This window comes from Nonlabens dokdonensis DSW-6, from assembly GCF_000332115.1.
GTDB classification, from domain to species: Bacteria; Bacteroidota; Bacteroidia; order Flavobacteriales; family Flavobacteriaceae; genus Nonlabens; species Nonlabens dokdonensis.
Window position 1 is genome coordinate 2,739,559 of record NC_020156.1, and the last position, 57,671, is coordinate 2,797,229.

Below are 57,671 nucleotides of genomic sequence, written 5' to 3' on the forward strand. Positions count from 1 at the left end.
AACCACTACCAGCAAAAATCCACCAACTGAACTCTGTTCTTGTGGCAAAATCTTGCAACCAATTATTCAGACCCCAATAAGCAATAGGTGCAGCAATTAAAAATGCGATACCGATGAGCCAAAGAAAATCTTTACACAAAAGTGTATTAAGTTGTACAACGCTAGCACCTAAAACTTTACGGATTCCTATCTCTTTAATGCGTCTTTCTGTATTGAACATTACGAGACCTAACAGTCCTAAACAACTGATCAAGACTGATAATCCCATCGCCCAGTTCAGAAGGTTTGAAGTACTGCGTTCTTTTTTGTAAAAGTTTGCCACTGTTTCATCCATAAAGTTTATCGTGCTATTAGAATCAGGATATACTTCGTCAAATTTGGATTGAATCAGTTCCAAAGTATTAGATATCTTCTCACCAGAACCTGCTTGGATATTCATATGTAAGGTGCCAAATTGAGAAAAATACTTTCTATAAATATCTCCAGTAAACGCGACAGGTTCTATTTCATATTTGAGAGAACCGCTGTGAAAATCTTTCATCACACCAGTAATTTGCATTGGAGATTGATTTGGATTTACAATTTTGTTTAAGGCTTCTTCTGGCGTTTTAAAGCCTAGATCTCTAACCGCAGTTTCATTGATCACAACTTCCTTAATAGTATCATTTATGGGTAATCTTCCTGTTATTAAAGAAATGTCATAAAGATCAAGGTAGTTCGTATCTCCAAAAAGTACACTGATGTCCATGACTTTCTCGCCGTCTTTACCTTCATGTTTGAATACAGTTCTAAGAGTAGATGAGGTAGGTGGAGTATTTCCTATACTTACTTTAGAAAGTTGAGGAATCGTTTTTAGTTTTTCTGCGAGGAGTTCTCTACTATTAATTCCTTCTATTTGATCTGGCGTTTCAACATAAACGATAGAATCTGTCTGAAAACCGAGATCCATGTTTAATAGGTATTGAATTTGCTTACCTACGAGTAGTGTGGCGATAATGAAAATGTAAGCGATAGTAAATTGAAAAACGGTCAAGAACTTACGCAGTCCTATTTTTCCATCTTTAGATTTGTTTTCACCTTTTAAAACTTTGGCAGCTTTAAATTTTGATAATACTACACCAGGATAAAATCCAGAAAGAAGTGTAACACAAATGATCAATAAACATAAAAATCCAATTAAGTAAGGATCTAAAAGCATCTCAAAGCTGACACCATCTGCAATAAAGTCTTTAAAAATATAAATCAACCATACCGATAGACCTAAGGAAACAATTCCAGCAACTACTGTTAGCAAGAATGTTTCTCCTAGAAATTGAGTGATGAGCTGTTTTTTAGAACTTCCTAATGTTTTACGAATTCCGATTTCTTTTGCTCTTTGTGATGCTTGAGCAGTATTGAGGTTTATAAAGTTCACACAACCTAATAGAAGTAAAAACAGTGCGATACAACCCAGCATAAACATTACATCCTTATCTGCAGTAGTTGTGGTATAATCAAAATTGCCATAACGTTGATCAAAATGTAATTCTGACAGCGGTTGTGCATAAAACTCTCGACTCGCATTGTACTTTTTATCTTCAGGATCTTCATGTGCAAGTGCCGTTTGATTCAGTTGGTTTTGAAGGATTGTAGTATCTGTGCCTTCTTCTAACTTGATAAAGAGCTGCGAACTCGAATTTACGTTTTGCCAGTTGGGATTTAAGAATTGTCCATTTTGATCAGTTTGCTTGATGGTTTTTAAAGAGATGAATTCTTGAAAGACAAGGTCCGTTCGTTCTTTAAAATCTGCAACTATTCCTGTAACTGTAGCGTTTAAGGAATCGTTGTATATCAACGTTTTACCAATTAATTGAGCAGGATTTTTATTTGGGAAGTATTGTGCGGCACGAGATTGGGTAAGTACTACTTCGTTAGGGTTTAAGAGTTGGTTTTCACCAGAACCTGCGAGCCAATCGTACTTGAAAATATTAAAATAGTTCTCATCTGTATAAGTAACAAACTTGGGTTCTTTAAAAGCTGCATCTTCCTTAGAGGCCAATACACTATAAGGTCTTGTCATAAAAATATAAGCGCTTTCTTCAATTCCAGTATAATTTTTATCGACTTCTTCAATCAGTGGAATAGGAATTCCAGCAAAAAATGATGTTCCTTCTGGATCTTGATATTTACTAGCTACTCGATAAATACGATCACCATCTGGATGAAATTTATCAAAGGTAAAGTCATAATAGACTATCATTCCTATTACAATAGAAGCACTCAAGCCTATAGCGAGGCTAACGATATTTATTAAAGAGAAAATTTTATTCTTCCACAGGTTTCTCAAGGCTATTTTGATATAATTCTTAAACATGACGGTGTATTTAATTTGGTTTATTATTCCGCTTACGCGAAAGCGGATTCTCTAAAAAACTTTATCCTGTTTTTAAACTTTTCACGGGATTTACTCTCGCAGCTTTAATGGCTTGAAAACTTACGGTTACAATTGTTAAAACAATAGCACCTATACCTGCAATTATAAAAACTGATAAACCTATTTCTGTGCGATATGTAAATTTCTGAACCCAATTCCCCATAAAATAATAGGCTAGAGGCGCTGCAACTAGAATAGAAATCAGGACTAGAATCAGAAAGTCTTTAGACAGTAATAGCCATAAATTTGTTATAGAAGCACCTAATACTTTGCGCACTCCTATCTCTTTAGTACGTTGCTCTGCCACGTAGGATGCTAGACCGAAAAGGCCCAAGCAGCTTATAATAACTGCAAGTATGGTAAAAACTTTTGCAAGACTCGCAACTCGTTCTTCACTTCTAAATTTCTGAGCAAAGTTTTCGTCTATAAATTCATATTCAAAAGGCACATCTGGATAGTTGGTTTTAAAAACTTGTTCGATGGTACTTAAATTCTCGCTTATAGTGTGATCTGGATTTAGTCTTAGGTTGTAATAGCTGGAATTTTCAAAATTATCAAATGGATAAATGTGTTGCTTTACCGGTTCATAAGGCGATTGAACGATGGCATCTTTTACTACACCTATGATTTTCATAGGTGGCTCAGCCTCACGATCTGCACTATCAGTTATGTATTTTCCTATTGGATCTTTAATATTCATATACTTTACTGCTGTCTCGTTTAGAATTACCGCATTAGAATCTGTATGAAAACTTCTTGAAAAATCACGACCTGCGATAATTTCCATTTGCATGGTTTTCATATAATCGTAAGAAACAGATGTAAGTGCTAGATCTTCTTGAAAACCTTCGGGCTTACCATCCCAATCGTATCCTGCGGTATTAGACCATACCTCTGTAACAGGACTACTTGATGATGCAAAATCGATAACTGCACCACTATTTAAAAATTGCTCACGAGTGAATTCATAACGGCCTTCAAACGCATTACTGAATATGGGAATTTGTATAATGCCATTATTGTTGTAGCCTGTAGGTCTGCTTTTTGTATAGTCTATTTGATTCATCACCACTAGTGTTCCTATGATAAGTGCTATGGAAACAGTAAATTGAGTCACGACTAAAATCTTGCGTGGTAATGCTGCTAGTTTTCCGATTTTAAAGGTTCCTTTTAATACTTTAATAGGTTTAAATGAAGAAAGGTATAAAGCTGGATAGCTTCCAGAAATCAATGCCGTGATTATTATAAATACGATAGAAATGATCCAAAAGTAAAGCTGATCATAAGGAAATGAAATGTTTTTACTCGCTAGATCATTAAAATAACCTAAGGAGAAAAAGACGATAGCTATTGAGACCACATAAGAAATAATCACTACCAACAAAGACTCGCTTAAAAACTGATTGATCAACTGCCCGCGAGTTGAACCTATACTTTTACGTATCCCAACTTCAAGTGATCGTTTTTCTGATCTAGCGGTACTTAGATTCATGAAATTGATACAAGCAAGTATCAAAACAAATATCCCAATGATTCCAAATAGCCATACGTTTTCAATACGACCGCCACTTTTTATACCATTCACATAATTATCTCTCAAGTCCCAGTCTGCCATTGCATTGACATGAAGCGTAGGGTTGTGTGTGTTTTCAGGTTGTGCTTTTTTCTTTGTATCTCTTACCAGAGCATCTGCTTGATCCATGGTAACACCATCTTTCAATTGTACAAACATTTGAAAAGAATTATTATCCCAGTTATCAGCATTATCTACGATCCATTCTCTAGAAGTTTTGTAAAACTCCCATGGAATGAGATAATGCATGTCTCCAAATGATGATCGATTAGGAACGTTTTCAAAAACTCCTGTTACTTTCAAATCGGTACTATTATTAAGATTTATGATTTTACCTATAGGGTTTTCATTACCAAAAATAGCTTGGGCACTTTTTTGAGAAAGCATTATACTTTTAAGGTCATCCAGCCCATTAGGATCACCTTGTATAATGTTCAAGTCTAACATATCAAGGATGTCTTTACTGCTATGATATCCTTCTATACTTAAATTTTTATCTCCATATTTAAAAATTTGATCACTATTCCAGCTGGACATGACGATATGTTCAAAAATATCAGAATGCTTTTCCTTCATTTCAAATTCTAGAGGCAACGGTATCGCAGCACCGGTAAAAATCTCTCCGTTAAAAGTCTGACTCTGATAAATGCTTGCAATCTTAGATTTATTTGCAAAAGAATCATTTCTACTCAATTCATCTATAATCCAAAGACCTATCAATACAGTGACTGCCATTCCTAAGGCAAGTCCAAATACATTAATGAAAGAGTACACCTTGTTTTTCACAAGGTTTCTCCAGGCTATTTTGATATAATTCTTAAACATGATGGTGTATTTATTTTGGTTAGTTATTCCGCTTTCTATTTTCCAAAGAAAATAGTAGTTTATCCTGAGGTAGCTCAGGGCGAAAGCGGGCTCTTGAGCAACTTTCCTTTGAAAAGGAAAATGAAATCGGTTTTTGAAGTAGATTACAGGTAAAGTCCTCTACAGATCATAAGTGCTATAAATAGAATGAAATACAACATTATACTTGCACACCGCTTTTATAGTCTGCTAGGATGTTTTCTGTCACTTTCTGACCGTCCAGCATTCTTATGATTCTGTGACTGTATTTGGCATCGTGCTCGCTGTGCGTTACCATCACTATGGTAGTTCCAGCGGCGTTCAACTCAGTAAGTAAATCCATTACCTCATTACCATTACTGCTGTCTAGATTTCCAGTAGGTTCATCGGCGAGGATTAATTTTGGATTGTTTACAACGGCTCTTGCTACAGCTACTCTTTGCTGCTGTCCACCAGAAAGTTGTTGTGGAAAATGCTTGCGTCTGTGCATGATTTGCATTTTTTCTAGTACTTCATCCACGCGTTTTTTACGTTCTGCTGGCTTTACTCCAGTGTAGATCAGTGGTAATTCTACGTTTTCAAAAACGGTCAATTCATCGATGAGGTTAAAACTTTGAAATACAAAACCGATGTTATGTTTTCTCAAATCTGCTCTTTTACGCTCGTTAAAACCAGAAACCTCGATATCGTTAAAGACAAAGCTGCCGCCGTCAGGATCGTCCAGCAATCCTAAAATATTAAGCAAGGTAGATTTACCGCAACCAGAAGGTCCCATGATAGCGACAAATTCTCCTTCTTGTACAGAAAAGGAGAGCTTGTTTAAGGCTACCGTACGCACTTCTTCTGTAACGTAATACTTTTCTAAGTCTGTAATGGTGATCATATTATTCATGTGAAATGATTTTAAAAAGTTGGTTTTTTGAATCTTGAAGTTTTCGACTGATTTTTTACAAAAGGTCTATTGTTCCAGACTTTATTTAATCGCAAAGGTGTGTTCGTATTTTTCATGATTTTTTATTTTAATTCCGCTTTCGCGAAAGCGTGCTACTAATTATTTTATAGACAAATTCTTAATTTCTTGAATCCATTTACTCTTTCAAGACCAGCTCTTCTACATCGCCGTAGTTGTCATAGCTGCTTGTGAGGACTTTATCGCCAGGTTGCAAGCCGCTTAAGACTTCGTAGAATTCGGTGTTTTGACTTCCTAGTCGTATTTCTGCTTTATAGGCTGTTGAGCCATCGTCACTTATTTTGTAAATCCAGTTTCCACCAGTGACTTGAAAAAAGCCACCTTTAGGAATTAATAATGCTTGCTTTTCTTGACTTAGCGCCAGTCGTATTTGCAAACTCTGACCACGACGGATTTCTTCTGGAATTTCTTGATTAAAAACCATGTCTACTTGAAAGCGACCATTGGTTACCTGTGTAAAAACCTTCTTGATCTCTAGCTGATAATTCTCACCATTAAAAGGAAAGCTACCAGTCTGTCCAGTATAAATTCTTGAGATGTAGTGTTCATCAATTTCGGCTCTTACTTTAAAACCGCTCAAAACATCTATCTGACCTAGGCGTTCTCCCTTATTTTTAGATTGTCCTATTTCTGCATCAAGAGAAGTAAGTTGTCCATCTACAGGCGCTCTTACCACAAGATCGGCTACTTTACGACGCATTAATTGTAAAGCGTTTTGTGTACGAGCATAAGAACTGGTGATTTGATTGCCTTCTTGTTTCACCGCTAGAGAATCTTCCTTAAGAATCTCTCTGGAAAGATTCATGCGTTGCTTCTGGTAGTTGTAAGCGTTCTCTGATTGAATGAATTCTTGTCTAGCGATCACATCTTTTTCAAAAAGGGTTTTATTGAGGTCATAAACTCTTTTGGCTTCTATTAAACTGTTCTCAACATCAGTAAAGTTGTTTAATTTCATGATAGTATTTTGACTGGCTGCATTTTGAGAAATTTGCATTTGAGTCAATAAATTATAAACCTGTGTTTCTTGATTGACAAGGCTTAATTCTAAATCTGTATTTGATAACCTAAGAATAGGATCTCCTTTTTTCATCACTGCGCCATCTTCAACAAATTTTTCTTCTACACGTCCACCTTCAAGGGCATCGAGATAAATCGTAGTGATAGGTAACACAATTCCATTAACAGGAATATTTTCTTGAAAAACTCCTTTTTGAACTGCGTTTATAGAAATTCGTTCTTTGTTGACGTTAAGTTTTGAAGCTCCTGTCGACGATAAAAGAACAAAAACAATCAATGCGGCAAGTGCTACAATACCTGCGGCTACTAATATCTTTTTGGTAGTAAATCGTTTCTTTTCTAAAGGGATGTCCATGGTAATAATTTATTTTCTTGCTAGTTCTATTGTGATAATGATGCCATAACTTTAACATGTTGATATTCAATAAAATAATTATTTTAAAGCTTTTAAAAGTGTTCGGTTTTGATACACTATCTGTATGAAAGCGATACAGTTTTTCCAATTGAAATTTTAAAAGACCAGATTTGATAATAAAAAATCAAATAATTGTAATATTGTAGGTATGCAACTTAAAAATGCCCAAATTTTAATAATTGATGACGATGAAGATGTACTCATCGCATTAAAATTGTTACTCAAGTCCAAGGTCAAAGAGGTCGTTACCAATAAGAATCCAAATAATATTGAACGACTGATGGAGACTCAGAAGTTTGATGCCGTTATTCTAGACATGAACTTTAATGGACTTGTAAATACTGGAAACGAAGGTATCTTCTGGCTCAACAAAGTCAAATCCAAACATCCTGACGTAGACGTTATTTTAATTACTGCCTATGCAGATATTGATTTAGCTATTAGATCATTAAAAAAAGGCGCCACTGATTTCATGGTAAAACCTTGGAAGAATGATAAGATGGTGCAAACCTTAACTGAAATCCTAAAAAAAGTAAGTGCCTCAAAAACAAATCGTGTAGAACTAGCTACTAAAACGGAAATGGTAGGCGAGAGTGATGCCATTAATGATGTGCTTATTAAGATCAAAAAAGTAGCTCCTACTGAAGCTAATATTCTCATTTTAGGAGAAAATGGTACTGGTAAAGAATTGGTTGCACAGTCTATACATGAAAACTCTAATCGCAAAGACCAGCCTTTTGTAAAAGTAGATATAGGTTCATTAACGACGTCGCTTTTTGAAAGTGAGTTATTCGGTTATAAAAAAGGAGCGTTTACAGATGCCAAATCAGATCATATCGGGAGATTTGAAGCTGCGCAAGGCGGTACATTATTTCTGGATGAAATAGGAAATATTACTCTACAGCAGCAATCAAGATTATTAAGCGTTCTTCAAAACAGAAAAGTAATTCCGCTAGGTTCTAATGTTCCAGTGCCTATCGATATACGATTGATTTGTGCCACAAACTTAACTATGAGCCAGCTGGCAGATGAGAGTCGCTTTAGAAAAGATTTGGTTTATCGTATCAATACGGTTGATATTGTGGTGCCACCATTAAGAGATCGAGGTAACGATATTACGGTTCTAGCTCATCATTTTGCAGACTATTATGCTGGCAAATATGGTAAGGACCAAATGAAATTTAGTCCAGAATTTCTGCATAAAATTAAGAACCATCCTTTTCCTGGGAACATACGAGAATTACAACATGCACTTGAACGAGCGGTGATTATGGCTGACGAGTCTTACCTAAAAGCAACAGATCTCGCCTTTCCAGAAATTGAGCAATCGGAAATTACTTCCCATCAAAAACCTACTAATTTAGAAGATCTTGAAAAAAATACCATTCTTACCGTAATTGAAAATAACAATGGTAACATTTCAAAAAGCGCTAAAGAATTAGGATTGACGCGCACCGCACTTTACCGTAGATTGAATAAATATGACTTATAAAAGCTATGTTTTTTCGCTTACGTGGCGTGTGTTTTTATTGATTGCTTCGGTAACTTTTTTAGCCTTTTGGATTTCTTGGTCTGAGTTGTACTTAATTGTAGGTGCTAGTTTTGTTACTATTCTTGTCATTATCAATTTGTACAAGTTTGTTTTGAAACGCTTTATTGAAATGGATGATTTTTTTGAATCTGTTAAATACCGTGACTTCTCGAGATGGTTTGTAGAAACTAAAGGTTCGCAAGATATAAGAGAATTGCATAAAGGATTTAATCTCGTCAACAGCACTATTAAATCCATCAATAGAGAGCGCCAGGCGCAATTCGTTTACCTTCAGAAAATACTCGAGATGGTAGATGTAGGGATCATAGCTTATAACGTAGAAGATGGATCTGTGTTATGGACTAATGATTCTTTGCTTCAAACACTGGATCTACCTAGTTTTAAAAACATCAGTTTTATAGAGTCGCGCCGTCCAGAAGTCTATCAAGAACTCTTTGAAACCTATCACACTCAAGCCGATTCCATCACGTTGAAGATGCGCCAAGAGGAAACCAAAATCCTCATTTCAGATACTATTTTTGAAATCGAAGAATCTTCTTTTAAGCTCATTGTGCTACAGAATATTGAAGAAACCCTTAATAAAAATGAAAGTGAAGCGTGGAAAAAGCTTTTAAGCGTGATGACGCATGAGATCATGAATAGTATTGCGCCTATTTCTTCGTTAGCTGAAACCTTGGAAACTAATCTCAAATCTTCCATTGAGCAACCACAAGAAAACAATTTAGACTCAGAAGATATTTTGGCTGGAATAAGTAGCATTAGAAAACGTAGTGAAGGATTGATGCAATTTGCAAAAACCTACCGCAGCTTGAATAAAGTCACTCAAATCAATAGATTACCTGTGCAAATAGATGAATTGTTTGAAAGTATTGAACAGTTGCTGCAACCTACAATTTTAGAAAAGAATGTTACACTAGAATTTAAAGTTACGGAGCCAAATCTTATTATTAAAATGGATAATTATTTGATAGAGCAAGTACTTATCAATTTAATCATCAATGCGATAGAAGCTGCAGAAGAAAAAGAGAATCCTACGGTAATTGTTACTGCTGGTAAAACTTTCAAAGGTAATTTTCAAATTACGGTACAGGATAATGGTACTGGAATCACACAAGAAGTTTTAGAAAATGTATTTGTACCATTTTTCAGTACTAAAAAACGTGGTAGTGGAGTAGGACTCAGTCTTTCTAAACAAATTATGAATTTACACCAAGGGAAAATCCAACTGCGCAACATAAATGAAGGTGGCACCGAGGCAAGATTGATTTTTTAGTAATTGAGCAGCATCTTTTCAACCTTTCCGACCAAAACTCGCTACCGCTCGTTTTGCCCACCTTTCCTTTTTTAAGGAAAGGAGTTGTCTATAATTCATCAAAAAGCTCCTTGCCTTAGCAAAGGCGAGGACAGATGGACCTCGTCGCACCAGAGGCGATGCCATCAGGAGTGGTTGGAACGTTGCTGGAATTTTTCAAAAGACTTTATGCAAATCATCGCTTTCAACCTATGAGACCAAAACTCGCTACCGCTCGTTTTGCCCACCTTTCCTTTTTTAAGGAAAGGAGTTGTCTATAATTCATCAAAAAGCTCCTTGCCTTAGCAAAGGCGAGGACAGATGGACCTCGTCGCACCAGAGGCGATGCCATCAGGAGTGGTTGGAACGTTGCTGGAATTTTTCAAAAGACTTTATGCAAATCATCGCTTACAACCTTTCCAACCAAAACTCGCTACCGCTCGTTTTGCCCACTTGTCCATTCCTCTCTTTTCGCAATCTCCATTCGTCGGATGTAATATTTAAGGAAAGGAGTTTTCTATAAGGGATCAAAAAACTCCTTGCCTTGGCAAAGGCGATGCCATCAGGAGTGGTTGATACAGTTTTTGAAAATATTTAAAAGTTTTTAATCAGATCAAGAAAAAAAATTACACGTGTAGAATATTAATTTTATACTTAATACTAACCAATTTGTAGTCTGACCTAAATTTTCTAACAAAATACGATTCTAAAAATATGAACCAAATTGTCAAGTCGAGCGCAGTCGAGACTGTATAAGGATTTATCGTATTGAATCGTTTTCGACTGCGCTCAAACTGACTTCTCAATTGTTTATTATTTTATTTAAATACTATTACAGATTTTCTACCATCGAACTCATGTTAAATACTTCCCAACATCCTAACTACTACAACTCAACATACTACAACCTACTTTAGATCGAGCCCATTCTGGTCGTAAAGCATACCATTTTTCAAATTCTGGTTGCTCATCATATGGTTTTTGGAGCATGGTGTAGATTTCGTTTAATAGAGAATAGTCTCCTTTGTCAGCATCATCAATAACTAATTGTGCAATATAGTTTCGGAGCACATATTTTGGATTCGTAGCATTCATTTTCTGTATTCTCGCTTTCGCGAAAGTAATGATATCACCAGCTTCCATTTTCACATCCAGCTCTAGTCGTAAAATATAACTTTCTAACCAGTCCAGCCACTCTTTTCTGTGTGCGTCACTTAATTGGTCTAAATGATAAAAAGCTATAGAAATCACTTCAAAAGCATCGATTTTATCTGTTTTAGAGTTGATTTTACTTAATTCTCGATAAAAAATGGTCATATCGGTTTCATGAAGGTGCAGAATTTCCTCTAATTGCTGGATCAAATCACGATCGTCTTTATGCGTATGATAAATGCCTAGCTTATTCATCATGGTTTCCAAATACTGAACTTGATAATTGGTTCTATAGCTATCTAGGATTTCCTGTAACGGTGCTGCATCTTCAATTAGCGGAAAAAGTGCATTTGCCAATTGGAGTAAGTTCCACAATCCTATTTCTGGTTGAGCTCCATATCTATATCTTTTATTCTGTCTATCAGTCGTATTAGGTGTCCAGCCATGATCGTAAGGTTCTAACCAGCCGTAAGGTCCATAATCGATGGTGAGTCCTAGAATGGACATATTATCCGTATTCATCACGCCATGCACAAAACCGACGCGTTGCCAGTGCATGATCATTTCTAATGTACGATCAGTAACTTCTTGAAAGAATTGGATATAAGCTTCTTTACCGCTTGTTGTAATGTTTTTATAAAACGTAGAAATGGTATAATCGGTGAGCTTTTTAAGCAACTCTTTTTCGCCTTGAGCGGCAGCCAACTCAAAATTACCAAACCGTATAAAACTAGGTGCGACACGACAGACTATCGCGCCTTTTTCATGCGCCGCATTACCGTTGTACATCATGTCACGCAACACCTCTTCGCCACTTAGTGAAAGGGACAAAGATCGTGTGGTAGGAATGCCTAGATGATGCATCGCCTCACTACATAAGTGTTCCCTAATACTGGAACGCAGCACTGCAAGACCATCGCCACGACGTGAATAAGGTGTAGGACCAGCACCTTTTAATTGAAATGCCCAGCGGTTATTATTCTCAACAATTTCAAACAAATTGATTGCACGTCCATCACCTAATTGACCTGCCCAATTACCAAATTGGTGCCCAGCATAAGCCATCGCATAGGACTGTGTTTTGGGGTACAAAACTTGTCCAGTAAACAACTGCAAAAACTCAGCAGATGCTATTTCTTCCTGATCAAAACCGAGTTCCTTAGCAAGTTCTGAAACATGAATCAAACTGGCCTTTCTAAACGTCAAAGGAGTCGCCTGAGAATAAGCCACACCAGTTACTTGACGTGTAAAATTCTCTTTGATAGGATCTTCTGGTAGTGCGTTTGTAAAGCTGTTATTGATGTGGAGTTTGTGCATGGATGCAAAGGTAATGGATAGTCTTGAGTCTTTGAGTTCTCGACTGCGCTCGAACTGACATTTTTCTCGATTGCGCTCGAACTGACATTGTTGTGCTCGAACTGACATTTTTCTCGATTGCTCTCGAACTGACATTTTTGTACTCGAACTGACATTGTTCTCCACTGCAGCTTGTACTGAGCTTGTCGAAGTACTCGAACTTATATCCTGATACAAGGTCATGTCGAGCGCAGTCGAGACAGATTATTTATTCTCGATTTTAACTCGTTCATGACTGGAGCCTGTACTGTTCTTGAACCGTCAATGGAATTAATTTTTATTTCTCAAGTTTATATTCACACTTAGGAAGGAATATATCGAGTTATTGTAAATTTCTAGAGAACTAGTCAATATGTAGTATCTTGCAAATCAAATTATTACAATATGAAAACAACTAACCAACCTCTACAAAGATCTGATTATCGCATACGTTTACTCATCGGTACATTAGGAATTTTACTGCCAGTTGCTTTGATCATTGCCAAAGGCAGCGTTCTTGCATCCATAAGTCATTATTATTACCACAATGTGGCATCACTTATTTTTATCATTATACTTTCTGCATTTGGACTGTTTTTACTATCGTATAAAGGCTATCGCATCGATCCTAAAACTGAAATCATAAGCGATGACTTTATCACAAATATAGGTGGGCTGGCAGCATTGCTGGTTGTTATAATCCCTACTTCTTGTGATGGAAGTGGTAGTGCAGTAATAGATGGTTTATGTGGTAATGGCCTAGAACCTTTATTAGGTCACTTAAACAATACTAAAAACATAATTCATCTAGTAGCTGCTGGGGTTTTTATACTTACTATGGGATGGATGTCTAGTTTCAAATTTACACGTGGCGATGATGATGGATACCATAGCCTTTACCGTTGGAGCGGTTACCTCGTTTTTATATCTGTAGGACTCTTGCTGATATGCAAATTGCTAGTAGCGCTAGATGTAAACATTTTTATTCAGGATTATTATGTGTTTATATTTGAAACTACAGCGATTATTCCTTTTGGTATTTCTTGGCTCATCAAAGGTAAAATGGTAGAAAAAGTACAAGTCATCAGTAAAAAAATGTTTAACTAATAATCGCAAGTCTCAATTAGTACATGAATTCGCAATTAAATTTTCAGTTTAAATTGCGCCTCATTTCCTATCTTCACCATTCCCCAAATCACTATCTTTTTCCTACAAGGAAGGTGAGGTGTGTTTTGGGATGATTTTTAATTCAGAATCTTACTATTTTCATGTCCATATTCCAGCCATCGGTTCTTAAGAGCCATATTGCCTTATTAGATCATAAAGCTGTCGATAAAGCCTATAAACAGTTTGCTAACTATTTTCTGGATCTTAAGATTCAGGAAAATATTAAAGTGGCAAAAGAGGAGCAATATCAAGCGACTTTTCTTAACGAGTTGTTTGTGAAAACCTTTGGTTACACACTGTTTCCTGATAAGAATCACAATCTGGTGACTGAGCAAAAGAATGAAGGCAACTCGCGCAAGGCAGACGGCGCTATTCTTAAAGGCGATGCTGTTACTGCCGTGATAGAATTAAAAGGGACGAAGACTAAAGATCTGGAGAGTATTAGAAAACAGGCTTTTGACTATAAAAATTTCAATACAGGCTGTAATTATGTGATCACCTCAAATTTTGAAAAGCTGCGTTTTTATATAGACGATGCTAGTAATTTTGAAGAGTTTGATTTGTTCTCGCTTTCGCGAAAGCGGTTTGAACTTCTATACCTGTGCATCAATAAAGAGCAGTTATTGCAGCATACACCCAAATCTATAAAAGAGGAATCTCTGGTAGAAGAGGAGAAAATCACCAAATCATTTTATAAGGATTACTCGCTTTTTAAACGAGAGTTGTGGAAAGATCTAGCAAAGAATAATGTAAAATCACTCAAGCAACTGGCGGCACAGCATAGAAGTGTAGAAAAGGAGCTGGCCGATGGTCCTGCTACCGAAGCAGATGATGAGCTGAACAGACTAGAGAAAAATGTAAAACGCACACTTTTTAAAAAATCGCAAAAACTCATAGATCGTTTTCTATTTATTTTTTTTGCTGAAGATCGTGGTTTGCTGCAACCCAATTATACGCTTAAAAGTATAGAAGAATGGGAAACCGTGCGCAAACTAGGTGTGGAAGAATCGCTCTATGATCGTTTTAAAAAGCACTTTACTTATCTAGATCAAGGACGCAAGAAAGGCGATGGCGTTAGTGAAATATTTGCTTATAATGGTGGTCTTTTTAAACCAGATACCATTCTCGATCATATCGTGATAAGTGATGAGTTGCTCTTAAAACACACTAAGAAAATAGCCGCTTATGATTTTGAATCGCAAGTAGATGTCAATATTCTAGGACATATTTTTGAAAATTCCTTAAATGAGATCGAGAGCGTTAATGCAGAGATCGATGGTGCCGACTTTGATAAACAAACCAGCAAACGTAAAAAAGATGGTGTTTTCTACACGCCTAAATACATTACCAAATACATCGTTGACAATACGGTAGGGAAACTGTGTGAGGAAAAGAAAGCCGAGTTAGGTTTTGCCGAATCTGAATATTACCGTGGTCGTAAAAACCGTAATAAATCTACTCTAGAGAATCTAGTTAAAATTTTAGACGATTACCGCGAGTGGTTATTGCAACTCACTATTTGCGATCCAGCATGTGGTAGTGGTGCATTTCTCAACCAAGCACTGGATTTTCTGATTACTGAGCACAATTATATAGACGAGTTAAAATCAAAATTGTTGGGTGGTTCTATTGCGCTGTCAGATATTGAGAATACCATTCTAGAGAATAATATCTATGGAGTAGATCTTAATGAAGAAAGTGTCGAGATTGCAAAATTATCGCTTTGGCTACGTACCGCACAACCACGTAGGAAGTTAAACGATTTAAGCAGCAATATAAAATGTGGTAACAGCCTTATCGATGTAAAAGCCGTCGCTGGTGACAAGGCTTTTAAATGGGAAGAAGAATTCCCACAGGTTTTCGCTAAAGGTGGTTTTGATGTGGTGATTGGGAATCCGCCTTATGTACCTGCTGAATATATCGCAGTTGAAGAAAAATCATTTTTAGAAAAAAAATACCAATCAGCATATGGCAGATTAAATCTTTATCCAATTTTCTATGAAAAAGCAATTAATTTGATGCGAACGAATGGATTATTAGGTTATATAACTCCTTATACTATACTGAAAAACAGATATTACAAAGAGGCTAGAAAATTTATTTTAAACGAAACTCAAATACATACATTAATAGACTTCAAAGGAATTTTAGTTTTTAAAGATGCAGCTGTTGATTCTATAGTTTTTATTCTTGAAAAATCAAAAAATGATTATAATGCCTTTGAACAAATTAGTGATGTTGTCGATTTCGAATTAGATCTTTTTACTAAAATGACTGTTCCAATTAAGGAAATTATTAATTCACCTGACTTATCACTAATTATTTCGCCTTTTGAAAAAATAATCAAAAGGATTTCTAAGGACACGATTCCTATGAAAGACGTTATAAACTTTAATCAAGGAATTATAACTGGTGGAAATAAAAAGTATCTCACTTACGAAAAGTCAGAATTAACTATGCCAGTTATAACTGGAAGTGACTTTAATAGATATTCTTTAAATTATAATGGGTTGAAAATAATTTATGACGTTAAACTACTACATAGACCTAGAAAAAAAGAAATATTTGAAGTTCCAGAGAGAATAATTTTAAGACAAACTAGTGCATATCCGATATGTACCATAGAAACCAATAAATATTACACTTTGGATACCGTTCATAACGGTTTGTTAATTGACAAGAATTTTGATTTGAAGTATATTTTGAGTCTATTGAACAGCAGTCTTATTAGGTTTTTATATGAGAAATCAATTAATGAAGATGGTAAAGTATTTGCACAAGTAAAAATTATGTATATCGACCCTTTACCTGTTAAAAGAATAGATATTAATGATCAGTTGATGTATGTTAAACTTGTTGATTCAGTTTTAGCGACAACTCCTATACTTAATATTAAATCACAATCTTTTCTCTCATTTATCATGAATCAATTCCAACTAAAAAAACTCTCCAAAAAACTCCAAAACTGGCACGAGTTGGATTTTGGAGATTTTATCAAAGAATTAAATAAGGCGATCAAAGCAGAGAATAGAAGGCGTAAAAAAGAAGCAAGTGTCAGTTCGAGCGCAGTCGAGAACGAGTCAGCATCGAGAACTAAAAACAGTCTCGACTGCGCTCGACTTGACAAGGAGAACGATTTCCAAGAGATCCCAACACTCACTAAAAAAGATGAGTTTGAATGGATGGAGCTTTTTGAAGAAAAGAAAAAAGAAGTACAAGAACTACAATCACAAATTAATCAAACCGAGAAAGAAATAGATCAAATGGTTTATGAATTGTATGGATTAAGTGATGAGGAGATTGCTATTGTTGAAGGTTCTTAAAAATAAATGATGCTGTCAGTTCCACTCGTGATGTCAGTTCGAGCGCAGTCGAGAACGTTTTGACATCGAGATCAAATAACCTGTCTCGACTGCGCTCGACATGACATCGAGAAGCGCTCGACATGACAACGAGAGCAATGTCAGTTCGAGCGCAGTCGAGAACGAGTTAGTATCGAGAATGAGTTGATCAAGTAATCAAAAAAAGGGATGTAAAATAAAGTAGTAAAATGAAAGAAATGGATTTTAATGAAATGATCATCAAACGGTTTTTCACAAAACCAGATCTATCGCCATTGCAAGATGACGAAGGCAAGGACTTTCATTATGCCTTGGTAGGAAACATAATTGGTAAACATTTTTTAGGAGTCGAAAAAAAAATCGTTTACGGCACCAAACACTTTTCTACAAATACCAAAGTAATCTTACTACCAGAATATGGCGGTATGGGACATGAAAGTATACCTGTTTATGGTAAATTAAGAAATTCTAGTAGAAAGATAAAAATAGTACTGGATTCTAGTTATCTTAAAAACGTACGTGTAAAAGCTATTTACAACTCCAAAGTTATGAAAATGATTTCAATAAGTCATTTCTACAAACATTTTGAAAATTCTAAACCTAGATTGCAAGGATTTGCACAAAGTGGCTTTGATGGAGAACGAGAAATAGAATAAAATCAGGAATGCCAGTTCTATCGGAAAGTCAGTTCGGGCCGCGGTGTCAGTTCGAGCGCAGTCGAGAACGAGTAGGTATCGAGAACTGGTAACCTGTCTCGACTGCGCTCGACATGACATCGAGAATTGCGCTTAACATGACATCGTATCGTAAAGTCAGTTCGAGCGCAGTCGAGAACGAGAACAAAGCTATTTAGGATTTAAAAAAAACTAACAATCGTGAAATACTACCATTTATATATCTTAGAATGTGCTGATGGCAAGTTGTATACAGGTATGACCAATAATTTAAAACGACGCTTGCAGGAACACGATTCTGGTTACAATCCCAGATCATTTACTTTTAAAAGAAGACCTTTGAAATTAATTTACAGTGAAAGATTTGAGGATGTACGACAATGTATTTATTTTGAGAAAAAGATCAAAAAATGGAGTGCTGCTAAGAAAAAATCTCTGGCAAATAATGATTTTGATATGTTGCAAATTCTCTCAGAATGCAGAAATATGACCCATCATAAATTCCAACCTACAGAAGAAGAAATAAGGATTGCACTGGATAAAATGGATGCTTAATTAAAAAAAAAATATCAGTTCGAGCGCAGTCGAGAACGTTTTGACATCGAGAACTGGTAATCTGTCTCGGCTGCGCTCGACATGACAACGAGAGCAATGTCAGTTCGAGCGCAGTCGAGAGCAATGTCAGTTCGAGCGCAGTCGAGAACGAGTTAGTATCGGGAACTGCGCTCGACATGACATCGAGAAGAGCTCAACATGACAATGAGGTCGATAAGACGATTAAAATAACACCACAATGAACATAAACAAAGACCGATTACAAAAAGCCCGTGATGGCTGGAGCAATAGAGGCAATAAACGTCCACCGTTTGCTATTGAGCCGGAGGAAGGTCAGCGATCTGTTTGGGATTTTCCTCGTCCACCAGTGATTGAAAAGGTGACTCAACCTGTACTGGTGCAATATCAAGGTGATACCATTGTAGATACTCAGAATGCGTTGGCAGTTTTGGAGACAGCAAGTCCACCTACGTATTACATCCCACGTGAAGATGTGAATTTAGAAATACTGGTAGAATTACAGGGAAAAAGTTCGTTTTGCGAGTGGAAAGGAAAAGCCGATTATTTCGCAATCAAGGAAAACCAGAATCGACCTGTCGCTTGGTCCTATGCAAATCCGTTACAAGAATTTGCTGATCTTAAAGATTACTTGGCTTTCTATCCACAGCACTTGGAGTGCTTTGTAGATGGAAATCGAGTAAAACCGCAACCAGGAGAATTTTATGCTGGCTGGATCACACCTGATTTGACTGGACCTTTTAAAGGAGAAAGCGGTACAGGACACTGGTAATTAAAGTAGTTAATAGATGTCCTCGTTTTCGCAAGAAGTCATTAGGAAGTATGTTATTTTTATAAAATGAAAAACTGCCCTTGCAACCCAAAAAAAGAATACAAAGACTGTTGTGCTATTATACATAAAGATATTTCTCAAGCAACCACTGCAGAGCAAATGATGCGATCGCGTTATAGTGCTTTTGTGTTAAGTGATGTGGCCTATTTACAGCGCAGTCACCTCAGTTCTTTACGACCAAATAAGCAGCAAGCTAAAGATTTAGAGAAGTGGACAAAATCTGTGAACTGGATTAAGCTTAATGTGATAAATACTACCGACGGTTTAGAAAATGATACAACCGGCACCGTTGAGTTTAAAGCTTTTTATTTACAGAAAGGAAAAGTTCAAGTCTTGCACGAAGTATCTCGATTCTGCAAAGAAAACGATCATTGGGTTTATCAAGATCAAATAGGCTAGGAGTTGTTCTCCTTTGCGGCTTGAACGATGGCTTTTAATCGCTGGGCGCGCAGTTCTTTTTCGGCACGTTTTTTATTCTTGACACGATCCATAAGTTTGGAGTGCTTGCCTTTGTTTTTGGTGTTTTTTTCACTGCCTTTTTTTGCCATGAACTCTATATATTATGCAAAGGTAAATTTAATTTGTTGATAATTGAATCTGATCAATAATCCCAAATATTTCTTGTGGGTTTATTATTGATACAAGATTTTTTTGAATTAAAACATAACAATAGATTTGCTAGCGATCAGCGATAGAATTCTAATGATTCAATAAAATTTGGTATTATTGTTTACACATTAATTACATTAAACACATTAAACATGAAGTATTTACAACGATTAGGTTTTGTAATGGTCTCATTACTTTTATTAAGTTCTTTCACGACAGCTCAAGAGAAGTTAGTCGGTAAATGGAAAGGTCAAGACAAAGGAGACATAGGTTATTTAATATTGACTGAAGATGGCTATGCGACCTTTCAATTAGAAGATCAAGTATTTGGTGGTAAGTCATTTGAAATGAGAGGTGTGACATCTAAAATGACTTATGAAATCGATAGAAGTCAGTACCCAAACGCCATAGATTTTATTATTACAAATACTGATAACAATAAAGAATTGGGACGAATGTATGGAATTATTCAAATGCTGTCAGAAGATGAATTGCAAATGGCCATGAACTTTGAAACTAAAGAACGACCAGCAGACTTCAGTAAGGATCAGATTGTTTTTGAACGAATGAAGTAAATACAAATGAAATATTTGCTATTATTTACGACTTCAAACAGAAATTATTTTAAATGACTGTACAAGATTTAGTCGGTGAATTTGCAATTAACGGTCAAAATCAGGATGCAACGCAACAGCCTTATCAAGGCAAGCTTAAGTTGCAGCTAGATCAATATCAGCGTATCATAGCACATTGGCAAATAGGCGACGACCAAATACAACACGGTACCGGATTCTATAAGGATCAAATTTTAGTGATCAACTTCAATTATTCAAATGAACGCCATCAGGTTTTCAAAGGAGTCGTGGTTTATAAGTGTATTACTAAGGATGTGCTTGACGGTTTTTGGTCAGAAAAACATGGCGATCCTCGATTTTTAGGCACCGAGCAAGCTTTTAGAATCTCGAGTAAAGAATTATTGCATTGATGAGGTTGTAATTCCGCTTTCGCGAAAGCGAGAAAAACAACTAACTTCTTCAATGAAAAAGTAATTTTACCTGTAACTATTGTAAATTGTAGCTGTCTATTAACCGGATCACTAAAACCAACTTATGAAATTATTTTATACATGGGCGCTGCTTCTCACGGCAATAAGCCTACACGCACAACAAGACGCTGGATGGCTGCGTCACAATACCATCTCGCCAGATGGTTCACAGATTGTTTTTACTTACAAAGGAGATTTATACAAAGTAGCGGCCAGCGGCGGTAATGCGCAACAGCTCACGTTTCATGAAGCGCATGATTATCAAGCGGTATGGAGCAAAGATGGTAAACAACTGGCTTTTGCGTCTAACCGATATGGAAATTTTGATGTGTATGTGATGAATGCAAACGGAGGACCAGCAACTCGATTAACATACCATTCTGCAAATGAGCAGCCCTTTTCTTTTTCCCATGATAACGAGTCAGTATTATTTGGCGCTGCTCGTATGGATGATGTGAAGCATAGGCAATTTCCTACAGGCTCACAACCAGAAGTATATCAAGTTCCTGTTACTGGTGGACGTGTGGACCAACTATTTACTATTCCAGCAGAATATTTGAATGTAAGTAAGGATGGAAAAACAATTCTATACCACGATAAAAAAGGTGGTGAGAATATATGGCGCAAGCATCATGAGTCTAGCATCACGAGAGATATATGGAGCTATGACGTAGTAAATAACACTCATAAAATGATCACCACTTATGCAGGTGAAGATAGAATGCCAGTAATGAGCGGTGATGAGCAGTCTTTTTACTTCTTAAGCGAGCGCAGCGGAACTTTTAATATTCACAAGTCCGGCTTAAATGGTACAAACGTATCTCAGCTTACTTCTTTTGACTTACATCCAGTTCGATTCTTATCTGCTGGAAATGGTACGCTGTGTTTTAGTTATGACGGTAAATTGTACACTATGAAAGAAGGACAAGAACCGGTAAAATTGCAAGTGAATATCACGACACAACCTATAAGTAACAGCGATAAATTCATTTCTATAAATGGTGGTGTAAGTGAGATGGAAGTTTCGCCTAATGGTAAAGAAATCGCATTTATAGCTCGTGGAGAAGTGTTTGTGACTTCTATTGAAGAATCATTTACCAAAAGAATTACCAATACTCCAGAGGCAGAGCGATTTGTAACTTGGGGACCAGAAGGTAAATCTGTAGTCTATAGTAGTGAGCGCGACGGGAAATGGAGTGTATATAAAACCGAAAAAGTACGAGAAGAAGAACCTTTCTTTTTTGCGTCTACTCTTATAAAGGAAACAGCAGTTCTAGAAAACGGTAAAGATAATTACCTCGCTACATATTCTCCAGATGGTAAAAAACTGGCTTTCATAGAAGACCGTCGTACATTGAAAATTAAAGATGTAAAAAGCGGAGATGAAATTACTTTAATGACTCCTAAGGAACTTTTTCATATGAGAGATGGTGATAAAGATTTTACCTGGAGTCCAGATAGTAAATGGTTATTGATGGGTTGGGATTTATCATTGAGCAATACAGAAGTACTCCTTCTTGCAGCAGATGGCTCTAAAAAAATGAATCTAAATGAAAGCGGTTACTATGATTACAGCCCACAATGGGTAAACGGCGGGAAACAGATGATCTGGTTTTCTAATCGTGACGGTTTAAAATCTTATGCAACTAGTGGTTCTTCACAAAGTGATGTGTACTCCATGTTCTTTACGCAAGATGCTTGGGATGAATTTAATTTGAGTAAAGAAGAATTTGCACTTCAAAAAGAAATCAAAAAACTAGCTGACGAAGCAAAAAAGAAAGCCGCCGAAAAAGACGACAAGAAAAAGAAGAAAAAGAAAAAAGATGATGAGGACAAAAAGAAGGACAGTCTAGAAGTGAAATTTGACTGGGACGAGATGAAGGACCGGACTAAACGTTTTACTATTCATTCTTCTAGTTTAAGCGATGCAGTTCTTAATAAGGATGGTAGTAAGCTATATTACCTAACAAGATTTGAAGACAAATTAAATCTTTGGGAAACCGATTTGAGAACTAAAGAAACCAAAATGGCCATTAAACTCAATGCCTCTTCTGGAAGCTTGCAATGGGATAAAGAAATGAAGAATTTATTTCTTTTGAGTAATGGTAGTATTTCTAAGATTGACACCGATAAAAACAAAAAGGAAGGTATAAAAATAGCAGGAGAGATGGAATACGACGCAGTAGCAGAGCGTCAGGCTATGTTTAATCATGTATGGATACGTACTAATGCTATCTTTTATCATCCAGATTTTCATGGAATAGACTGGAATATGATGAAGAAGGAATATGAAAAACACCTTCCTTATATAGGAAACAGCAACGAGTTTACAGAGATGTTATCTGAAATGCTAGGAGAGTTAAATGTATCCCATGCCGGAGCTGGAGGCGCAAGAATGAAAATGAGCAATCCAGATGCTACTGCTTCTCTAGGAATATTCATGGACTATAACCACATAGATGACGGTATTAAAATTACCGAAGTTATAAAAGGTGGACCGCTGGATAAAGCAGATTTTGACGTGAAAGCAGGAATGACTATTCTTAAAATAGATGGAGAAACAATCAGCTCAAACAGAGATATTGCATCCTATCTCAACCGCAAGAATGATAAATTTACATTGCTAGAAATCAATGATCCAGAAACTAAAAAAAGCATGACTATTACCGTAAAGCCTATTAGTCTAGGAGAAGAACGTGGTTTGTTATACAAAAGATGGGTAAAGAAAAACGAAGAAGAAGTTACAGAGAAAAGTAACGGTCAGCTAGGTTATGTCCATATTCCAGGAATGGGCGATGGTCCTTACCGAGATATTTATGAAAAAATGATGGGTAAATTTTACGATCGTAAAGGGATGATTGTTGATACTCGTTTTAACGGTGGTGGCGATCTAGTGGCAGATCTTGCCATGTTTTTCACCGGAACGCCTTTTATTACTTATGCAACTGAAGATAAAGTAGTAGGTGGAGAGCCTACTTCTAGATGGGTGAAGCCTACACTTGCCATGATTAACGAGGCGCAATATAGCGACGGTCACTGTTTTGCATGTGGTTACACCGATCTTAAAATAGGAAAAACTGTAGGAATGCCTACTCCAGGTACTTGTAGTTTTGCAGGTTGGGAAGGACTACCAGATGGCTCATATTGGGGAGTTGTACCGGTAAGTGCTAAAGATATTAATGGCAAATGGATGGAAAACAGCCAGACAGAGCCATTAATCAAGGTTAAAAATATGCCCGGTAAAATTGATCAAGGCATAGATCAACAGTTAGAGCGTTCTATTATAGAATTACTTAAAGATGTAGAGTGATTTGGTTTTAGTTCCGCTTTCGCGAAAGCGGGATTACAATAAGTTTTATCTACTTAATTCACTAAAAGAGGTGATCTCAAAGTCTGAGATCACCTCTTTTATTTATCCTCAAGACAAAAAGGAATTTAGGAATAGCTGTGTTATCATTAAAAGCAGTTGCCTGAGTAATGAATTAATTGTTGACTTTTTCTACTGTCAAAGAAGTACCATTTAGAATGCTCACGTTAGTATTAGTATCTAAAGAAACAATTTCTAAAGTTGCATTTGCAGTCGTAACTTCATAGAAAATAGTATTGCTATTGCTCATTTGATCTGTATATTGATCTGTATCTGTATAAATACGAGAGCCAGGAATCTCAACGCCATTGTATCTCAAATAGAAATCTACTTCTTGAGTACCGCCACCATCTCTTTGAATGCTAACGCTATAATTGATTTTATAAGTTCCTGTGGTATCTATTTCTAGACCATTAGTAGTTTTGGTCATATTGGAAATGGGACCACTAACGGTTAGCTCAAGAGCACTGCCGTTAGTAACGTTTCCGTAGGTGGTACTGACATAAGCCATTCCATAAACTCTATCAATAGGTGGTGTCCATGTTGCTATTCCATTTGCATCACTTGTTAAAATAGCTCCGTTGGTCTGATTTGTATCTGTAAATTTAAAACTGCCATTAACATCTAAGGTTGCTTCTGGATCAGGTTGATTAATCCCTACGTTTCCATCTTCTCTTATCACCATACGATCCACTGTACCTGTGGTTCCAGTAGGTGTAGTTGCAAGAACAATTTTACCTGCACTTGAAGTACTGCCTGAATCTCCATCGCTCTGGAAATATATTTCGGCAGCAGGTCTAAAAGTATAAGCGGCAGGAACAGTAATTGATTGCGCTCTCAGTCCACCTAATCTAGTTCCATCAGTATTAATAGCTGGAGTTGCCAGCGTTCCTCTAGTTCTAAATAAATCGATGTCTAAATCGTCAGTAGCACTGTCAATAAATCTAAAGAAAAGGACATCTCTCGAGTTTTCTGTGGTAATATGCAATGCTCCTAAAGGGTCATCAGTACCTATCCCTACTAGACCAGAAGTGTAAATGTTTTGAGAATTAGAAGTAGCCGGATCTGTGGTGTTTGCTTCATTCCATGGCTCTACAGTTGTATCAATAGGTAACCAGTCACTTGCTGCTGTACTCCAGTAGTGAAAACCAATAGAATCACCACCGCTCGCTGTATTTAGAAAAACTAGCTGACCATTTTCAGTTCCTGCTACTGCGAGTGAATTGACTCTCGGTACTAAAATGCCATCTGTAGCTGCAACAGCTCCAAGATCGTTAGTTCCTCTCACATCCAAAGTTGTTAAAGGATTATCTGTGTTTACTCCTATCTGTGAATAGCCTTTATCACATATTAAAATCAAGAAGGATAAGATTATAAGACTTGTTTTCATAAATGCAATATACATATTTTAATAAAAAAACGCAAAGTTAACTTGTTTTATAACAAACGGTTACAAGGTAAATAATTCAAATGTTAATAGAAGATACATTAATAACTTACAAATAATTTAGGGCAATTGCCTTATTGATTTTATTGCTAAAAATCTGCAATTTGCCTGTGATGTTTAAAATTATGAGTCATGAAGTTATTACCTGTTAAACCTATACTTGCTATTTGTTTGTTTTTGATTTTTACTCCAAATCTTATTGCTCAAAAAGTAGATTTCGTAAATGCGCCTCGTAATCCTATAGGTTTTAAAGCTCACAAAAAACATTTTAATCTAGAAGGAGATATTTTTACATCAGCTGGGAAGCTATTTCTTCCAGATGGCAAACTAGTATATAATTATGGAACGCGTTATTATTATGAGAATGACCGTATAGTAGGTAATAATTATGAGGATACTTTTGAGTATGATGCTAAAGGTAACATCATTAAATTTAAGTATAAGAACGGCAGTACAACCACCTATGGTTTCAATGAGAAAGATTTGCTGGTCTACGAGAAAAATACGTATGATGAAGAGAAAACACATACATACGACAGCAAGGACAGAATTATAAGTACAACAGTAAATAAGAATGGTGTCTTTTACCAAAAAAGAGAGTTTGCTTACAAAACTGATAACGGATTACTAATTATCGATTTACAGTATACTGACGAAAATGGCTCGCCAGGATTCAAAGGAAGTTATGTTTATAAAAATGGTTACTTAGTAAAAGAAATTATTTCATCTGGAACCTATGAGTATGCATATGAATTTGATAAAAAAGGGAATAAAATAGACTTCTTTGCAGCAGGAGATCCAGATGCTAAACATTATACTACTTACAATCGATATTACAGTGATAAAAACAAGAATTATAAACTAGAATACGGTTACTATCAACCTGGAGGCAAAGGTGACAAGCTCAAGACTGCCTATATTGACGGTGTAAGAGCTACTGATCTCATTGTTTCAAAAGGTGTAAAGCCTAATGAAAAGATTATCTATGATCCTCTTAAATTGAATTATTATTCGGTAAGTAATGTTTTTGAAGATGATCATGATGTTTCTACTCGCATTGAAGTCAATAATATTCTTTCAACAAATGAAGAGTGCATGAGTTATGCCTACGATGGAAAATTTATCAACTACGTTCATGGTAAGAACATGGTGAAGAGTCGAGAGTTTTCTTTTTTGGGACCACATATGATAGATTATAGAGTTGAAAAGAGTGTAGGGTTAACTTATATTATAGATGATTACAAAAATCAGTCTAAGTCTGTTAAAAAGATGAGATTGCTTACTGATGATGAAGCTTCTATAGTTTATACCAGAGAATTAGAAAAGGATAATTTTTTTATCATTGTTAAAGGTGAGCATATTGATTACAAAAAGGCGCGGTTTGAATATTTAGAGAATGGAGATCCGGTAATTTTCATTAACGATGTTCCTTTATATATTTTAACTGGTTTTAAGAATGCAAAAAACTATGAGGTAAAGTTGGGGAAACCTTATGAAGGTGAGCTCGATAATCGTGTTACTAATGAAACAACTAAAACAGTAGAAACAACTTCTACAACTACAGATTACCAATGCGTAGAAGGTGATTGTAAAGAAGGTTGGGGAAGAGTAGTGGTTAATGATATCATTACAGATGCTACATTTATCAATAGCGAGATGACAGGAGTCGCTTATATCACATATCCTAGTGATTCCTATTATCACGGAGAGTATGTGCAAAATAGAAGATCTGGTGTAGGAATCTATAAGTGGACTAATGGGAATCGATACATAGGTAAATGGAAAGATGGAAAACAGCACGGCTACGGATTTACTATGAATAAAGAGAATCAGATCACAAGTGCAGGATTATTTGAAAATGGCAAACTTCTAACTTCTTATTACGACGACTATAATAATGGAAAAAGTACTGGGAACTGTACAGGCAATTGTTTTGATGGATTTGGAATGTATTCCTATAACAATGGTGACAAGTATTGGGGATTTTTCAGTTCAGGAAAAAGAGCTCATATAGGAATATACTCCTGGAACAACGGTAGTATTTATACTGGTTCTTACATGGAGCAAGGCAAAAGAACAGGCTATGGAATGTACTCCTATGTAGATGGTTCGATTTTCAAGGGAATGTTTATTGACGATAGGATTGATGGACTTGGAGTTATGCAGTACAAAAAGACTGGAAATGTAGTTCAAGGCGTATTTAATAATAAAGGAGCAAAGGTTAGGGATTATTGAATGAACTTACAAAGCTTCGCGTACTAATTCGAAAAAGTAAGTATGAAGATTGTCATTCATCGATAATTTATCTAAGGTTAAATTTTTGTACTCAACTGTATATTATATACTTACTGTAGATATAGTTTAGATGTAAGAATTTTACCAAAATTATTTTATTTTAATTTCTAATTAAAGTTCACAAATAGTAGCTTAGGGAAGTTTAGTGATAATTACTATAATTAAACTAAGAAACTATATGTCAAAAAAGCATACTGTATTTTACTGTCTATTCCTATTTATTCTCTTTACAGGTTTTGCTCAACAGGATGTTGAAGTTTATCATAAAGAGAATTTAAATTACGACGAAAAGCAATTGGATTCTGTCTCTTATGTTTTAATGGAATACTACAATAAAGGGACCTTTGAAAAAATATTAGAGCAATCTCCAGCGCTTATTCAAAATGCCATAAAAATTGATGCCTATCAGTTAGAGCTGCGATTCCGTAATATTTTAGGAAGTACTTTCATTAAACTAGATGATATTGAGAATGCAAACATTTTCTTCAATCATGCCTTACAAACTGCTAAGAAAAAGAAGGACTCGATAGGAGTCATGATGATGTACATCAGTCTTGGTAACACGCACTTTAAAGATGACAAAGAAAAAGCCTTAGCTTATTTTAATAAAGGTTTAGACTTTGGTTATAATGGAGACCGCAGTGAAGATGGGAAATTTATTATTCATCACAATCTTGCCGAATTATATATTAAAAAGAAGAACCTCGCAAAAGCAAAATATCATTTAAGTAAAATTGTTGATAAAATAGATCAGCAAGAACCTGCTGTAAGGCGCAAAGGTTATGCAGGCACCACAAATTTCATCAAAGCAAGCATTCACTTAATGGAAAATCAACCAGCACTTGCTATTGAGGATGCTTTACTGGCTCTAAAGACCAAAGATGATTATGATGAAACGTATCTTTTAGAAACTTATATGGTTCTTATGGAGAGTTATGAAAAACTGGAAGATTTTAAAAATGTTGTTTTTTATAATAAACTATACGATAGCTTGAGAGCTGTTCAATATGAAAAAGATAAAATCGAGCAGCAGCAAATTGCAAAGGTAGATTTGCATTTTGATAACATTGAAAAAGAACTGAGAGCTTCAGAATTAGAAAATGATCTTATCAATCAAAAAGCCACCGAAAGTAACTTGTACTTAATTTTTTCTATAGTAGTAGGTTTATTATTGTTTTTGATCTTGATGCTATTATTAAAAGAAAAAACTAAACGAGATAAGCTACTCAAAATACTTACTCAAAAAAATGCAGAGTATTTAAAGGCAAAAGAAAAATCTGAAGAACTAGCTAGAAGCAATACTAAGTTTCTATCTACTATAAGTCATGAATTGAGAACGCCGCTTTATGGTATAATTGGCCTATCATCTTTATTTTTAAAAGAACCCAAGCTGCGACCATTTGAAAATGATTTTAAATCCTTGAAATTTTCAGCAGATTATCTTTTGGCATTAGTAAATGATGTTTTGCACATCAATAAATTTAACTCTAAGAAAGGTCAGGAATTACAAGAAGTCCATTTTAACCTTTCTACACTTTTATTTAATATAAAAAGTTCCTTTGATTTCCTTAATGAGAAACATAATAATGACGTTGAGTTAATAATAGATCCCAAAATTCCTGAAATCCTTTACGGCGATCAAACTAAAATTTCTCAAGTTTTAATGAATTTGATGAGTAACGCGAGCAAGTTTACTGAAGATGGATCAGTGAAACTTGAGGTTATATTTAATGAAAAAAAGGACGACCACTACCACTTGCTATTTAGAATTCAAGACACAGGAAGAGGCATCCAACTCGATCAACAAAAAGCAATTTTTGAGGAATTCACCCAAGTAAAAGATGTCAATGATTTAGAACATCACGGGACAGGATTGGGAATCCCAATAGTCAATAAAATACTATTTATTCTAGGAAGTACGCTTGAGCTTGATAGCACTTATAAAGTAGGCAGTACCTTTTCATTTCAATTATCTTTAAAAGAAGGAGAAGCTGAAAATATAACACAAGAGGTTGCTTCAAAAAACATAAAGTCATTAGCAGGAAAAAGAGTCTTAACAGTGGACGATAATAAAATTAACCAACTCGTCACTCAAAAAGTATTAGATCAAATAGGCATGCTACATTCAACCGCGAGTGATGGTTTAGAAGCAATAAAAATGGCAAAATCTAGTGACTTTGATTTTATTCTCATGGACATTAATATGCCAGTCATGAATGGAATAATTGCTACCCAAGAAATAAGAAAATTTAATCAAAATACCCCTATTATAGCTTTAACGGCAACTATTTTTAATAATCCAGAGGAAGAAATTTATTGTTATGGATTTAACTCTATCATCGTAAAACCCTATCGTACAGCTCACTTAGTAGAAGCTTTTCTAAAAGAGCTATAATTGCTTGATAGGTATTTAATCACATAATTTTTAATTAGTGCTTTGTTGAGTTACCGTCGTTTCTGTCTTATTGTTAAAAATATTTACCCCAACACCAAGACCTAACCACAATTTACCGTTGTTTTCCCACTGAAAATTTTTCTGATTATTAATATGATCCCAGCCGCCATAAATACCTATTTGTATATCACGGTGCGAGACCATAAAACCAGTGAGTATGGAAAGAGTTCTTACATCCTGGGCTTGAATGGTTTCTGTACCATTTAGGTAGTTGGTATTAGATTCATTTAAGTTAACTGAACCTAAACCAGCTCCTATTTGCAGGTTTAAATGAGTGTTTTTATAACTATACACTCTAACATTTGCAGTACTATTAAAATTGAATTCTGTATCAAATGCAACATTATCACCAGTTATTCTCGCTTTAAACGGCAAAGTAATAATCCCTATAGAAATGCGATCTGGAATGGTAGCGTATTTGTACAAACGAGCAAATTTTTTAAAATCATCGAGATTCACCGTATAAACTTTATTATTATATTGATTTCTTATTTGTTGATTTACTATGTCGCTTTGTTTAGAAGATAAAAAGTTCTTCTTGTCTTTAAAATTGATTGCTAGTAATTCTACAGTGTTAGCGGTGGTGTCTATCTCAACAACATGAAATAAATAGCCTTGTTGAAGTATTGTAACATCATTTGAAGCGTCGGTTTGTGCTGTAAGTCTCATAACTGTTGCCCCAGTTTTAACTTTTAATGGTGCAATAAGTTTGACTATGTCACCTACTTCAATGGTGCTTACTTTTTGTGCTCGACTATAATTGGTATTGAGAATCAAAACAAGGCAAGTAATAGAAAATAGAGTTTTCATAAATGTTTAGTTTGGCTAAAGTTAGCTTAAAAATTAAATCGATGGCATACCCTTTAAATAGTATTTGAAAGAATGAAATTGAAATATTTCCATGATAACTGTTTTAGTACCGCTTTCGCGAAAGCGGATTCCTAACCATTTGTAAACTATTTTCATAAGCAGAGCGATAGAATACGGCATTTGTCCTATGGTAAACTTATACTTATAGAACCATTTTTGTAAAAATTTAATAGATGAAAAAATTAGGATATTTTATAATAATAGTTATAATAGCTAGTTGCACTAGTGAAACGCCAATGGACGAGGAGAACAACGGTCAAAATGGAGATGATAATGATAATCAAGATATGATAAGTGTCATGGATAGAACTGATGAGATATGGAATGTAGTTAACAATGATCAAATCCAGCCAGTTGCCACCACCCATCAATCAAATGTATCTAATGCAGGCTTTTATTTAAACAAACAATATCATATCAGTAATATCTTTACAGGTTTTCAAGCAAGCTCTGAATTTTGTGAGTATAATGAAGGTCAGTGGTCTAATTGTACTCCTGCGCAAAATTATATTTATAATATAAATGAAACAGGAGTATTAGGTTTTTACTGTGAAGACGCTAATGCTAATCATGGCACTCCAGCAGAAATTTTTACCAGAGAATATAATAGTAACACAATGCAATTTGATGACTATACTCAAACAGGTATAGGAGTTAATTTTCTCGATGCTAAAATTCTTAATGTTAATAGTGTCTATCATGCCATAGTGATGAAATGGGAGTCTAACCGTCCATTCGTTGTGTATGAATGGAATAGTACAAGTAAAACGTGGACATTAGAAAATGAGTTTGAATTGCCATTGATGCTAGGGGCAAAGTTTGATGCGGTAGCTGGTAATGATGGAAATATCATTTTCTCAGGACAAGAATTTAATACATGGAATCGTGTTGCCTACTCGTACGATGGAACGAACATCAGCGAGTTTTATAGAGAAAATAATTACAGAGTAAATTCATTAAAAGCGATTTGGAAGATTTTACCAATGCAACAAGATTATTATTTGATTAGTTCTAATGGCTTGAAATCTATCAATACTAATGAGGTTATAATAAATGGATCGATTTTAGAGGCAAACATTCACTCTGAAATGTTAATTGTTTTAAATGGGTTTATAGGAAATCTTGATACACAGAGTGTAAACGGAGTTTCTGTTTATGATCCTCAACAAAATTCGATTACAAATTTTGGTACAGAAAACAACGGTTCAGATTTAGATAGTAGATTTAGCGGTCCACAGAACCCTGTGAATTGGTTTTTTTATATAAAAAATAATACACTTAACATGATAGCAAACGTAAATCAAGGTGTAGGAGGAGCTACTGGTAACATCTCTACCGATTCTTATCATTATACAATTAACTACTAATATATACACGATAGCTTAATTTACATGAAGAAGTGAAGCTTTTAAACTAAAATTATGACGTTTCATCTGTAAAAGACGATTTTTGCCGTGCATTTAACTTTAGTTACTTATTCATAGTGTTAATTTGTGGAGCCGAATGTATTCTCAAAAATGCTTTCAAATTTAGTTTCCCCTAATTAAGCACTTCATTTCAATGCAAGTTTTATTCATCGTTTTTATATTTTCTCTAATAGGATTAATACTATACACGATTCAGATGATTAAAAAAGTGCAAAAAATGCGTTCTTCAGGATCTACTTCATTTAAAGACAAATGTTATTATAAATATTATTTGAAATATTTCATCAATAATATGCCAAATTGATTTTGTCTAATACCACTAAATAATCATTTAGTGAATTACTTCCCGATACAAAACTGACTAAAAATATTTCCTAACAACTCATCATTTGTAATCTCACCAGTAATGATACCTAAAGACTCTGCAGTGGCACGTATGTCGATGGCTAGAAATTCACTTGAAACCTCGTTTTCTATTCCGGTTTGCACCTCAATTAAAGAACTGTAAGCGTTTTGTAGAGCATCGTAGTGTCTAGCATTGCTGACTATAGAATCATCTTGAGATAACGCGCCGCTATTAAAACTCGCTACTAATGCCGTTTTTAATTCTTCCACACCAGCATGAGATTTGGCGCTCAGTGAGATAAGAATAGTCTCTGGTGATTTTTTGTTAATTTGCTTAGTAATTTCGGCATGCTCCAGGCCTGTGATTTGATCAATTTTATTGAGTACAACAACAAGCGGTTTATCTGGAAATTTTTCTCGCATTATTTGAATGCGCATCAAACAATGTATGATACGTGGTGAAGTATTGAGATGTGTGGCGTCCAGTAAGTATAAAACTAGTTTAGATTGTTCAGCTTTTGCATAGGAGCGTTGTATTCCCATGCCTTCAATTGTATCAGTCGTATCTCTTAAACCAGCGGTATCTATCAGCCTAAAACGTACACCTTCTATATTGATTTCATCTTCAATAGAATCACGTGTCGTTCCTGCAATGTCGCTTACAATTGCTTTTTCTTCATTGAGTAAAGCGTTAAGCAAGGTAGACTTACCTACATTAGGCTCGCCCACTATAGCAATAGGAATCCCAGTTTTGAGTACATTTCCTAAGGCAAAAGAATCAATTAATTTTCTTAACGTTTGCTGACTTTCGTTTAGCAATTTTTTCAAATCATCACGATTTGCAAATGCGACATCTTCCTCGCTAAAATCTAATTCTAACTCTATCAAACTTGCAAAGTTGAGCAATTGTGATCTTAATTCTTTAAGCTCGTTAGAAAAGCCTCCGCGCATTTGTTGTATCGCAATCTGGTGGGCCGTTTCACTTTCGCTCGCGATTAAATCAGCAACCGCTTCGGCTTGTGACAGGTCCATTTTTGCATTTAAAAACGCTTGCAAGGTAAACTCGCCAGCTTGTGCCATGCGCGCTCCTTTTTTTAAACACAAGGAAATTATTTCTTGCTGTATATAGATGGATCCGTGGCAGGAAATTTCTACCACATCTTCTCCGGTGTAAGAGCGAGGTGAGACAAATTTGGTAAGTAAAACTTCATCTATAACTCGGTCGTCGTCTTTGATGTGTCCTAACGTGACTGTATTTGCACCTAATTTGGAATAGGTTTTTTGAGATGGTTGTGATTCCGCTTTCGCGAAAGCGGGAACAAAAATAGCACCTGCAATCACGTGAGCCTCAGGTCCAGAAAGCCTTACCACCGCAATAGCACCAGAACCAGCTGGTGTAGCGAGGGCAACAATGGTATCATTTTTATACATAACACAAAGGTAAATAGAAGCAATCGTTTCTAAGTAAGGAATCTGAACTTTAGCTTTAATAATATATGTATTTAATCCAGATTATTGAGAACAAAAGTTAATTTTGCCATATGTATTCTAAGCAAGAAGCAAAACAGATCAGACAACAATTCTGGACCATGTTCGGTAAACGATATGATCGTAAATGGATGTTATACGATACAAAACTAAAGGATGTAGTCCTCAAATTTTCTTTTGAAGATAGGCGTGCGTTAGTCTCTATAGATATTACTCATGAAGATGCCATTTTTAGAGCTTATTATTATGAAAAGCTGCTTAGCCTTAAAAGTATCCTACTTGAAGAAGTTAATAACGAACTCATCTTTGAAGAAAATTACCAATTAGAATCTGGCAAAATTATATCTAGAGTATTTGTTATGCTTGAAGGTGTAAAAATCAAAAAACAAACTGACTGGCCAGATGTTTACGAATTTTATTACGAGAATATGAGTAAACTAGAAGCCTTTTTTATTGAATATAAGGACTTTATAGAGGCTTAAAGCTGCTCTTTAGTATAAGCGACTTGATTGTTAACGTGCTCATATTTTTCATTGAACTCAGATAATAATTCAGGGATCATCTCTGTATTTTCATTGTTTTTTGCACTGTCTTCAATCTTTTGTAAGATACTTGCCATGTCATTAATTCCTAAAGTACGGTAACTAGATTTTACTTTATGAGCTTGCAATCCTGCTGCGTGGTAGTCACCATTTTTAATGTTTTGGTGAAGCAATAAATAGTCTTGCGGCACTTCTACTAGAAACATATCTAGTATAGAACCCAGAATAGCTGCGTCGTTATCAAATGATTCTCTCAAATCTGTTAAGGGTAATGTAGAAATAGTCATTTAGGGATGCTTTTTTATACGTTGCAAAATTACGTATTGTCTTCTAAATTAAAGGACTAAATTCTTTAAAACATCTATTTAGACCCTGAAAAATACCGTTTATCGATAAATTTAGTTTTAAATATAGTAAGATATCATATCTTAAGTGAATGACTCGCTTAACCCAACCAACCATCACGATCAAGACTTCTATATTGAATAGCTTCTGCGATGTGTGTACCATTAATTTGCTCTGTATTTTCTAAATCTGCTATGGTTCTTGCAACTTTAAGAATACGGTCGTAAGCTCTAGCACTCAAGTTCAGTCGTTCCATTGCATTTTTAAGCATCTCTTTACTAGCTTCATCGAGAATGCAATGCTTCCTAATATCCTTGACGCTCATCTGAGCGTTGTAATGTGTTTTTTCGCTTTCGCGAAAGCGTAAAGTTTGTATATCTCTTGCTGCAGTAACTCTTTCTCTTATTATAGTAGATTTTTCAGCAAGTCGTTCTTCGGTTAATTTCTCAAACGGTACAGGCGTGACTTCTATATGTATATCAATACGGTCGAGAAGTGGCCCTGATATTTTCCCTAGATAGCGCTGCATTTCTGCAGGGCTGCTTTGAACTGGTGCGTTGGGATCATTAAAATATCCGCCAGGACTTGGGTTCATACTGGCTACCAGCATAAAGCTAGAAGGGTAAGTAACCGTGAACTTTGCTCTGGAAATAGTCACTTCACGATCTTCGAGAGGCTGTCGCATCACCTCAAGAACCGTTCTTTTAAACTCTGGCAATTCATCTAGAAACAAAACTCCATTATGACTTAATGAAATTTCTCCTGGTTGTGGATAAGCACCGCCGCCGACTAATGCGACGTCAGAAATCGTGTGATGCGGACTTCTAAAGGGTCGTTGCGCCATTAATCCAGCTTTTTCTTGCGTTCTACCAGCGACGCTATGAATTTTAGTTGTTTCTAATGCTTCATGTAATGTCATAGGAGGTAGGATGGAAGGAAGCCTTTTGGCAAGCATCGTTTTTCCTGCTCCTGGTGGACCTATCAAAATAATGTTATGTCCACCAGCAGCGGCAATCTCCATACATCTTTTTATGGATTCTTGACCTTTTACGTCTGCAAAGTCAAATTCTGGATGCTCTAGTGCTTGAAAAAATTCATCTCTTGTATCTACAACAGTAGGTTCTATTTCCTTGCCCTCATTAAAAAATTCTATGACCTCTAGAATATTATCGACGCCATAAACATTTAAATTATCTACGATCGCTGCTTCACGAGCATTCTGCTTAGGTAAAATAAACCCTTTAAAACCTTCTTCTCTAGCTTTAATGGCAATAGGTAACGCTCCTTTAATAGGTTGCAGTTGGCCATCAAGAGATAGTTCTCCCATGATGATGTAATCCTTGAAATCATCAGTTTGAATTTGCTTTGAGGCGTTGAGTATTCCTAATGCAAGTGGTAAATCGTAAGCACTTCCCTCTTTTCTCAAATCAGCTGGTGAAAGGTTGAGAATGAGTTTCTTGCCGGGCATTCTATAGCCTACATTCTTGAGAGCTGCGGTAATGCGGTACGAGCTTTCACTTATAGCCTTATCAGGAAGCCCTACAAGATGGTACCCTATACCTTTGTCTGCATTAACCTCTACAGTAATCGTAGTTGCTTCTACGCCAAAAACCGCGCTACCATAAACTTTTGTAAGCATAAAGTAAATTTATTTTTTAAATGTAAAGAAAAATTAGAATGCATTTTGATGAACAAGGTAAAAGTCATCGCAAGAAACCGTTCTTTAGGATAACAATTTTTTAAATCTCGATAGGGCAAAAAATAAATGGAGCCTAAGCTCCATTTAGATAATTCAAAGGTTGAATTGTGATGAGATACGTTTATAAGGAAATCCCCACATTTCTTTATTGTACTGCCCATCAGTGATATAAATATAAAACTTTTTCTATTTAACAAAAATTTTTAATTCTTAATATTTAATCACTGCATAACTTTTCAGATAAAACGTTCAATTTTTACCATGAACTGTAGAGATAGATTTATTGAATTTGTATTTAATGTAATATTTTAAATAAAAACATGTAGTAGTTTAAGAACTATGCTGTATAAAATAAAAAATGGGGCCGAAGCCCCATTTTGTGACGTCCATTCCCTACTATGGATCGGTCAATTGGAGTAAAAATAGGTTGTCCCCTGAATCTCAACCTACCTTACTTTCATTTACATGGTAAAAATACTATCTATTTGAATACGATTAATGGGTATAAATACCCAATTTTAAACTGTCACCTTATTTTTTTAGGTCTACAATGCTGTTTTGAATAGCAAATGCTACGAGACCGGCAACATTGCGAGATCGAGTTTTTGCTAGTAAGCTATCTCTATGACGGTCCACAGTTCTTGTGGAGAGAATTAATTCATCAGCTATTTCTCTAGTGGTAAATTGTTTGCAAATCAATTGTAGAACTTCTTTTTCTCGTTCACTAATCATTTTGCTGTCTAAAGCACTTTTTTTAAAGTTTTGATTTTGAGAATTTTCATGAAGAATTCTGAGTAGTTTATCGTTATAGTAAAAACCTTTTTCGTGAACTTGTCTTATAGTGGTGTAGACTTCCTCTGCTTTAGCGTTCTTAACAAGATAAGACGCTGCTCCTATACCTAACATATTAGAAATAAATACATCAGTGTCATAGCTGGATAACGCGATGATCTTCAAGTCAGGATAACTAGCACGCATTTTCTTTGTGGCTTCTACACCGTTAAGAACTGGCATTTTTAGGTCTGTTACAATAACATCAGGCATGAAAACACAATCAGCAAGTTGATCGAGCATTTCTTGTCCATTTGTTGCGGTAAACAAAACATTGAATTCCGGACTTCTATCGAGCATGAAGCTCAATGTTTCTAGAAACAAAGATTCATCATCTGCGAGAGCGATATTAATCATAATATTAAGTTTGAGAGTTGATTAGAAGTCAAAGGTATATAAAACACCTTGATTATTTGCAGTTTTAAGTGTCATTGTTCCCTGCAATATAGAGATGCGACTGTTTATGTTGCTAGTGCCTAGACCTACTGATTTTGTTTCTTGAAAGCCTATACCGTTATCACGGTAAATCATTTGTCTGTGTGGTTCGTCGTCAAGTAGCAAGTCAATTTTATCAGCTTTACTGTACTTTATCGAATTATTAAATAATTCTTGAGCCACTCTATAGGTATGCAATTGATTCTCTAGGCTCATATTACTTTCATCCCAGTTACACCTAAAGTTTATTTCAAGTTGTTCATTATTTATAGAACCTACTAATTCAGTTAAGGCTTGGCACAAACCGAATTTTTCTAATACCGGTGGCAATAAATCATGAGCAATTCTTCTAGCATTTTCTGACGTGCGCTCCGTAGCGTTTTTAATACGACTTAATAACAGTGTTGTGTCCTTTTCATCTAGAGATTCATTTATGAGCATGTCCGTATTTAAGGAAATGACATTGAGCTTAGAGCTTATTTCATCATGTAAGTCTCTTGCAATACGACGGCGTTCTTTTTCCTGTGTTTCTAGAGTAGCAGTAAGAACATCTTCCTGAGCCTTAATTTTTGTGTCACGCACCTCTAAGTCAGATAATGTGATGCGCTTGCGCGAAAGCATAAAAAAAATGACCATCCCGACAGAAAATAATATGATGAAAATCATAATACCTATCGCAACATAGTTGACCGTTGTATTTGAGATTTGAAGTATAAAAGACATTCGTATAAAAATAGAATATGTAAACTTATTAAGGGCAATATATGTAATAAATGTTTGAAAGACTTTATGGAGTCATTCACACCATCTTGAAAACTAAAAGAAACGAAATTAATCAAACTACAACCTAAACTTATAAAAATACCAATGTTTACAAACGGATATCCTTTTTTAATATCTAATAAATCAATAAAATACAAACTGCTCAAAAATATAAGAATAGGGAAAGTAATAAAAGCAGCCCATGGTGAAAAAGACATTATTAATTGAATATTTAATATGTAGGGAGCTACAGCAATAATTAGCGCCAAAATCATCAAATAATTATAATAGGAGAACCACTTTCTTCTCTTTAGAACCCTTCTGAAGAAAAAAGCAATACTCAAAAACTGAGCTATTATGAATAAGAAGAAGAAAGGAGCATTGGTCTTTCTCTCGGCAAAACTTATGACACCGTGAACAAGCAAGTAGCTCAAAACCTCTGTAGCAGTAGAGGCAGCTACATAAAGAAAAATAAATTTTAAGGCTGGTTCTCTTTGTATAAAAGCTACAAAATAAAAAATGAAATTGACCCCAAGTAGAATATGGAAAGTATTGATAAGGATGTCAAAAGTCTGTTCCAATTGAATTAAGGATGAGGAGGATTATGGTTTTATTTGAACCTAAAACATGAAAAATTATATTGTGAGTTTCTGCTTCCTTTCACTGAAAAACAAATAAGCTTCATACATAAAAAGCAGTTGCATGATGATAAGCGGTAACATATTAATCGTGTTCCTCAAATAAATTATATCAATATCCACATCTTCGTAAAACGCTCCAGTACTCATATGTATCAATGAACTTCCCGTAACGATAAATATTCCGATACTTATAAACGGATATCCATTTTTCAAATCTAATAATTGGACAAAATAAATAAGACTGAAAATTAGAACACATGGCATGGTTATTAAAGAGATATATGGATCATGAGTCATTAAATTGGACTCTAAGAAGATATAAGGAGAACTTGCTAAAATAAAAAATGTTGAGAATATCAAAATGAAACGCTTTTTCATTTTTGACGACATTTGTTCCGAATAATAGAAGTAGCTAAATACTATAAATTGGGTCCAAATATATAAATGCGCAAAAGGAGCGTTTGTGACTTGCCCGTTTATAGTTATTAAATCACGAACTAACAGCTCTGTAAAAGCTTCACAAATTATACCTACAAGTAGATAAATCCAAATCGGCTTAAACGATTTTGCCCCAAAAAAAACTGATGCTGAAATCCCAAAGAAATTTAGCATCAGTAATATTAAATAAGAAAATTTAAATAAAGACTCTAAATTTTGCATTGTTAATTCAAAGGGCTTGAAGAGCTTCCCATTGGAGGAATATGCTGTGTAAAATCGTATATGTACCATCCCTTAGATGCGTCTATCATGTCATTTCCACCTTCATCAACAGCAACTATCATTAATTTTAAATCTTCTTCGTCTAGTCCTATGTACATGCGGCTATTCACCGCACCTTCTGCCATAACTTGTGAGAGGTCCTCTCCTGGTACCCACCAGCCTTTAAGTCCGTCTACATATGGAGATTTATCTTCTAGACTTCTCCATGCGTTTGCCCATGTTTGAGCTGTTTCTAATGTAATTGTGTTTGTTGCCATTGGTTTAAGTTTTAATTGGTTAATATGACGTCTAAACTAGTATAAAAATTCCAATTTTAAAACAATAATGCTTTAGACTTTTACCTTTGGTGAAATTTGACCATCATTACATTACTTCAGTTCTTTAATTATAAAAGGTCGTTTATTTGTAAATTTCATTTAAAAGCTTTTAATAATTCCGCTTTCGCGAAAGCGGAACAACTACTATCTTTAAGTCATGAATAAATCATTAGAACAATTGATCCAGTCACGACGTAGCATTTTTCCAGCTCAGTATACTGGTGGAGAAATACCGCATACAGACTTGCTTGAAATTTTAGAAAGTGCGCGATGGGCACCAAACCATAAGAAAACCGAACCATGGCGTTATAAAGTCTTAGAAGGGCAAGCCATTACTGATTTAGGCAACTTTATGTGCGAGCAGTTTGTGAAAAATACGGGAAAGCCGCTATCCTTTAAATTGAAAAAGCTCAAAGAAAAACTTGCCAAGACAAGTGTGATGATTCTCATTTTTAAATATAGAGATGAAAAAGAGTCTATTCCTGAATGGGAAGAGACTGCAGCGGTGAGTATGAGTGTGCAAAATATGTGGTTGACTACACATCAATTAGGTTATGGCTGTTACTGGAGCTCGCCAAAGGCTTTTGCAAATATGTCGCAGTTTAAAAATATAAGGGTAGACGGGCGAGAAGAATTTTTAGGTTTTTTCTACTTAGGAACCTATGAGAAAGAGCAAGAAATAGAGTTGCCACAAAGAAAAACTATTGAAGAATTTGTCCAATTTGTAAAGTGAGGCAAAGCTTCTAATTTTAAATAGTTTAGGTTTTAATTTACCGGTATGAATGAGTTTAAAGCGTAGTTATTTAAATCCATTTATTATACGTACTTTTGCAAAATAATTAAACACAGTTATTTGAAAAATTTTGAAGCCTTAGGGCTTACACAGCCGTTACTTGACGGCCTTGCTGAAATGGGATTTGAGAGTCCAACAGAGATTCAACAGCAAGCAATTCCTATCTTGCTGAAGCACGATGGAGATTTTATAGGTCTGGCGCAGACTGGTACAGGGAAAACTGCAGCTTTTGGGATACCATTATTAGAACTAATGGACACTAGCTCAAAAGACACGCAGGCATTAATTCTAGCCCCTACGCGTGAACTAGCACAACAAATTTGTCGTCAGATAGAAGCGATGTCTCAAAAAATGGGTAAACTCAATGTGGTTCCTGTTTTTGGAGGAGCAAGCATCATGGGACAAATTAAAGATATAAGACGTGGAGCTCAAGTTATTGTAGCTACTCCAGGACGTCTTATGGATCTTATGAAGCGTCGCGAGGTAAAACTAGACGCACTAAGATTTCTTATTCTTGACGAAGCAGATGAAATGTTGAACATGGGTTTCCGTGAAGACATTGATTTTATACTTTCTAAAACAGATGTAGGTCGTAATATCTGGTTATTCTCTGCTACCATGGCGAGAGAAATCAAGAAAATCGTTGACACTTACATGAAGAACCCTGAAGAGGTTCGTATCAATCGCGAGGATATTGTAAATACTAATATCTCACACCAGTATGTTCAATTAAAAGCTCGAGATAAAACTGAGGCTTTAAGAAGAATGCTTGATTTTGATCAAGATATGTTCGGTGTGGTGTTTTGTCGTACCAAAAGAGATACTCAAAACGTCGCAGATGAGTTGAACAACAATGGCTATTCTACTGAAGCACTTCATGGAGATATGTCTCAAGCACAGCGTGATGCAGCCATGAAACGTTTTAGAAATAAAAATTTAAAACTTTTAATCGCTACAGATGTTGCTGCAAGAGGTATAGATGTAGATGATATTACTCACGTAATTCACTTTGCATTACCAGATGATCCTGAGTTTTATGCGCACCGTTCTGGACGTACAGCGCGAGCTGGTAAAAAAGGAGAATCTATTGCGTTGATTACAAAAGGTGACATGCGCAAATTAAAATTTATGGAGAAGAAACTCTCTATATCTTTTGATCGAGGAGAAATTCCAGCATTAGAAGCTATTACGCAAAAGCGTATTTCTAGATGGACAGAAAATCTAAAGGGTCAAGAAATTAACCCAAAAATTTCGGATGAGCTTTTTGAAGAAGTGAAAGCAAGTTTAGAAGATGTTTCTAAAGACGAATTGATAGGTAAATTTTTAACTAAAGAATATAATTCTATTTATAAACGTAACTCTATCACAGATCTTAATGATCGTTCTAAAGGACGCGAAGATAGTGGTGAGTATCGTGAGAGAAAACCTAGATCTAGAGGTCGTGAAGAAGGAATGAAGACTTACTTCATCAATTTAGGCCGTAAAGATGATATGAACAAAGGTGCTTTATTAGGTTTTGTTTGTGATGTTACAGGCATTGATGGTAAAGATATAGGACGTATCGTTTTAGATGGAGCTCATTCTTTTATGGATGTAAAAGAAGAAGTGGCGCCTCAAATGGAAAAGATTAACAGTGCTGAGCGTAATGGTCGTGAGCTAAGAGCAAATGTTCATGATGGCGTTGTAAAAGAATCAAGAGACAGTCGCGGTGGACGTGATGGTGGTCGTGGAAGAAGCGGTGGCGGTTACAAAGGTAAACGTGATGGTAATTCTGGCGGCGGTTACAAAGGACGCAGAGATTCTGGACCAAGATCTGGCGGATTCAAAGGAAGACGAAGAGATGATGACTCCAGCTCTTCTGGAGGTGGTTTTAAAGGTCGCAGCTCTAGATCTAATGACGATTCTGGTAGCGGTAGTAGTTTTAAAGACCGTGCGTCCAGACCAAAAAGAGAAGACTCTGGATCATCTAATAAGTCTTCAGGAAAAAAAGGAAGTCGTTCTAAGTTTTTTGGTTCTAAGTGGGACTAATTCTTTAAGAACAGCTTTATAAATTAAAATCCCATCTCGATCTAATCGAGATGGGATTTTTAGTTTTTTAGAAATACGTTGATATATAATTAGAATCGATATCCAAAATTAATTCCAAAACGTGGTTCTACATTGCCTAAATCTGCATTTTCATTTTCAATGTTGCCTCCTAGATTTCTTGCTACTTCTCCAAATACTAATACAGAAAACTTATCCTGAATCAACCATTTATTTCCTATACCTACACCAGCTGAGAAACCACTGATATCATAATTACGACGATCTGTCTGAACAAAATCTCCCTGATCATTTATTACATAAATATCGTAGTCACTAGTAACTTCTCCAGTACGTACCTTTAGCAATGGGTAAAAATAAAGACCTTCAAATTGGCGTCTTTTACTCACGTAGAAATTTGCACTTAGTCGTAGAGAAAAAGCGTTAGTATCTTCTAAATAACCGGCATCATAATATCCATAAGTATCAAAAAAGGTGGCACTTCCTGTAAGGCTTATGTTATTGCTCAACATGCGCTCATAAGTGACGTTTAAAGATCCTGCGATGACCAGGTCAAGAATGTTTGAGGAGATTTCGTTTTTTGCAAAACGATCTTCAGAATCGTTTGCAGTTTGTGCAGTGGCGGTATATCCTATAACGCAAGCACATAGAAGTAGGATGGTTTTTTTCATAATTTCATTGTAATCAATATTTATGCCTTTTATCATATTTATGGAGCATTAAATATTTGTGATGATTATTTTTTATTAGGTTAAATTAGTGCTCTTTTAGATGCTGATTTTTGAAAATGGTTGCGTCAATTATATATATTTTATTAAATTAGAGTTCAAATCTAACTTCAACTAGACTTGAAATAAATACTGCAAAAAAAATCCCATTTCAACATAATTGAAATGGGATTCATTTAAATAAAATAACAAGTTAATTACTCAACCATCAATTTCTCCACAACTGTTCGATTACCGTCCTTTAATTGGACTAAGTACATTCCAGATGCTAGATTATGATTAATATTTGTGTCTTGTGTAAGCTTTTGCGAAAGCGTAATTCTTCCAAATGCATCATAAATTATCACATCTATAGGATTACTGATATTTTGTATCTTCAGTACATTTTTTGATGGGTTGGGACTTAAAACGATTTGAGAAAGCTCTTCACTATTTTCAGAAAGTGTGAAATTTTGCCCTACTAAATTTCCGTAGATATATTCGGCAAGATCTGGATTATCGATGAAGGGATTTCTATTTATTTGCCATCCATAAATCACGTTATTGCGATTCATTTCAAAATCATCCGGTGGATCGTTTCTATGCCACTGCAATAAAGTGGCTAGATCTCCTAATTGTCCAACGGTGGAATTAGGTGGATTACCATTTACTAAAGCTAGATTATTGAATCTATGGTCCATATAAAATAATGCTCGAGCTACATCACCATGCCAGCTACCTTGTGAACCAGCTGGTCCATTATATTCTGGAAAATCATCGTTTCCTCTAGAGCTGTTTTCAGGTCCATCTGTAGCTCTCAAATGGTGCGCATCGCTGTTACCATGGCGCAGGCTGTCTGCATTAGTTTCTGTCCATACCGACATACCATCATTAGTCTCGTCGTATTCAATAGAAAAGAAGGCTCCTCTAGATCGTGACCAGATGTGTTCTCTGTTCCATTTTCCTGTATTAGTACTTCCAGTTTGGAAATCAATTACTCTTCTTTCCTGTTCTGTATACATCAACCAGACATTATTAGAATTTAATGGAGATACATCTGCTTGTTTTAAAATATCTGTTACATCATCATAAGTATGAATACGTACAGCAAACTCTTCTGAAATGAGGTCCGTAATCGCTTGTTCTAGTTGTGGAGACGCTAGATTATCAAGCGAACTGTAGTAATTTGCAGGTGCTGTGCTTGCTACATTACCATAAGTAGGTGCTAATGGTGTCCCGTAATTTGCTACTTGAAAATCGTTATCAATAACAAAAATTTCTTCATTATCCTTTAAGCGTTTGAAACCTACAGGTAGGTTATTATCAAGATCTATTTCAAGAGTTTCGTCTCCTTCATCTATAGCGTCGTCTACGATGGTAAATGAAAGCGTGGTACTCGTTTGTCCAGCAGGAATAGTGAAAGAGCTCGCACCAGTATAATCTGCGCTATTAAAACTAAAATTATTTAATGAGAATCCTAAAATAAAATCGGCTGTAGGAGCTTGTGTTAATGAAAAAGTGATATCAAAAGTATCTGGCTCTGTTAGTTCTGTTTCACTTGCTGTAAAACTAAGACCATTATAGGTAGGAACAGTCGCATCGTTTAAAGAATGTGGAGTAGGAGCTTTAGTCTCATAAGTACCATCTGCTTTGCGTTGCACCGATTCTGTAGTTTTGTTTCCGTTTTCATTCTCGTTGTACTGCACATTGATTCCTAACAAATTCATTAAAGCCATATTATCAGCATCATCTGTGTCGTAAATAAGTGCGTCCACAAGATCCATTTGATTTGCAAATGTTCTGTCTGGCCAGTCGGTATCATCGCCTCTGTAAATAGCTACAGCGTCTGCTCCTAATTGTATATTACTTTCGGCTATGTAACGATCTGGAACTGGAGAAACTAGAGAGCTTCCTAATACAACAAGTCCATTAGCATCTGTAGTAAGTCCATCCAGATCGACAGCATAATAGGAGCGCCCCATGCCGCTATTTACACTAGAAGATCCATTAAAGAATACTAAAACAAAGCTGTTTAGTGAATAAAATGGAGTATCTGATTTTAGTTCCACAAATTGCATATCGTTAGTTCCAGGTGTATCTGCATCTAACTCGTTGATGACTACTTGTGATTCCGCTTTCGCGAAAGCGAGAACAACACAAATAGCAAACCATAATTTTTTCATATTCAGGGGTTTTTTTGCAAAAATACCAAATATTAAAGGTTTTATATGATAAGAAATGGTTAAGTGATTTTGGCAAATTGTTGTGAGGACAGTAAAGGGAAATATGTAAGTTTGAGTATGCAGAGCACACACCATACTTTTTATCAAGATTTACACTTGCATTATGGTAAGTTACATGAGCTTGTTGCTGATGAACAAGTGTTTTCTAAAGTACCAGATTCTTGGAACATTATTGTAACTGATGTTGAAAATTCTACTAAAGCGATAAGTGAAGGGAAACAACAAGTTGTAAACCTAGCCGCTACTGGAAGTATTGTAGCCTGCTTAAATATTTCTCGTGAAGCAGGAATTGAGATTCCATTTTTCTTTGGAGGTGATGGGGCCACAATTATAGTTCCTGATGAGATTCTAGAAGAATGTTTATTTGCTTTGCAACTGCATCAAGAAAGATGCTCTATTTCTTTTGAATTCTATTTACGTGTAGGACATCGCAAAGTAGGAGCGATGATAGAAAATGGCGGCAGCCTAAAAATCTTAAAATACAAACGCAACGATTTGCACATCATGCCTATCATTTTAGGTGATGCCTTGCAAATGGCAGAAGATGCTATAAAATCTAATAAGCAGGAGATTACTGCAAAAGACCTTCCTTATAACTTGAATCTTGAAGGAATGGAATGCAAATGGGATAAAATAAAGCCTCCGAGAAATGAAAACGAGATTCTAACATTGATCATTCAGGCAACGACTGTCGCTCATCAATCAAAAGTATATAGTAAAGTTCTTAAAAAGATAGATGAAATATATGGTGAAGACGTCATTAGACATCCTATTACTGCCAAAAGGTTAAAAATGGTTCATAAACTGAGCCGCCTTAAGGATGAGGTAAAAATGAAGTTTGATCAAATCACTACGACTAAGCTAGCCGCTAGCTGGTGGCGCACTGTTATGGGAAGCTGGTTTACAAAATACACCAGTTCTGGAAGAAATTACCTTAATGATTTGATTCAGCTTACTGAGACACTTCTGCTTGACGGAGCTATAAATACCGTTATTAGCGGCAAACAGAGTCAGCGTGAGCAATTGCTAGATTACCTAGACCGTCTTGAGGACAATGGCTCTATAGTTTATGGATTTTACTGCAGCACGAGTAGTATTCTTTCTTGTTTTGTTACCGCTATAGATGATTATCACATCCATTTCTTAGATGGAGATAACGGTGGTTATACACAAGCATCAAAAGTCCTTAAGCCAAAACTGCGCAGGCAGCAGTTATCTGAGTAGTTTTTTTAGTTCCACTTGTTTCTTATCCATTTATTCATAGGTATTTCAAAATACTTATGACTGATAAACGCACCTAGTATGCTTAAAAATAGAAGCAAAATAATGATAGTCAAATCGTTTGAGAATATGTTGAACCGACCGTTTCCTAGTGTAAAATATCGCAGCACTAAATGATGCACCATATAAAAACCAAAACTGATCTCGCCTAGCCAAATAGCCAATCTATAACTTAGTAGTCTCGATAAAACTCCTTGTTGAAACGCAAAAACGTAGATAATTCCTATCATAGGAATCCAATAATAGGAACTGTAAAGGTATGTTTCCATAACGCTGTTGCGAAAACTAAAAAACAATATGAATACTCCAATGGCTAGAAATTCTAACCAAGCAAAATTTACTTGTTTTTTTCTTTTTAGAGATAGTACATACAAATCATAAAGAATTATTCCCAAAATGAAATCTACTAATCTAAATATAGGATTGATATAAAATAAACCATGATGCAATTCTTTGTCGATAAAAAGCGGAAGCACTATTATCGCTACTATTAAAAGTAGCGATATGATATACTTTAGCAGCTTTTTTCTACTCAGAAACTTTAATAAAAAAGGAAAACACAAATAGAAAAATAATTCGCAAGAAATACTCCAAGATGGACCATTAAAAGAAAAGAAAAATTCTTTAATAGGTAAGTAGGCTTGGGTTAAGGAGACGTTAGAAAGTCCTAATAAAATACCCTTTCCATTTATTTCTTGTCCCCAAAACATTAGAGGGATTGCTATTATAAAAGTGGCAAAATGTAATGGGTAAACACGTGCTAAGCGTGCTAGAAAATACTTCTTATTCTCTTTTTTGTTGGTATTAATTTTATCACGATACACGTGAGTTAGGATAAAACCGCTTAAAATAAAAAAGAAACTAACACCTATATAGCCATGAATAAGAACTTGGTTATAGAGGTCTTTCAAGAATTCATTAGAACTTATTTTGAGGAAATTTAAATGTGATACAAAAACCATCAACGCAAATAAAAAGCGTAAGGACGTTAATGGTTTAAGATGGGACATTGTTTTTTTGAGCAAGATAAACAAACAAGCCGTTAAAATAAGCATGCATTTTACTTGTACTATAACGTAAAAACAGAATAGGAATTAAAAATGTAAAAATGGTAAAAAGTATTAAAAATGGTATTAATACTAGAACCCAACGATCTAAAAATACTAAACTGATTAAAGCCTGCAAAAGAAATAAAATCAAAAACATACCTACCATAACGAAGTAAATTTTATGGATTATTTTTAACGAACTTACCTTTACTATAATCTCAATACCATCAGAATTTTGATTGATAAAGCCATTAATTATCGCACTGTGTTTACCAAAGTCAAACAGTTGCGCTTTATGTTTAATTTGAAAATGTTTATCGGTAACCATTCCTTTAATATAGGTACGATGATCTGAAGAAAAGATATCTTCTAAATCCGAAAATATTCCTATCTCGCTGTATGGAGTCATCGCACCCAACTTACTTGCAAATTGAAAAGCAGTTAGTGGCAACTGCAATTTGAAATAGGAGGTGATGCCAAATTTTTGGGCATAATGATCAGTACTTTTCAAAAAAGAGGTTCTTCTTGTTTTATAGAAGATAAATCCAGAATAATCTTGAGACTATTGTTTGGTCTTGATAATTTCAAAAGAGTCTTGAAATCTTTTGATGCTTGTGTTATTGTCATTATCTGTCATACAAATAACTTGCGTAATAAACATGGAGTTATTCACTAATGTAGTATTTAAATACACAAATGCACCAGCTATCTCAATCTTCACATTTCGAGAAGCATAACCATTAAACTTAACAGATTTATCATAAACTAACTCACCATTTAAATTACTTCTTGCGCCTTCAACAGCTCCATCTAGTACACTTTTGATCTTTTCGTCAGTTGCGTTTGCAAATTGCTCTGCAGGATAATCTGATCTTATAATACTGTAAACTGCGTTATCATCTCCACTTTCAGGTGCATACATTACCATATGCATATCTAAAGTACCAACAGCCGTATCTACTTTTTCTACTGTTTTCTTAGGTGTATTGGGAAAATCTGCTCTAAACTGAAGGGTTTCATTTTTATATACTTCCCATTCTTGTGCGTTTACTTGTAGGGTTGTGAAAAGTAGAATTGCAGTAATGTAAAAAAATCTCATAATTTTAGTTTAATTGATGTAACAAATGTAACAGACTCTTAGCCGTTAATCTATAAGGCAACTGCCTTATCATTGCTAAATATACACTTAATTGTTAATTTAGGTAAAAGATGGATAAAAGACTACGTTAATAAGCATGCAATTATCTGTTAAACCAAGCTCTCAGAATCAGATACCATTCATATTGTATTATCTTACTTTTATGGAAAAAGTATTAATAGCAGGTGCAACAGGTACCACAGGAAAACAAGTAGTAAATTTATTAAATGAGTCTCAATATTTTGAACCAATTGCGATGATCCGTAAGGAAGATCAAAAAGCACAGTTTGAAGCCCAAAATGTGAAATGGATCATGGGAGATTTATCCGAAGATATTTCACATACTTGTGAGAATGTCGATAAAGTAGTATTTGCAGCTGGATCTGGAGGGAAAAAAGTAGTAGAGATTGATCAAGAAGGAGCTAAAAAGCTAATTGATGCTTCACAAAAACATAATATCAAAAAATTTGTAATGTTAAGCTCTATGGGAGCAGACCAACCTGAAGAAGCAGAAGACTTACAAGAGTATTTGGAAGCAAAACACAACGCAGACAAATATTTAAAGAATAGTAACTTAAATTATACTATTGTGCGTCCAGGATCATTAACTAATGATGAGGGAACAAATCACATTCAGTTATCCCACAAACTAAACAAGCAAGGAGAAATTTCTAGAGCAGATGTCGCTCAAACTCTAGCTAGAGTATTGCATGATGATACAGCCAATAAAGAAACTTTTGAGATTTTAAAAGGAGAAACTTTGATTAGCAAAGCAATTGATACTATGAGTAGAGCAACTGTGCATTAAGATTATTATAAATACAGTAACTTGAATTCAAATAAAAAGCCATTCCGTGAGGAATGGCTTTTACGTTTTAGCTTAGTGAAAGCAAGCTAGAATTAATAATAAGTAAACCTTCTCACCTTAGCAATGTATTTAGCTAGGCGTATAACTTGATGACTATATCCATATTCATTATCGTACCATACATATATAACTACGTTTTTACCGTCAGGCCCTACAATAGTTGCATTAGAGTCATAAATCGATGGCGCGTTAGAACCTACGATATCGCTAGACACTAATTCGTTATCTATAGAATATTTGATCTGTTCTACAAGATCACCTTCAAGGGCATATTTCTTTAAAGTAGCATTAAGAGCATCTACAGAAGTGGTGTTTTCTAACTCTAAGTTTAAAATAGCAAGAGATCCATTAGGAACAGGAACACGTATCGCATTAGATGTCAGTTTCCCTTCAAAAGATGGTAAAGCCTTGCTTACCGCTTTTCCGGCACCAGTCTCTGTAATCACCATGTTTAATGCAGCAGCTCTACCGCGACGGTACTTGCTATGCATATTATCTACAAGATTTTGATCATTTGTATATGCATGAATGGTTTCTAAATGTCCTTTTACAACACCAAAACTATCTTCAATAGCCTTAAGCACAGGAGTAATCGCATTAGTCGTACAACTTGCAGCAGAAAATATATCTACTTTATCAGGATCATTTTCTAAATGATTAACACCATGTACTATATTAGGAACTCCTTTTCCTGGTGCCGTAAGTAATACTTTATGAGCACCTTTTGCTTTTAAGTGACGCGCAAGAGCAACATCATCTCTAAAGGCTCCAGTGTTATCTATAATCAGCGCATTATTTATTCCGTACGCGGTGTAATCTATATCTTCAGGAGCATTGGCACTGATCATTTTTACAGTTGTTCCATTAACAATTAACGCTTCTTGTTCAAGGTCATAACTTACCGTACCTGAAAAATCTCCATGAACACTATCTTGTGCAAGAAGAGACGCTCTTTTTTCTAAAACAGCTTCAGTAATTGCTCCACGAGTAACTACAGCACGCAATCTTAATTGACTTCCTTTACCAGCTTTGGTCATTAACTCTCGAGCGAGCAGTCTACCTATTCTTCCAAAACCGTAAAGAACCACATCTTTAGGTACTATTTGCTCTGATTTTTGCGCGTCGCCTAGTTTTTTCATCACAAAACTCATCGCATCTTGCATTTCATTCTCCTCAAGATGGTATTCATAAGTAAGTTTACCGATATCTAGTTTTGCAGGCGGCAAGTCTAGTGATAACAAAGCCTGCGCGATCTCCACACTATCAAAAACCGAAATAGGCTTCTGTACAAATTTTCCTGCGTACTCGTGTAAATTGATAATTTCACTTACGTTTCTATTGATTAATTGATTTCTAAAAAGAACCAATTCAATAGAACGATCATACCATAAATCGCTTACGGCTTTGATAAATGCAACAGCAGCACGTCGCCTGTCCGTTTGGAAAGCGAGCTCTTTTTCATAAGTATCTATTTGGTTACTCATAAATGTGGGTTTAATTGTGTTTAATTTTTTGCAAAAGTAAGAATACTATAACGTTATAGTAGAACTATTTATCAATTTTTTATTATTTCCTTTTAGCTAGAAAAACGATGGTTGTAATTCCGCTTTCGCGAAAGCGGAACTAAAGCAATTTCCTAAAACCATTTCAAAGATGTTCACGTCATAAATTTTATCGAGAACTGTATTTTTAACAATCTCTATATTGTTTACATAAGAACCTTATGTATATTTACACCTAAGAATCTTAGGTATGTCAAATAACCAGTTATATAGAGGTAGTCTCACCACAATCATCATGCGGCTTCTGGAGAAAGAAGGCAAAATGTATGGGTATGAAATTACTCAGAAAGTCAAAGAAATCACCGAAGGCAAAATAGATATTAAGGAAGGAGCTTTATATCCTTCACTACACAAATTGCAAGCAGCTGGTCACTTAAAGGTAGATGCCAAAAAAGTAGATAACCGCATAAGAAAGTATTATTCTCTGACGCCGCAAGGTCAAAAAGAAACAATACATATGCTGGCAGAATTAAAAGAATACATCGAGAACATGCAGGCAATTATGAATCCTAAAATAGCTTATTAGTAATGAAATTGACCATCGAACAGATTAAAAACACTTATGCCTTTACTTATAAAAATGGAGTCAGGTCGTATGAATTACAAACTGAGTTAGTAGATCATCTAGCTAATGGGATAGAGGAGCAATGGAATAAGCAACCTTCTCTTAAATTTGATGTAGCTCTGGAAGAGGAGTTCAATAAGTTTGGACCAACAGGATTTGAAATGGTAATAAAAGAACATTTTAAAGCGGTACAAAAGAGAATGATCAAATCGTTCTTAAGATATTTTGTTGAGTATTTTACAACATCTAAATTTTTGATTGTTTTGCTTTCTAGTATTATGGTATACTTAATTTGTAACTCAGATTATTCAATTATAAAATACTATTTTACTACGAGCATATTTGCAGTATGTGCGCTTATTTACCCTGTTTTTTGTGTTTTGTTACATGAAACTAAGGTACGGTCACAACTATTTAATGAAAAGCGATGGTCTTTAAAGAAAATGGTGTTGCAAACTTTTTCCGGTCTACTTTTGATTGCTTTATTACCGAACGCTTTTTACTCTTGGGTTTTTTATAGCACCAAAGGTTTTTCAGCCTTAAACAATGGCTTAACTGGACTTTTCAGTTTCATCTTTGTATTAATTTGCCTTTGCACTTATATTTTCCTAGTAAAATTACCTCAAGAATTTGATGACAACCTAAAAGTTGCCTTGTCATGACAAATCCATATTATATAATTTTTTAAGTCAACTTATTTGTTTTTATATGAAGATTAATAATATCCAAATCGAGAAATTATATGAATTTACCAGAAAACACTATGTGGAATGGTATGATTTACAATCTGAACTGGTAGATCATCTAGCCAATGGTATTGAAGAACAATGGAAAGAATATCCATCTAGAAGTTTTGAAGACGCACTTCAAGTAGAATTTAAAAAGTTTGGCGTTTTTGGATTTATGGAGGTAGTAGAAGAAAGGCAAAAATCTCTAGGTAAAAAATATACTAGAATTATATGGAGTCATATTGTAGGTTTCTTCAAATTACCTAAAATTCTATTGCTGGGATTATTCACAGCACTTACTTATTACCTTCTAAGTAATACAGATTTGAGTAATGAATATTATTCTATGGGAATGGTTGTAATGTTTGTTTCCTACTTTGTATTTCTAAGTGTAAAAAATTATAGAAACCGAAAAGCAAAACAGAAATCTGGTGAGAAAAAATGGTTGTTTGAAGAAATCATATCTCAACATGGTTCTGGTTTTGGAATAGGTTTTCTACCTATTTACTTATTTAATATTTTAATTCCGAATAGAACTAACTTTACGGAGTTACATCCTTATATCTTGGTTACGATAAGCTTTCTCTTTGTTCTATTGTGCATCATGATCTATGTTATGCTTGTAGAAATACCTAAAAAAGCCCAGGAATATATAGAAGATACGTATCCTGAATACCAACTAGTGGATTAATTGCATTAAAAATCCTCAAATTTCTAATTGAAATTTGAGGATTTTAGTACTATCAATGAAAAAGAATTAATTTCACCGTTAGGAAATTATTTTATCTTCTTTATAATTCTATTCCTTTAGCATCCTAAAGTGAGCTTATCATCCATAAAAAGAAACACACTAACTCAAAGACTCAAAAACTTACTAATTAATCAACCGTATATCTAAAACGCTCTATCTCGCCATTACTATTCATCATTTGAATCAGTAAGGTTTCATTAGGATCTACATTTCTTAATATGGATTGTACATCATCGATATCACTTACCGTATTATCATTGATTTTCGTAATGATGTAGTCTGTCATGTCATATCTCGCAAGTTCACCTATGGTGCGTACGATTTTTACACCTTGTTTTACACCGTAAGTCTTGAGGTCTTTTTTAGTCAGGTTGCGCAAGTCCATGTCTATCGTAGGAATAGAAACAGTATTGTTCTTAGTAAGCTCAATAGTTACGTCTTTAATGGTACCATCGCTTAATACTGTTGCAACTACTTTATCTCCAGGGTTTTTACTAGTAACGTAACCAGTAAGATCTGCAAATTTTTTGATTTTTATATTATCAATCATGGTAATGACGTCACCTTCTTTTAGTCCTGCATTTGCAGCACCGCTGTCTTCTACCACTTCAGCAACTACGATTCCTTCACTTTCATCTATTCCTAATTCATCAGCGATATTACCGTTTAAGTTGCCACCTTTAATTCCTAGCATTCCTTTTTGAACGTAGCCATACTCCATAATATCGTTAATGATCTTACGAGCATTATTAGATGGAACTGCAAAAGAGTAACCTACGTAAGAACCAGTTTTTGATGCTATAGCAGTATTAATTCCCACTAATTCTCCATTTGTATTTACCAGTGCACCACCAGAATTACCAGGATTAACTGCCGCATCAGTTTGTATAAAACTTTGAGCAACCGCATCTCGTGTATCAAGATCACGACCTTTTGCACTCACAATTCCTGCAGTCACGGTACTTGTTAAATTAAAAGGATTTCCTACTGCAAGAACCCATTCGCCTATTTTTGTCTGGTCAGAATCTCCAAAAACGATATATGGCAAAGACTCGTCTGCTTCAATTTTTAATAAAGCTATATCGCTGTTAGGTTCTGTTCCTATAAGTTCGGCTTTATAGGTTTTATTATTATTTAAAGTAACTTCTAGTTCTCGGGCATTTTCAATAACATGATTATTTGTCACGATGTACCCATCTTCTGTAATGATTACTCCGCTACCGCTTCCTATCGCTTCTCTGTAAGGAACGCGACCTCTACTTAGGTCAAAGAACGATGGACGTACGCGAGTAACTGTTTTGTTCTTTACGTGAACTACGGCGTGTACAGTTTTTTCAGCCGCTTGAGTAAAATCTACGCCACCTATGGTTGTAGCCTCGGTATAATTAACCGATTGTACAGGAGCTATGTCTTCTTGTAATGATGTATTTTGATATGTGAGTTGCTGAGGTTCTTCCTCAATGAAGAGTTTATAAGATCCTAAAACAACTGCGCCACCTAGGATGGCAATTCCTAATGTTTTGATAAATGATTTCATGTGCATTTTGTTTTTATTTCTTAATAACATAAAAATAATGCCATAATTATATTTTAAAAACAGCTTTAACGCTGTTTAACACTTAGAGAATCCGATGACTTGCTGTATTTTTGTGTTAATGAAAACAATTCCATTCTATAAGTATCAAGGTACCGGTAATGATTTTATAATCATAGACAATAGACAGCACATTTTTGATAAGAACAGTACTCATAAAATTGAAAAGCTATGCGATCGTAAATTCGGAATAGGTGCTGACGGTTTGATGTTACTAGAAAACCACGATCAACTTGACTTTACGATGGTCTATTATAATGCAGATGGAAACGAAAGTACCATGTGTGGTAATGGTGGTCGTTGTCTAGTTCATTTTGCTCAACATTTAGGAATTGTTCAGGATAAAGCTTCCTTTGAAGCGATAGATGGAATACATCATGCACATTTATATGCAAATGGAGAAGTAAGCTTGCAAATGAGTAATGTAAGTTCGCTTCAGGTATTTGACGGGCATGTATTTACAAATACTGGTTCGCCTCACCATGTACAACTCACCGATAATGTAGAACATACAGATGTGGTTTCTCAAGGGAGACACTTGCGCAACACTCTTTACGGTAAGGAAGGAGCAAACATCAATTTTGTAGAACCTCAAGGAGGCAATTTATTTAAAGTGCGCACTTATGAGCGAGGTGTAGAAGATGAGACACTAAGCTGTGGAACTGGCGTTACTGCAGTTGCACTAGCTATGCATCATACACAACAAACTGATGATCACCAAGTACAATTAAGAACTCCAGGAGGTGATCTTAAAGTAAAATACCAGCCTACACCAGGCGGTTACAAAGACATCTGGCTTACTGGTGCTGCTACTCAAGTTTTTAAAGGAGAAGTATTGATATGATGTTGACTAATGAAATATGTCACCTTAGAGCGGTAGATCCAGAAGATTTAGAATATATCTATGAGCTGGAGAATAATCCAGAATTATGGGAGTTTGGGCATACGATTACACCTTATTCTAAATTTACCATTCGCGAGTATTTAGAAAACGCCCACCGTGATATATATGAAGTAAAACAATTACGACTCGCGATTTGTAATCTTAAAAAAGAGATCAAAGGAGTGGTAGATCTTTACGATTTTGACCCATTCCATAAGCGTGCAGGAGTAGGAATCGTGATCTCTCAAGAGTCTGATAGAGCTCGTGGCCTCGCCACTGCTGCACTAGAATTAATTATAGAATACTCCTTTAAGCATTTGCGATTACACCAGCTTTATGCCAGTATAAGTGAAGATAATACCTCTAGTCGCCGTTTGTTTGAGAAGTTACGCTTTCGCGAAAGCGGAATAAAAAAGGACTGGATTGCTACAGAAACAACTTATAAAAACGAACACCTTTACCAATTGATTAATGAAAAGTAATTACAAAAAAGTCATCTTAGGAATCGTATTATTGGGACTGGTCATTATGGGTGTTTTTGCTTATAATGTTTGGGCCGTTCTTTTTGCTCCTAATACTAATTTTGAAACTGACACGTATGAAGTTTTCATACCATCTGATGCAGATTATAACGAAGCATTTTTAATAATTGCTGATGCGGTAGAAAATAGAGAT

General features: G+C 35.3%; 49 protein-coding genes (2 of these 49 only partly in view). 26 read left to right on the plus strand and 23 right to left on the minus strand.

Annotated features, from left to right (window positions below; translation table 11 throughout):
- From DDD_RS12005 to DDD_RS12020, 4 genes are all read right to left on the minus strand, one after another.
- Positions 1-2,353 carry the 5' portion of an ABC transporter permease gene (locus DDD_RS12005; RefSeq protein ID WP_015363153.1) on the minus strand. Its footprint begins 92 nt before the window's first position, so only the first 2,353 of its 2,445 coding nucleotides appear in the window; the start codon lies at positions 2,351-2,353; its stop codon lies off the left edge, out of view.
- A gap of 61 nt (positions 2,354-2,414) precedes the next feature.
- Entirely contained in the window at positions 2,415-4,811 is a 2,397-nt protein-coding gene (locus tag DDD_RS12010; RefSeq protein WP_015363154.1) for an ABC transporter permease, read from the minus strand.
- A 199-nt stretch (positions 4,812-5,010) separates the two neighbouring features.
- Positions 5,011-5,712: an ABC transporter ATP-binding protein gene (locus DDD_RS12015; protein WP_041567441.1), complete on the minus strand. Its 702-nt coding sequence runs from the start codon at positions 5,710-5,712 to the stop codon at positions 5,011-5,013.
- 205 nt (positions 5,713-5,917) lie between these two features.
- Entirely contained in the window at positions 5,918-7,171 is a 1,254-nt protein-coding gene (locus DDD_RS12020) for an efflux RND transporter periplasmic adaptor subunit (protein WP_015363157.1), read from the minus strand.
- Positions 7,172-7,379: 208 nt separating this feature from the next.
- Between DDD_RS12020 and DDD_RS12025 the strand changes: the two genes are divergently transcribed.
- The 3 genes from DDD_RS12025 (at position 7,380) to DDD_RS18250 (ending at position 10,355) form a co-directional block, all read left to right on the plus strand.
- Complete coding sequence (locus DDD_RS12025; protein ID WP_015363158.1) at positions 7,380-8,723, plus strand: sigma-54-dependent transcriptional regulator; 1,344 nt, start codon at positions 7,380-7,382, stop codon at positions 8,721-8,723.
- On the plus strand, positions 8,713-10,056 hold the full coding sequence (locus DDD_RS12030; RefSeq protein ID WP_015363159.1) for a sensor histidine kinase: 1,344 nt from the start codon (positions 8,713-8,715) through the stop codon (positions 10,054-10,056). Before DDD_RS12025 ends, DDD_RS12030 begins: the two co-directional genes overlap by 11 nt.
- 134 nt (positions 10,057-10,190) lie before the next feature.
- Positions 10,191-10,355 carry a hypothetical protein gene (locus tag DDD_RS18250; protein WP_236613377.1) on the plus strand — a complete coding sequence of 55 codons (165 nt, stop codon included), beginning with the start codon at positions 10,191-10,193 and terminating at the stop codon, positions 10,353-10,355.
- A gap of 598 nt (positions 10,356-10,953) precedes the next feature.
- Here the strand turns inward: DDD_RS18250 and DDD_RS12035 are convergent.
- The gene (locus tag DDD_RS12035; protein WP_041567134.1) at positions 10,954-12,543 is read right to left on the minus strand and encodes a protein adenylyltransferase SelO; all 1,590 of its coding nucleotides are present in this window, start codon (positions 12,541-12,543) and stop codon (positions 10,954-10,956) included.
- A gap of 423 nt (positions 12,544-12,966) precedes the next feature.
- Here DDD_RS12035 and DDD_RS12040 point away from each other — a divergent pair, with 423 nt between their 5' ends.
- The 6 genes from DDD_RS12040 (at position 12,967) to DDD_RS12065 (ending at position 19,547) form a co-directional block, all read left to right on the plus strand.
- On the plus strand, positions 12,967-13,668 hold the full coding sequence (locus DDD_RS12040) for a hypothetical protein (RefSeq protein ID WP_015363162.1): 702 nt from the start codon (positions 12,967-12,969) through the stop codon (positions 13,666-13,668).
- Between the two features lie 161 nt (positions 13,669-13,829).
- Complete coding sequence (locus DDD_RS12045) at positions 13,830-17,051, plus strand: Eco57I restriction-modification methylase domain-containing protein (RefSeq protein ID WP_015363163.1); 3,222 nt, start codon at positions 13,830-13,832, stop codon at positions 17,049-17,051.
- A gap of 236 nt (positions 17,052-17,287) precedes the next feature.
- A complete protein-coding gene (locus tag DDD_RS12050; RefSeq protein WP_146250792.1) occupies positions 17,288-17,725 on the plus strand; it encodes a hypothetical protein in 438 nt (145 codons plus the stop codon).
- A gap of 219 nt (positions 17,726-17,944) precedes the next feature.
- Positions 17,945-18,298, plus strand: a complete 354-nt coding sequence (locus DDD_RS12055) for a GIY-YIG nuclease family protein (protein WP_015363165.1) — start codon at positions 17,945-17,947, stop codon at positions 18,296-18,298.
- A 238-nt stretch (positions 18,299-18,536) separates the two neighbouring features.
- Positions 18,537-19,088 (plus strand): DUF427 domain-containing protein, encoded by a 552-nt coding sequence (locus DDD_RS12060; RefSeq protein ID WP_015363166.1) that lies wholly within the window; start codon positions 18,537-18,539, stop codon positions 19,086-19,088.
- A 66-nt stretch (positions 19,089-19,154) separates the two neighbouring features.
- Positions 19,155-19,547, plus strand: a complete 393-nt coding sequence (locus DDD_RS12065) for a YchJ family protein (protein WP_015363167.1) — start codon at positions 19,155-19,157, stop codon at positions 19,545-19,547.
- Here DDD_RS12065 and DDD_RS18115 read toward each other — a convergent pair.
- Positions 19,544-19,696 carry a hypothetical protein gene (locus tag DDD_RS18115; RefSeq protein ID WP_015363168.1) on the minus strand — a complete coding sequence of 51 codons (153 nt, stop codon included), beginning with the start codon at positions 19,694-19,696 and terminating at the stop codon, positions 19,544-19,546. The genes DDD_RS12065 and DDD_RS18115 overlap by 4 nt on opposite strands.
- A 213-nt stretch (positions 19,697-19,909) precedes the next feature.
- Between DDD_RS18115 and DDD_RS12070 the strand changes: the two genes are divergently transcribed.
- The 3 genes from DDD_RS12070 (at position 19,910) to DDD_RS12080 (ending at position 24,112) form a co-directional block, all read left to right on the plus strand.
- Positions 19,910-20,332, plus strand: coding sequence for a hypothetical protein (locus tag DDD_RS12070; RefSeq protein WP_015363169.1), 423 nt, complete (start codon positions 19,910-19,912; stop codon positions 20,330-20,332).
- 53 nt (positions 20,333-20,385) lie between these two features.
- Positions 20,386-20,742 carry a hypothetical protein gene (locus DDD_RS12075; RefSeq protein WP_015363170.1) on the plus strand — a complete coding sequence of 119 codons (357 nt, stop codon included), beginning with the start codon at positions 20,386-20,388 and terminating at the stop codon, positions 20,740-20,742.
- A gap of 124 nt (positions 20,743-20,866) precedes the next feature.
- Positions 20,867-24,112, plus strand: coding sequence for a S41 family peptidase (locus DDD_RS12080; RefSeq protein WP_015363171.1), 3,246 nt, complete (start codon positions 20,867-20,869; stop codon positions 24,110-24,112).
- A 172-nt stretch (positions 24,113-24,284) separates the two neighbouring features.
- On the opposite strand, the gene DDD_RS12085 is transcribed toward DDD_RS12080, so the two are convergent.
- On the minus strand, positions 24,285-25,559 hold the full coding sequence (locus DDD_RS12085) for a hypothetical protein (RefSeq protein WP_146250791.1): 1,275 nt from the start codon (positions 25,557-25,559) through the stop codon (positions 24,285-24,287).
- Positions 25,560-25,748: 189 nt separating this feature from the next.
- Here DDD_RS12085 and DDD_RS12090 point away from each other — a divergent pair, with 189 nt between their 5' ends.
- Positions 25,749-27,851, plus strand: a complete 2,103-nt coding sequence (locus tag DDD_RS12090) for an MORN motif-containing protein (protein WP_015363174.1) — start codon at positions 25,749-25,751, stop codon at positions 27,849-27,851.
- A 238-nt stretch (positions 27,852-28,089) separates the two neighbouring features.
- Positions 28,090-30,306 carry a tetratricopeptide repeat-containing hybrid sensor histidine kinase/response regulator gene (locus tag DDD_RS12095; protein WP_015363175.1) on the plus strand — a complete coding sequence of 739 codons (2,217 nt, stop codon included), beginning with the start codon at positions 28,090-28,092 and terminating at the stop codon, positions 30,304-30,306.
- Positions 30,307-30,336: 30 nt separating this feature from the next.
- Here the strand turns inward: DDD_RS12095 and DDD_RS12100 are convergent, their stop codons facing one another.
- Together DDD_RS12100 and DDD_RS18350 are read right to left on the minus strand one after the other, a co-directional pair.
- On the minus strand, positions 30,337-31,176 hold the full coding sequence (locus tag DDD_RS12100; protein ID WP_015363176.1) for a hypothetical protein: 840 nt from the start codon (positions 31,174-31,176) through the stop codon (positions 30,337-30,339).
- Positions 31,177-31,209: 33 nt separating this feature from the next.
- Positions 31,210-31,332: a hypothetical protein gene (locus DDD_RS18350; protein ID WP_262491812.1), complete on the minus strand. Its 123-nt coding sequence runs from the start codon at positions 31,330-31,332 to the stop codon at positions 31,210-31,212.
- A gap of 77 nt (positions 31,333-31,409) precedes the next feature.
- Between DDD_RS18350 and DDD_RS12105 the strand changes: the two genes are divergently transcribed.
- Positions 31,410-32,603 carry a hypothetical protein gene (locus DDD_RS12105; protein WP_041567136.1) on the plus strand — a complete coding sequence of 398 codons (1,194 nt, stop codon included), beginning with the start codon at positions 31,410-31,412 and terminating at the stop codon, positions 32,601-32,603.
- Between the two features lie 399 nt (positions 32,604-33,002).
- Here the strand turns inward: DDD_RS12105 and mnmE are convergent, their stop codons facing one another.
- Positions 33,003-34,439, minus strand: a complete 1,437-nt coding sequence (gene mnmE / locus DDD_RS12110) for a tRNA uridine-5-carboxymethylaminomethyl(34) synthesis GTPase MnmE (protein WP_015363180.1) — start codon at positions 34,437-34,439, stop codon at positions 33,003-33,005.
- Between the two features lie 110 nt (positions 34,440-34,549).
- Between mnmE and DDD_RS12115 the strand changes: the two genes are divergently transcribed.
- Entirely contained in the window at positions 34,550-34,978 is a 429-nt protein-coding gene (locus DDD_RS12115; RefSeq protein ID WP_015363181.1) for a DUF4268 domain-containing protein, read from the plus strand.
- On the opposite strand, the gene DDD_RS12120 is transcribed toward DDD_RS12115, so the two are convergent.
- The 6 genes from DDD_RS12120 to DDD_RS12150 form a co-directional block, all read right to left on the minus strand.
- Complete coding sequence (locus DDD_RS12120) at positions 34,975-35,325, minus strand: Hpt domain-containing protein (RefSeq protein WP_015363182.1); 351 nt, start codon at positions 35,323-35,325, stop codon at positions 34,975-34,977. The two genes, DDD_RS12115 and DDD_RS12120, sit on opposite strands and share 4 nt — an antisense overlap.
- A 158-nt stretch (positions 35,326-35,483) precedes the next feature.
- Entirely contained in the window at positions 35,484-37,022 is a 1,539-nt protein-coding gene (locus tag DDD_RS12125) for a YifB family Mg chelatase-like AAA ATPase (protein ID WP_015363183.1), read from the minus strand.
- A gap of 591 nt (positions 37,023-37,613) precedes the next feature.
- Positions 37,614-38,270, minus strand: coding sequence for a response regulator transcription factor (locus DDD_RS12130; protein WP_015363184.1), 657 nt, complete (start codon positions 38,268-38,270; stop codon positions 37,614-37,616).
- A 21-nt stretch (positions 38,271-38,291) separates the two neighbouring features.
- Positions 38,292-39,071, minus strand: a complete 780-nt coding sequence (locus DDD_RS12135) for a sensor histidine kinase (RefSeq protein WP_201764096.1) — start codon at positions 39,069-39,071, stop codon at positions 38,292-38,294.
- Between the two features lie 674 nt (positions 39,072-39,745).
- On the minus strand, positions 39,746-40,048 hold the full coding sequence (locus DDD_RS17880) for a hypothetical protein (RefSeq protein WP_148285391.1): 303 nt from the start codon (positions 40,046-40,048) through the stop codon (positions 39,746-39,748).
- 365 nt (positions 40,049-40,413) lie between these two features.
- Positions 40,414-40,728: a hypothetical protein gene (locus DDD_RS12150; RefSeq protein ID WP_015363188.1), complete on the minus strand. Its 315-nt coding sequence runs from the start codon at positions 40,726-40,728 to the stop codon at positions 40,414-40,416.
- Between the two features lie 217 nt (positions 40,729-40,945).
- On the opposite strand from DDD_RS12150, the gene DDD_RS12155 reads away from it, so the two are divergent.
- Entirely contained in the window at positions 40,946-41,521 is a 576-nt protein-coding gene (locus DDD_RS12155; RefSeq protein ID WP_015363190.1) for a nitroreductase family protein, read from the plus strand.
- Positions 41,522-41,641: 120 nt separating this feature from the next.
- Positions 41,642-43,609: a DEAD/DEAH box helicase gene (locus tag DDD_RS12160; protein ID WP_015363191.1), complete on the plus strand. Its 1,968-nt coding sequence runs from the start codon at positions 41,642-41,644 to the stop codon at positions 43,607-43,609.
- Positions 43,610-43,698: 89 nt separating this feature from the next.
- On the opposite strand, the gene DDD_RS12165 is transcribed toward DDD_RS12160, so the two are convergent.
- Both DDD_RS12165 and DDD_RS12170 read right to left on the minus strand, forming a co-directional pair.
- Positions 43,699-44,298, minus strand: a complete 600-nt coding sequence (locus DDD_RS12165; protein ID WP_158441689.1) for a hypothetical protein — start codon at positions 44,296-44,298, stop codon at positions 43,699-43,701.
- A gap of 254 nt (positions 44,299-44,552) precedes the next feature.
- On the minus strand, positions 44,553-46,517 hold the full coding sequence (locus DDD_RS12170) for an endonuclease (RefSeq protein WP_015363193.1): 1,965 nt from the start codon (positions 46,515-46,517) through the stop codon (positions 44,553-44,555).
- Positions 46,518-46,634: 117 nt separating this feature from the next.
- Here DDD_RS12170 and DDD_RS12175 point away from each other — a divergent pair, with 117 nt between their 5' ends.
- Positions 46,635-47,801, plus strand: a complete 1,167-nt coding sequence (locus DDD_RS12175) for a DUF3095 family protein (RefSeq protein WP_041567137.1) — start codon at positions 46,635-46,637, stop codon at positions 47,799-47,801.
- 5 nt (positions 47,802-47,806) lie between these two features.
- On the opposite strand, the gene DDD_RS12180 is transcribed toward DDD_RS12175, so the two are convergent.
- From DDD_RS12180 to DDD_RS12190, 3 genes are read right to left on the minus strand one after another with little or no spacing between them, the layout of a single operon-like run.
- A complete protein-coding gene (locus tag DDD_RS12180; RefSeq protein ID WP_015363195.1) occupies positions 47,807-48,868 on the minus strand; it encodes an acyltransferase family protein in 1,062 nt (353 codons plus the stop codon).
- Positions 48,855-49,418 (minus strand): hypothetical protein, encoded by a 564-nt coding sequence (locus DDD_RS12185; protein WP_041567138.1) that lies wholly within the window; start codon positions 49,416-49,418, stop codon positions 48,855-48,857. Before DDD_RS12185 ends, DDD_RS12180 begins: the two co-directional genes overlap by 14 nt.
- Positions 49,419-49,469: 51 nt before the next feature.
- Complete coding sequence (locus tag DDD_RS12190) at positions 49,470-50,006, minus strand: hypothetical protein (protein WP_015363197.1); 537 nt, start codon at positions 50,004-50,006, stop codon at positions 49,470-49,472.
- Positions 50,007-50,208: 202 nt separating this feature from the next.
- On the opposite strand from DDD_RS12190, the gene DDD_RS12195 reads away from it, so the two are divergent.
- A complete protein-coding gene (locus tag DDD_RS12195; RefSeq protein WP_015363198.1) occupies positions 50,209-50,853 on the plus strand; it encodes an SDR family oxidoreductase in 645 nt (214 codons plus the stop codon).
- A 92-nt stretch (positions 50,854-50,945) separates the two neighbouring features.
- Here DDD_RS12195 and DDD_RS12200 read toward each other — a convergent pair whose 3' ends face one another.
- Entirely contained in the window at positions 50,946-52,397 is a 1,452-nt protein-coding gene (locus DDD_RS12200) for a glyceraldehyde-3-phosphate dehydrogenase (RefSeq protein ID WP_015363199.1), read from the minus strand.
- Between the two features lie 268 nt (positions 52,398-52,665).
- On the opposite strand from DDD_RS12200, the gene DDD_RS12205 reads away from it, so the two are divergent.
- Genes DDD_RS12205 through DDD_RS12215 form a run of 3 tightly spaced genes read left to right on the plus strand, consistent with a single transcriptional unit; the run spans position 52,666 to position 54,459 of the window.
- Positions 52,666-53,001, plus strand: coding sequence for a PadR family transcriptional regulator (locus DDD_RS12205; RefSeq protein WP_041567139.1), 336 nt, complete (start codon positions 52,666-52,668; stop codon positions 52,999-53,001).
- A gap of 2 nt (positions 53,002-53,003) precedes the next feature.
- Entirely contained in the window at positions 53,004-53,702 is a 699-nt protein-coding gene (locus DDD_RS17310; protein WP_015363201.1) for a hypothetical protein, read from the plus strand.
- Positions 53,703-53,748: 46 nt separating this feature from the next.
- Positions 53,749-54,459, plus strand: coding sequence for a hypothetical protein (locus DDD_RS12215; protein WP_041567140.1), 711 nt, complete (start codon positions 53,749-53,751; stop codon positions 54,457-54,459).
- 187 nt (positions 54,460-54,646) lie between these two features.
- Here DDD_RS12215 and DDD_RS12220 read toward each other — a convergent pair whose 3' ends face one another.
- Positions 54,647-56,056, minus strand: a complete 1,410-nt coding sequence (locus DDD_RS12220) for a trypsin-like peptidase domain-containing protein (RefSeq protein WP_015363203.1) — start codon at positions 56,054-56,056, stop codon at positions 54,647-54,649.
- 118 nt (positions 56,057-56,174) lie between these two features.
- Here DDD_RS12220 and dapF point away from each other — a divergent pair, with 118 nt between their 5' ends.
- The 3 genes in view from dapF to mltG are tightly spaced (each overlapping or abutting the next) and all read left to right on the plus strand, a layout consistent with a single transcriptional unit that may run on beyond the window.
- Positions 56,175-56,957, plus strand: coding sequence for a diaminopimelate epimerase (dapF, locus tag DDD_RS12225; protein WP_015363204.1), 783 nt, complete (start codon positions 56,175-56,177; stop codon positions 56,955-56,957).
- Positions 56,957-57,478 (plus strand): GNAT family N-acetyltransferase, encoded by a 522-nt coding sequence (locus tag DDD_RS12230; RefSeq protein WP_015363205.1) that lies wholly within the window; start codon positions 56,957-56,959, stop codon positions 57,476-57,478. Before dapF ends, DDD_RS12230 begins: the two co-directional genes overlap by 1 nt.
- Positions 57,468-57,671: the start of an endolytic transglycosylase MltG gene (mltG, locus tag DDD_RS12235; RefSeq protein ID WP_015363206.1), read on the plus strand. It continues 840 nt past the right edge of the window; only the first 204 of its 1,044 coding nucleotides appear in the window; the start codon lies at positions 57,468-57,470; its stop codon lies off the right edge, out of view. Before DDD_RS12230 ends, mltG begins: the two co-directional genes overlap by 11 nt.

Excerpts from the sequence above, each read along its gene's own strand:
- DDD_RS12010 (WP_015363154.1), bottom strand. The coding sequence starts at position 4,811 with ATGTTTAAGAATTATATCAAAATAGCCTGGAGAAACCTTGTGAAAAAC.
- DDD_RS12015 (WP_041567441.1), bottom strand. The coding sequence starts at position 5,712 with ATGATCACCATTACAGACTTAGAAAAGTATTACGTTACAGAAGAAGTG.
- DDD_RS12020 (WP_015363157.1), bottom strand. The coding sequence starts at position 7,171 with ATGGACATCCCTTTAGAAAAGAAACGATTTACTACCAAAAAGATATTA.
- DDD_RS12025 (WP_015363158.1), top strand. The coding sequence starts at position 7,380 with ATGCAACTTAAAAATGCCCAAATTTTAATAATTGATGACGATGAAGAT.
- DDD_RS12030 (WP_015363159.1), top strand. The coding sequence starts at position 8,713 with ATGACTTATAAAAGCTATGTTTTTTCGCTTACGTGGCGTGTGTTTTTA.
- DDD_RS18250 (WP_236613377.1), top strand. The coding sequence starts at position 10,191 with ATGGACCTCGTCGCACCAGAGGCGATGCCATCAGGAGTGGTTGGAACG.
- DDD_RS12035 (WP_041567134.1), bottom strand. The coding sequence starts at position 12,543 with ATGCACAAACTCCACATCAATAACAGCTTTACAAACGCACTACCAGAA.
- DDD_RS12040 (WP_015363162.1), top strand. The coding sequence starts at position 12,967 with ATGAAAACAACTAACCAACCTCTACAAAGATCTGATTATCGCATACGT.
- DDD_RS12045 (WP_015363163.1), top strand. The coding sequence starts at position 13,830 with ATGTCCATATTCCAGCCATCGGTTCTTAAGAGCCATATTGCCTTATTA.
- DDD_RS12050 (WP_146250792.1), top strand. The coding sequence starts at position 17,288 with ATGGATTTTAATGAAATGATCATCAAACGGTTTTTCACAAAACCAGAT.
- DDD_RS12060 (WP_015363166.1), top strand. The coding sequence starts at position 18,537 with ATGAACATAAACAAAGACCGATTACAAAAAGCCCGTGATGGCTGGAGC.
- DDD_RS12065 (WP_015363167.1), top strand. The coding sequence starts at position 19,155 with ATGAAAAACTGCCCTTGCAACCCAAAAAAAGAATACAAAGACTGTTGT.
- DDD_RS18115 (WP_015363168.1), bottom strand. The coding sequence starts at position 19,696 with ATGGCAAAAAAAGGCAGTGAAAAAAACACCAAAAACAAAGGCAAGCAC.
- DDD_RS12070 (WP_015363169.1), top strand. The coding sequence starts at position 19,910 with ATGAAGTATTTACAACGATTAGGTTTTGTAATGGTCTCATTACTTTTA.
- DDD_RS12075 (WP_015363170.1), top strand. The coding sequence starts at position 20,386 with ATGACTGTACAAGATTTAGTCGGTGAATTTGCAATTAACGGTCAAAAT.
- DDD_RS12080 (WP_015363171.1), top strand. The coding sequence starts at position 20,867 with ATGAAATTATTTTATACATGGGCGCTGCTTCTCACGGCAATAAGCCTA.
- DDD_RS12085 (WP_146250791.1), bottom strand. The coding sequence starts at position 25,559 with ATGAAAACAAGTCTTATAATCTTATCCTTCTTGATTTTAATATGTGAT.
- DDD_RS12090 (WP_015363174.1), top strand. The coding sequence starts at position 25,749 with ATGAAGTTATTACCTGTTAAACCTATACTTGCTATTTGTTTGTTTTTG.
- DDD_RS12095 (WP_015363175.1), top strand. The coding sequence starts at position 28,090 with ATGTCAAAAAAGCATACTGTATTTTACTGTCTATTCCTATTTATTCTC.
- DDD_RS12100 (WP_015363176.1), bottom strand. The coding sequence starts at position 31,176 with ATGAAAACTCTATTTTCTATTACTTGCCTTGTTTTGATTCTCAATACC.
- DDD_RS18350 (WP_262491812.1), bottom strand. The coding sequence starts at position 31,332 with ATGAAAATAGTTTACAAATGGTTAGGAATCCGCTTTCGCGAAAGCGGT.
- DDD_RS12105 (WP_041567136.1), top strand. The coding sequence starts at position 31,410 with ATGAAAAAATTAGGATATTTTATAATAATAGTTATAATAGCTAGTTGC.
- mnmE (WP_015363180.1), bottom strand. The coding sequence starts at position 34,439 with ATGTATAAAAATGATACCATTGTTGCCCTCGCTACACCAGCTGGTTCT.
- DDD_RS12115 (WP_015363181.1), top strand. The coding sequence starts at position 34,550 with ATGTATTCTAAGCAAGAAGCAAAACAGATCAGACAACAATTCTGGACC.
- DDD_RS12120 (WP_015363182.1), bottom strand. The coding sequence starts at position 35,325 with ATGACTATTTCTACATTACCCTTAACAGATTTGAGAGAATCATTTGAT.
- DDD_RS12125 (WP_015363183.1), bottom strand. The coding sequence starts at position 37,022 with ATGCTTACAAAAGTTTATGGTAGCGCGGTTTTTGGCGTAGAAGCAACT.
- DDD_RS12130 (WP_015363184.1), bottom strand. The coding sequence starts at position 38,270 with ATGATTAATATCGCTCTCGCAGATGATGAATCTTTGTTTCTAGAAACA.
- DDD_RS12135 (WP_201764096.1), bottom strand. The coding sequence starts at position 39,071 with ATGTCTTTTATACTTCAAATCTCAAATACAACGGTCAACTATGTTGCG.
- DDD_RS17880 (WP_148285391.1), bottom strand. The coding sequence starts at position 40,048 with ATGACTCATGATCCATATATCTCTTTAATAACCATGCCATGTGTTCTA.
- DDD_RS12150 (WP_015363188.1), bottom strand. The coding sequence starts at position 40,728 with ATGGCAACAAACACAATTACATTAGAAACAGCTCAAACATGGGCAAAC.
- DDD_RS12155 (WP_015363190.1), top strand. The coding sequence starts at position 40,946 with ATGAATAAATCATTAGAACAATTGATCCAGTCACGACGTAGCATTTTT.
- DDD_RS12165 (WP_158441689.1), bottom strand. The coding sequence starts at position 44,298 with ATGAAAAAAACCATCCTACTTCTATGTGCTTGCGTTATAGGATATACC.
- DDD_RS12170 (WP_015363193.1), bottom strand. The coding sequence starts at position 46,517 with ATGAAAAAATTATGGTTTGCTATTTGTGTTGTTCTCGCTTTCGCGAAA.
- DDD_RS12175 (WP_041567137.1), top strand. The coding sequence starts at position 46,635 with ATGCAGAGCACACACCATACTTTTTATCAAGATTTACACTTGCATTAT.
- DDD_RS12180 (WP_015363195.1), bottom strand. The coding sequence starts at position 48,868 with ATGTCCCATCTTAAACCATTAACGTCCTTACGCTTTTTATTTGCGTTG.
- DDD_RS12190 (WP_015363197.1), bottom strand. The coding sequence starts at position 50,006 with ATGAGATTTTTTTACATTACTGCAATTCTACTTTTCACAACCCTACAA.
- DDD_RS12195 (WP_015363198.1), top strand. The coding sequence starts at position 50,209 with ATGGAAAAAGTATTAATAGCAGGTGCAACAGGTACCACAGGAAAACAA.
- DDD_RS12200 (WP_015363199.1), bottom strand. The coding sequence starts at position 52,397 with ATGAGTAACCAAATAGATACTTATGAAAAAGAGCTCGCTTTCCAAACG.
- DDD_RS12205 (WP_041567139.1), top strand. The coding sequence starts at position 52,666 with ATGTCAAATAACCAGTTATATAGAGGTAGTCTCACCACAATCATCATG.
- DDD_RS17310 (WP_015363201.1), top strand. The coding sequence starts at position 53,004 with ATGAAATTGACCATCGAACAGATTAAAAACACTTATGCCTTTACTTAT.
- DDD_RS12215 (WP_041567140.1), top strand. The coding sequence starts at position 53,749 with ATGAAGATTAATAATATCCAAATCGAGAAATTATATGAATTTACCAGA.
- DDD_RS12220 (WP_015363203.1), bottom strand. The coding sequence starts at position 56,056 with ATGAAATCATTTATCAAAACATTAGGAATTGCCATCCTAGGTGGCGCA.
- dapF (WP_015363204.1), top strand. The coding sequence starts at position 56,175 with ATGAAAACAATTCCATTCTATAAGTATCAAGGTACCGGTAATGATTTT.
- DDD_RS12230 (WP_015363205.1), top strand. The coding sequence starts at position 56,957 with ATGTTGACTAATGAAATATGTCACCTTAGAGCGGTAGATCCAGAAGAT.